Origin of the sequence: Streptomyces sp. Tue6028, from assembly GCF_002300165.1 — a bacterium.
GTDB lineage: Bacteria > Actinomycetota > Actinomycetes > Streptomycetales > Streptomycetaceae > Streptomyces > Streptomyces siamensis.
Window position 1 is genome coordinate 113,370 of sequence record NZ_MLCE01000008.1, and the last position, 43,662, is coordinate 157,031.

General features: G+C 72.3%; 41 protein-coding genes and 1 rRNA gene (1 of these 42 cut by a window edge). 9 read left to right on the forward strand and 33 right to left on the reverse strand.

Features of this window, described 5'->3' with window-relative positions; translation table 11 throughout:
- The 6 genes from der to BKI49_RS07060 all read right to left on the reverse strand — a co-directional run.
- Nucleotides 1–165, reverse strand: the 5' end (the start) of a protein-coding gene (gene der / locus BKI49_RS07035; RefSeq protein WP_095933322.1) for a ribosome biogenesis GTPase Der. Its footprint begins 1,311 nt before the window's first position; 165 of the gene's 1,476 nt are visible here — the first part of the coding sequence; the start codon lies at nt 163–165; its stop codon lies off the left edge, out of view.
- Nucleotides 166–242: 77 nt separating this feature from the next.
- The gene (locus BKI49_RS07040; protein ID WP_373557526.1) at nt 243–860 is read right to left on the reverse strand and encodes a lysophospholipid acyltransferase family protein; all 618 of its coding nucleotides are present in this window, start codon (nt 858–860) and stop codon (nt 243–245) included.
- Nucleotides 861–913: 53 nt separating this feature from the next.
- Nucleotides 914–1,606, reverse strand: a complete 693-nt coding sequence (gene cmk, locus BKI49_RS07045; RefSeq protein ID WP_095933420.1) for a (d)CMP kinase — start codon at nt 1,604–1,606, stop codon at nt 914–916.
- 250 nt (nt 1,607–1,856) lie between these two features.
- Entirely contained in the window at nt 1,857–2,942 is a 1,086-nt protein-coding gene (locus BKI49_RS07050; RefSeq protein WP_095933324.1) for a prephenate dehydrogenase, read from the reverse strand.
- Nucleotides 2,939–3,301, reverse strand: a complete 363-nt coding sequence (aroH, locus tag BKI49_RS07055; RefSeq protein ID WP_028805244.1) for a chorismate mutase — start codon at nt 3,299–3,301, stop codon at nt 2,939–2,941. Before aroH ends, BKI49_RS07050 begins: the two co-directional genes overlap by 4 nt.
- A 122-nt stretch (nt 3,302–3,423) precedes the next feature.
- Nucleotides 3,424–3,855 carry a YidB family protein gene (locus BKI49_RS07060; RefSeq protein WP_095933325.1) on the reverse strand — a complete coding sequence of 144 codons (432 nt, stop codon included), beginning with the start codon at nt 3,853–3,855 and terminating at the stop codon, nt 3,424–3,426.
- Between the two features lie 185 nt (nt 3,856–4,040).
- On the opposite strand from BKI49_RS07060, the gene BKI49_RS07065 reads away from it, so the two are divergent.
- The 4 genes from BKI49_RS07065 to BKI49_RS07080 all read left to right on the forward strand — a co-directional run bounded on the left by BKI49_RS07065 (nt 4,041) and on the right by BKI49_RS07080 (nt 6,725).
- Nucleotides 4,041–4,730 (forward strand): hypothetical protein, encoded by a 690-nt coding sequence (locus tag BKI49_RS07065; RefSeq protein WP_095933421.1) that lies wholly within the window; start codon nt 4,041–4,043, stop codon nt 4,728–4,730.
- A gap of 202 nt (nt 4,731–4,932) precedes the next feature.
- On the forward strand, nt 4,933–5,517 hold the full coding sequence (locus BKI49_RS07070; RefSeq protein ID WP_095933326.1) for a DUF6529 family protein: 585 nt from the start codon (nt 4,933–4,935) through the stop codon (nt 5,515–5,517).
- Nucleotides 5,514–5,978 (forward strand): Rieske (2Fe-2S) protein, encoded by a 465-nt coding sequence (locus tag BKI49_RS07075; protein ID WP_095933327.1) that lies wholly within the window; start codon nt 5,514–5,516, stop codon nt 5,976–5,978. The genes BKI49_RS07070 and BKI49_RS07075 overlap by 4 nt, the downstream gene beginning before the upstream one ends.
- Nucleotides 5,979–5,999: 21 nt before the next feature.
- On the forward strand, nt 6,000–6,725 hold the full coding sequence (locus BKI49_RS07080) for a nucleotidyltransferase domain-containing protein (protein ID WP_095933328.1): 726 nt from the start codon (nt 6,000–6,002) through the stop codon (nt 6,723–6,725).
- On the opposite strand, the gene BKI49_RS07085 is transcribed toward BKI49_RS07080, so the two are convergent.
- The 15 genes from BKI49_RS07085 to BKI49_RS07155 form a co-directional block, all read right to left on the reverse strand.
- Nucleotides 6,669–7,421, reverse strand: a complete 753-nt coding sequence (locus tag BKI49_RS07085; RefSeq protein WP_095933329.1) for a nucleotidyltransferase domain-containing protein — start codon at nt 7,419–7,421, stop codon at nt 6,669–6,671. The two genes, BKI49_RS07080 and BKI49_RS07085, sit on opposite strands and share 57 nt — an antisense overlap.
- A gap of 3 nt (nt 7,422–7,424) precedes the next feature.
- Nucleotides 7,425–8,447 carry an ADP-ribosylglycohydrolase family protein gene (locus BKI49_RS07090; RefSeq protein WP_095933330.1) on the reverse strand — a complete coding sequence of 341 codons (1,023 nt, stop codon included), beginning with the start codon at nt 8,445–8,447 and terminating at the stop codon, nt 7,425–7,427.
- Nucleotides 8,447–9,202: an NUDIX hydrolase gene (locus BKI49_RS07095; protein ID WP_095933331.1), complete on the reverse strand. Its 756-nt coding sequence runs from the start codon at nt 9,200–9,202 to the stop codon at nt 8,447–8,449. The genes BKI49_RS07090 and BKI49_RS07095 overlap by 1 nt, the downstream gene beginning before the upstream one ends.
- A 166-nt stretch (nt 9,203–9,368) precedes the next feature.
- Nucleotides 9,369–10,784 (reverse strand): MFS transporter, encoded by a 1,416-nt coding sequence (locus BKI49_RS07100; protein ID WP_095933332.1) that lies wholly within the window; start codon nt 10,782–10,784, stop codon nt 9,369–9,371.
- A 31-nt stretch (nt 10,785–10,815) separates the two neighbouring features.
- A complete protein-coding gene (locus BKI49_RS07105) occupies nt 10,816–11,511 on the reverse strand; it encodes a DinB family protein (RefSeq protein WP_095933333.1) in 696 nt (231 codons plus the stop codon).
- Complete coding sequence (locus BKI49_RS07110) at nt 11,508–12,536, reverse strand: sigma-70 family RNA polymerase sigma factor (RefSeq protein ID WP_095933334.1); 1,029 nt, start codon at nt 12,534–12,536, stop codon at nt 11,508–11,510. The genes BKI49_RS07105 and BKI49_RS07110 overlap by 4 nt, the downstream gene beginning before the upstream one ends.
- A 157-nt stretch (nt 12,537–12,693) precedes the next feature.
- A complete protein-coding gene (locus BKI49_RS07115; RefSeq protein WP_095933335.1) occupies nt 12,694–13,764 on the reverse strand; it encodes a pseudouridine synthase in 1,071 nt (356 codons plus the stop codon).
- Entirely contained in the window at nt 13,764–14,426 is a 663-nt protein-coding gene (scpB, locus tag BKI49_RS07120; RefSeq protein ID WP_095933336.1) for an SMC-Scp complex subunit ScpB, read from the reverse strand. Before scpB ends, BKI49_RS07115 begins: the two co-directional genes overlap by 1 nt.
- The gene (locus BKI49_RS07125; protein ID WP_257004646.1) at nt 14,423–15,811 is read right to left on the reverse strand and encodes a segregation and condensation protein A; all 1,389 of its coding nucleotides are present in this window, start codon (nt 15,809–15,811) and stop codon (nt 14,423–14,425) included. The genes scpB and BKI49_RS07125 overlap by 4 nt, the downstream gene beginning before the upstream one ends.
- Nucleotides 15,812–15,829: 18 nt before the next feature.
- The gene (locus BKI49_RS07130; RefSeq protein ID WP_095933337.1) at nt 15,830–16,399 is read right to left on the reverse strand and encodes a hypothetical protein; all 570 of its coding nucleotides are present in this window, start codon (nt 16,397–16,399) and stop codon (nt 15,830–15,832) included.
- A complete protein-coding gene (locus BKI49_RS07135) occupies nt 16,384–17,511 on the reverse strand; it encodes a ParA family protein (RefSeq protein ID WP_078629463.1) in 1,128 nt (375 codons plus the stop codon). Before BKI49_RS07135 ends, BKI49_RS07130 begins: the two co-directional genes overlap by 16 nt.
- Before the next feature lie 422 nt (nt 17,512–17,933).
- Nucleotides 17,934–19,058, reverse strand: coding sequence for an alanine dehydrogenase (gene ald / locus BKI49_RS07140; RefSeq protein WP_179332357.1), 1,125 nt, complete (start codon nt 19,056–19,058; stop codon nt 17,934–17,936).
- A 162-nt stretch (nt 19,059–19,220) separates the two neighbouring features.
- A complete protein-coding gene (locus BKI49_RS07145) occupies nt 19,221–21,302 on the reverse strand; it encodes a tetratricopeptide repeat protein (RefSeq protein ID WP_095933338.1) in 2,082 nt (693 codons plus the stop codon).
- 184 nt (nt 21,303–21,486) lie between these two features.
- Nucleotides 21,487–22,113 (reverse strand): NUDIX domain-containing protein, encoded by a 627-nt coding sequence (locus BKI49_RS07150; protein WP_095933339.1) that lies wholly within the window; start codon nt 22,111–22,113, stop codon nt 21,487–21,489.
- Between the two features lie 98 nt (nt 22,114–22,211).
- Entirely contained in the window at nt 22,212–23,861 is a 1,650-nt protein-coding gene (locus BKI49_RS07155; RefSeq protein ID WP_095933340.1) for a CTP synthase, read from the reverse strand.
- 514 nt (nt 23,862–24,375) lie between these two features.
- Between BKI49_RS07155 and BKI49_RS07160 the strand changes: the two genes are divergently transcribed.
- The 3 genes from BKI49_RS07160 to BKI49_RS07170 all read left to right on the forward strand — a co-directional run bounded on the left by BKI49_RS07160 (nt 24,376) and on the right by BKI49_RS07170 (nt 29,420).
- Entirely contained in the window at nt 24,376–26,184 is a 1,809-nt protein-coding gene (locus BKI49_RS07160; protein ID WP_095933341.1) for a glycoside hydrolase family 15 protein, read from the forward strand.
- Between the two features lie 89 nt (nt 26,185–26,273).
- Nucleotides 26,274–27,662, forward strand: a complete 1,389-nt coding sequence (locus BKI49_RS07165; protein WP_095933342.1) for an FAD-binding oxidoreductase — start codon at nt 26,274–26,276, stop codon at nt 27,660–27,662.
- A 129-nt stretch (nt 27,663–27,791) separates the two neighbouring features.
- Nucleotides 27,792–29,420 (forward strand): PucR family transcriptional regulator, encoded by a 1,629-nt coding sequence (locus BKI49_RS07170; protein WP_095933343.1) that lies wholly within the window; start codon nt 27,792–27,794, stop codon nt 29,418–29,420.
- 20 nt (nt 29,421–29,440) lie between these two features.
- Here the strand turns inward: BKI49_RS07170 and BKI49_RS07175 are convergent, their stop codons facing one another.
- The 5 genes from BKI49_RS07175 to BKI49_RS07195 all read right to left on the reverse strand — a co-directional run bounded on the left by BKI49_RS07175 (nt 29,441) and on the right by BKI49_RS07195 (nt 35,068).
- Nucleotides 29,441–30,577, reverse strand: coding sequence for a glycosyltransferase family 4 protein (locus tag BKI49_RS07175; RefSeq protein WP_095933344.1), 1,137 nt, complete (start codon nt 30,575–30,577; stop codon nt 29,441–29,443).
- A gap of 466 nt (nt 30,578–31,043) precedes the next feature.
- Nucleotides 31,044–32,774 carry a DNA repair protein RecN gene (recN, locus tag BKI49_RS07180; protein ID WP_095933345.1) on the reverse strand — a complete coding sequence of 577 codons (1,731 nt, stop codon included), beginning with the start codon at nt 32,772–32,774 and terminating at the stop codon, nt 31,044–31,046.
- A 179-nt stretch (nt 32,775–32,953) separates the two neighbouring features.
- Complete coding sequence (locus BKI49_RS07185; protein ID WP_095933346.1) at nt 32,954–33,859, reverse strand: NAD kinase; 906 nt, start codon at nt 33,857–33,859, stop codon at nt 32,954–32,956.
- Nucleotides 33,856–34,671 (reverse strand): TlyA family RNA methyltransferase, encoded by an 816-nt coding sequence (locus BKI49_RS07190; protein WP_095933347.1) that lies wholly within the window; start codon nt 34,669–34,671, stop codon nt 33,856–33,858. The genes BKI49_RS07185 and BKI49_RS07190 overlap by 4 nt, the downstream gene beginning before the upstream one ends.
- 7 nt (nt 34,672–34,678) lie before the next feature.
- Nucleotides 34,679–35,068, reverse strand: a complete 390-nt coding sequence (locus BKI49_RS07195) for a hypothetical protein (protein WP_179332358.1) — start codon at nt 35,066–35,068, stop codon at nt 34,679–34,681.
- A 42-nt stretch (nt 35,069–35,110) separates the two neighbouring features.
- On the opposite strand from BKI49_RS07195, the gene BKI49_RS07200 reads away from it, so the two are divergent.
- Complete coding sequence (locus BKI49_RS07200) at nt 35,111–35,458, forward strand: SCP2 sterol-binding domain-containing protein (RefSeq protein ID WP_095933348.1); 348 nt, start codon at nt 35,111–35,113, stop codon at nt 35,456–35,458.
- A 74-nt stretch (nt 35,459–35,532) separates the two neighbouring features.
- On the opposite strand, the gene BKI49_RS07205 is transcribed toward BKI49_RS07200, so the two are convergent.
- The 4 genes from BKI49_RS07205 to BKI49_RS07220 form a co-directional block, all read right to left on the reverse strand.
- A complete protein-coding gene (locus BKI49_RS07205) occupies nt 35,533–36,399 on the reverse strand; it encodes an ABC transporter ATP-binding protein (RefSeq protein WP_095933349.1) in 867 nt (288 codons plus the stop codon).
- On the reverse strand, nt 36,396–37,433 hold the full coding sequence (locus tag BKI49_RS07210) for a FecCD family ABC transporter permease (protein ID WP_095933424.1): 1,038 nt from the start codon (nt 37,431–37,433) through the stop codon (nt 36,396–36,398). The genes BKI49_RS07205 and BKI49_RS07210 overlap by 4 nt, the downstream gene beginning before the upstream one ends.
- Before the next feature lie 92 nt (nt 37,434–37,525).
- On the reverse strand, nt 37,526–38,569 hold the full coding sequence (locus BKI49_RS07215; RefSeq protein WP_095933350.1) for a FecCD family ABC transporter permease: 1,044 nt from the start codon (nt 38,567–38,569) through the stop codon (nt 37,526–37,528).
- A 69-nt stretch (nt 38,570–38,638) separates the two neighbouring features.
- Entirely contained in the window at nt 38,639–39,706 is a 1,068-nt protein-coding gene (locus BKI49_RS07220; protein ID WP_095933351.1) for an HAD hydrolase-like protein, read from the reverse strand.
- A gap of 72 nt (nt 39,707–39,778) precedes the next feature.
- Here BKI49_RS07220 and BKI49_RS07225 point away from each other — a divergent pair, with 72 nt between their 5' ends.
- Nucleotides 39,779–41,071 carry a DUF1015 domain-containing protein gene (locus BKI49_RS07225; protein WP_095933352.1) on the forward strand — a complete coding sequence of 431 codons (1,293 nt, stop codon included), beginning with the start codon at nt 39,779–39,781 and terminating at the stop codon, nt 41,069–41,071.
- Between the two features lie 103 nt (nt 41,072–41,174).
- Here BKI49_RS07225 and BKI49_RS35515 read toward each other — a convergent pair whose 3' ends face one another.
- The 3 genes from BKI49_RS35515 to rrf form a co-directional block, all read right to left on the reverse strand.
- Nucleotides 41,175–42,035: a tetratricopeptide repeat protein gene (locus tag BKI49_RS35515; RefSeq protein ID WP_218835028.1), complete on the reverse strand. Its 861-nt coding sequence runs from the start codon at nt 42,033–42,035 to the stop codon at nt 41,175–41,177.
- Nucleotides 41,972–43,249, reverse strand: a complete 1,278-nt coding sequence (locus tag BKI49_RS35520) for a hypothetical protein (protein ID WP_257004647.1) — start codon at nt 43,247–43,249, stop codon at nt 41,972–41,974. Before BKI49_RS35520 ends, BKI49_RS35515 begins: the two co-directional genes overlap by 64 nt.
- Nucleotides 43,250–43,431: 182 nt before the next feature.
- Nucleotides 43,432–43,548: ribosomal RNA gene (gene rrf, locus BKI49_RS07235) — 5S ribosomal RNA — on the reverse strand.
- Between the last annotated feature and the right edge of the window lie 114 nt (nt 43,549–43,662).

The window sequence follows — 43,662 nt, forward strand, 5'->3', positions numbered from 1 at the left end:
GAGGACGGGCAGCGGGCCGTGGCCCGCCTCCTCGATCGCGCCCTCGACGTCCTCGATGTCGAAGCCCTCTTCCGCGGCGAGCTCCATGAACTCCGCGTACTCGACGTCGCCGAGTGCCCCGTGGTCGTGCTCTGCCGAGCCCTCGGGCTGGATGTGGTCGTTCATGAAGTCCGTACCTCGTCGTTCATTCGTGGTGATCGGTGGACCGCCCGCCTCCGGGAGATCCACTACTCAAGTGTCGCCTAGTGCCCGGTGGGGCGCCCGGCGTTTTCCCGGCGTCCGGTCAGACGCCGGGCCTCGTCCAGATGGGCGCTCAGATGCTTCTGGATGCGGGTGGTGGCCTCGTCCAGCGCCTTGCGCGTACGCCGCCCGGTGCCGTCGCCCGCGTCGAACGGGTCGCCGAAGACGACGTCGACCCGGCTGCGCAGCGGGGGCAGCCCCTTTATCAACCGGCCCCGCCTGTCGGAACTTCCCAGCACCGCCACCGGCACGATCGGGGCTCCGCTGCGTACCGCGAAGTACGCGAGGCCGGCCCGCAGCGAGGCGAAGTCGCCCTCGCCGCGCGTGCCCTCCGGGAAGATCCCGAGGACGCCGCCGTTCTCCAGGACGCCGAGCGCCTGGGTGATGGCCGTGCGGTCGGTGGTCTCACGGTCCACCTTCAGCTGGCCGATGCCCAGCAGGAAGGGGTCGAGCGGCCCGATGAACGCTTCCTTCTTGATCAGGAAGTGCGTGGGCCGGGGCGCGACACCCATGACCATCGGTCCGTCGATGTTGTGCGAGTGGTTCACGGCCAGGATCGCCGGGCCCGTCGCGGGTACCTTCCAGGCGCCCAGGACGCGCGGCTTCCACAGCCCGTACATCAGGCCGACGCCGATGCGGCGCCCGACCTCGGCGCCCCTCTCGGAGGGTGCGGTCACTTGGCGGCCCGCTTCTCCTCGACGAGGGTGACCACACACTCGATGACCTGCTGGAGCGTGAGGTCGGAGGTGTCCACCTCGACCGCGTCGTCCGCCTTGGCCAGCGGGGACGTCTTGCGGCTGGAGTCGGCCGCGTCCCGCTTGATGAGGGCCTCGCGCGTGGCGTTGACGTCCGCGCCCTTCAGCTCACCGCTGCGGCGGGCGGCACGGGCCTCCGGAGAGGCGGTGAGGAAGATCTTCAGGTCGGCGTCCGGCAGCACGGTGGTGCCGATGTCGCGGCCCTCGACGACGATCCCGTACACGGCGGAAGCGGCGAGCGAGCGCTGGAGCTCGGTGATGCGGGCGCGCACCTCGGGCACCGCGCTGACCGCGCTGACCTTGGAGGTGACCTCCTGCGTGCGGATCGGGCCGCCGACGTCGGTCCCGTCGACCGTGATGGTCGGCGCGGACGGGTCGGTGCCGGAGACGATCTCCGGCTTCTCCGCCACGGCGGCGATCGCGGAGGGGTCGGCGACGTCGATGCCGTTGCTCACCATCCACCACGTGATCGCCCGGTACTGGGCCCCCGTGTCCAGGTAGCTCAGGCCGAGCTGCGCGGCGACGGCCTTCGAGGTGCTCGACTTGCCCGTGCCGGAGGGGCCGTCGATGGCGACAATCACAGCCGGAGCGGTCCGGGCGGCCTTTTCCACGGTGACGGACACCTTCCTGGTACGGGGTGATGGGTATGGGGGCACGATCGCGCCCCGCCCAAGGTTACTGGCTTCGCGGACCCCTTATCACTGGCCCTTCCCGCGGCCGGATCACCGGCCCACGCCGGGACCGGCCGCCGTGCCCGCCCGCGGACGCTCTGCCGCGCCCCGGGAAGCGCGCCCGGCCGCCGGGGTCACCGCCACGGAACGCGGGACGGCCACGGCCGCGGCCCGTCCCGCCCGGCGGCCGTCACTGCCGCAGCGCCCAGCCCCGCTCGCGCAGCGCCGCGCTCAGCACCGGCACCGCCTTGGGCTCCACCATCAGCTGGACGAGTCCGGCCTGCTGGCCGGTGGCGTGCTCGATGCGTACGTCCTCGATGTTGACCCCGGCCATCCCCGCGTCCGCGAAGATGCGGGCCAGCTGACCGGGCTGGTCGTCGATGAGGACGGCCACGGTCTCGTACACGCGCGGAGCCGAACCGTGCTTGCCGGGGACCCGGACCTGGCCCGCGTTGCCGCGGCGCAGCACGTCCTGGATGCCGTCGACGCCCTCGCGGCGCTTGGCCTCGTCGGAGGACTGGAGGGAGCGCAGCGCCTGGACGGTCTCGTCGAGGTCGGAGGAGACGTCCGCGAGGAGGTCGGCGACCGGCCCCGGGTTGGCGGAGAGGATGTCGATCCACATCCGCGGGTCCGAGGCGGCGATGCGGGTCACGTCACGGATGCCCTGCCCGCAGAGCCGTACCGCCGCCTCCTCCGCGTGCTCCAGGCGCGCGGCGACCATGCTGGAGACCAGGTGCGGCATGTGCGAGACGAGGGCGACGGCCCGGTCGTGGGCGTCGGCGTCCATGACGACCGGCACGGCACGGCAGTGCGACACCAGCTCCAGGGCGAGGTTCAGGACCTCGGTGTCCGTGTCGCGGGTGGGGGTGAGCACCCAGGGACGGCCCTCGAAGAGGTCTCCCGTCGCGGCCAGCGGGCCCGACTTCTCGCGGCCCGACATGGGATGCGTACCGATGTACGAGGACAGGTCGAGGCCGAGCGCCTCCAGCTCGCGGCGCGGTCCGCCCTTGACACTGGCGACGTCGAGGTAGCCGCGCGCGACCCCGCGGCGCATGGCGTCCGCGAGCGTGGCCGCGACGTGCGCGGGCGGCGCCGCCACGATCGCCAGGTCGACGGGCCCCTGCGGCGGCTCGTCCGTGCCGGCGCCGAGCGCCGCCGCCGTACGGGCCTGCTCCGGGTCGTGGTCGGCGAGGTGGACGACGACCCCGCGGGCCGCCAGCGCGAGGGCCGCCGAGGTGCCGATCAGCCCGGTCCCGATGACGAGTGCGGTCCTCACTGGGCGATGTCCTTGCGCAGTGCGCCGGCGGCGCCGAGGTAGACGTGCACCACGTCGGCGCGCGGCTTGTCGGACTCGATGTGCGCGAGGACCCGTACGACCCGGGGCATCGCGCCCTCGATGTCCAGTTCCTGCGCGCAGATCAGCGGGACGTCGACGATGCCTAGTCCCCGGGCCGCGGCGGCCGGGAAGTCGCTGTGCAGGTCGGGCGTGGCGGTGAACCAGATGCTGATCAGGTCGTCCGCGGTGAGCGCGTTGCGCTCCAGGATGGCGGTGAGCAGCTCGCTGACCTGCTCGTCCATGTGCCCGGCCTCGTCCCGTTCCAGTTGGACGGCGCCCCGGACCGCTCGTACCGCCACGGTGATGCTCCTCGCTGATGTACGTACCTGTCTGAACGCACCAGCGTAGTCAGCCCGCGACGCGCGGGTGCGGGGCGCCCGCCTGCCGAGACGAGCGGACGCCCCCTACGGACCGGTGGTTCTCAGAGGTTCTGCGCCCTGATGAGGTCCTCCAGGGACCCGGCGGGCAGCTGTCCCTCGGGCGTCAGTTTGTCGACGGCCCGGGGCAGGTTCTCGGCGATCTGGGTCGCGGCCTGGTCGGTGGTGATCCCGGCCTCGTCGGCGACCTGCTTGAGGGCGTCGTCGGGCAGCGCGTGCTGGATCTGCGCGCCCGTCACGGACTGGTTCTCGCCCGTGCCGACCCAGGAGTCCTTCTGCTCCGCCAGGCCCGCCTTGGTGAGCATGTCCAGCAGGCCGCCCAGCGGATTGCCGCCCGCGGCACCCGAGCCGCCGGCGCTCAGGGCTCCGAGCAGGGCGCCGAGGATGTTGCCCGCGCCGGAGGCGCCCGCGGCGCCGCTCTGGCCGGAGCCGCCGAGGAGGCCGCCGAGCAGGCTGCCGAGATCGTTACCCGCCATGGTCACGCCTTTCCAGAGGAGGGCCGGGGGCAGGTCGCCTCCCGGCCTCAGACCTTGCCAATCTCACGCGAATCGCCGTATTCCGCCACTTGTGGTGAGAACGCCGCTGTGCGCCTCTGGACGCGGGGGCGCGGGTCCGCTGTCATGGCAGGAGGCTCGCCTCGGGGGAGGCCCGTATGACCCGCATGAAGCGTCCAGGACCCCTTCTCACCCTGCTGGCGGGACTGCTGCTCGGGGTGTTCCTGCTGTCGCTCAACGCGACGACGGGGACGAGGAACGCGTCCTCGGCCCAGGAGGAACCACCCGCCACGGCCGTGTCGCCCGGCGCGACGGCCGGCCCGACCGAATCCGCGCCCGCGTCCCCGGCCGCGCCGTCGACGGCGTCCGCGAGCCCGTCCCGGAGCGCCGCGGCCGACGCCGACTACGCGGGCCGTACCGACGACGACTCGTCGGCGGTCGCCGTCTCACTGCGCGACGACCGGGCGATCGCCTACTTCTGCGACGGACGGGACAAGGAGTCCTGGCTGAAGGGCGACGTCGAGGACGACGGCACCATGAAGCTCACCGGGAAGAACGGCGCGGAGCTCGACGGCACCCTCCAGGACGGCAGGCGGATCCGCGGGACCGTCGACCTGGGCGGGCACCGCTACGGATTCACCGCCGACAAGGCGGTCAAGCCGTCCGGCCTGTACCGGGCGACCGCCACGGTGCGCGGCGCGAAGATCGACGGCGGCTGGATCGTGCTGCCCGGCGGCCGGCAGGTCGGCGTCCTCGACCGCGACGGCAGGCCGTCCACGGCGCCCAGGATCGATCCGGAGACCGGTGCCGTGACGGTCGACGGCCGGACGATCACGGCGAAGCCCGTCACTCCCTGACCCGCACCGGGCTCCGTCCGCCGCCGCGCGACGGCACCGGTACCCGCACCCCGACCGGTACCGGGACCGGTACCCGCACAGTGCTCCCCGTCCCGCCCCCGCCGACGCTCCGCGAACGCCCGCGGCCCCGCTCCCGCTCCCGCACCACCGGCACCCGTCCCGCCCCCGCCGGACCCCCGTCCTTCCTGACCAGGGAACCGATATGACCGTGGACCCGAACGCCGCCACCCAGGGCTTCCCCTCGCCGGGGCCCGTCCACCGCCGCTCGCACCCGGCCCGCTACCTCGTCCCGGCGCTGGTCGCCGCGGCGGTCGCCGTCGGGCTGGGCGCCTACGGCAAGGCGCACGACCCGGCCGGGACCGCCTTCAACATCGCCGGCTTCAGCAGCACGGGCGCCGTGAAGTCCTGGCTCGCGACGACCGCCTTCTTCTTCGCGCTCGTCCAGGTCGTCTCGGCGTTCATGGTCTACGGCAGACTGCCGGGCCCGCGCTGGGCGCCGGCGCTGCACCGCTGGTCGGGCCGCATCGCCTTCCTCGTGGCCGTCCCGGTCGCCGTGCACTGTCTGTACGCATTGGGCTATCAGACGTACGAATCGCGCGTCTTGTGGCACTCCCTCCTGGGTTGCTTCTTCTTCGGCGCCTTCAGTGCCAAGATGCTGCTGCTCCGCTCGGAGCGCCTGCCCGGCTGGCTGCTGCCGATCATCGGCGGCCTCGTCTTCGCCGTGCTCACGGCCATCTGGCTGACCTCTGCCCTCTGGTTCTTCCGTACGTTCGGAGTGACGACATGACCAACCGCTCGACGCGGCGCACGGTTCTCGCGACAGGGACGGCCGCACTGCTCGCGGGATGCAGCAAATACGGCGACAACAGCAGCAGCGAGTCGGAGTCGTCTCCCTCGGAGGCCCCGATGGCGGACACGTCGAAGGCCGCCTCGCCCGCGCCGTCCGCGGCGGCGTCCGGCGGCAAGGAGCTGACCACGAAGGCCGCCGTCCCGGTGGGCGGCGGCAAGATCTTCAAGGAGCAGAAGGTCGTCGTCACCCAGCCGAAGAAGGGCGAGTTCAAGGCCTTCTCGGCGATCTGCACCCACCAGGGCTGCACGGTGAACCGCGTGGTCGACGGCCTGATCGACTGCCCCTGCCACGGCAGCAAGTTCAGCGTCGTGGACGGCGCGGTGAAGGCCGGCCCGGCTCCGCGTCCGCTGCCCGCCAAGAAGATCACCGTCGAAGGGAATTCGATCCGGCTGACCTGAGGCGACACGTACGCTCCAGGAATGGATGCCGCGGCCCTGGTGCGTGACCACACGATCTACTCCTGCGTGATGGGTTCACGCGCCTTCGGGCTGGCCACCGACACCAGCGACACCGACCGCCGGGGCGTGTTCCTCGTCCCCACTCCGCTCTTCTGGCGCTTCGAGAAGCCGCCGACGCATGTGGAGGGCCCGGCCGAGGAACAGTTCAGCTGGGAGCTGGAGCGGTTCTGCACCCTGGCGCTGCGCGCCAACCCGAACGTCCTGGAGTGCCTGCACTCCCCGCTCGTCGAGTACGCGGACGCCACCGGCCGCGAGCTGCTCTCCCTGCGCGAGGCCTTCCTGTCCCGTCAGGCGCACGAGACGTTCGCGCGCTACGCCATGGGGCAGCGCAAGAAGCTCGACGCCGACGTCCGCAGGCACGGCGCCCCGCGCTGGAAGCACGCCATGCACCTGCTGCGCCTCCTCACGACGTGCCGCGATCTCCTGCGCACCGGCGAGCTCCGGATCGACGTGGGCGAGCAGCGTGAGCCGCTCCTCGCGGTGAAGCGGGGCGAGGTCCCGTGGGAACGGGTGGAGGCCTGGATGTCCCGGCTGGCGGCGGAAACGGACGAGGCGGCCGCGGGAAGTCCCCTCCCGTACGAGCCGGACCGGGCCCGCGTGGAGGACTTCCTGGTCCGGGTGCGCCGCGCCTCAGCCCTCCAGGCGGACCCGGACGACGAAATCGTGCAGGGCGTCGTGGGCGGTTGAGGCGTCGGGCAGCGCCGAGGCGTCCTGGGCCTCGTCCAGCAGGGTGTGCAACCGCTCCACGTCGTCCCGCACCCGCGCGCGGTCGACGTCGGCCGCGCCGTGCTCCCGCTCCGCCTTCGCGGCGATCAGGTCGGGCAGCCGGGCGGGGGCCTCGGCCACGCACCCGACGAGCGTGGGCAGATGGGCCTGCACCTCACCGCTGCGCATCAGATGGACGCCGGTGAGCAGCACACGGAACGTGTAGAGCAGCGGCTTGAGTTCGCCGGTCCGCTCGAACAGCCGCCACTGCGTGGCGGCGAAGCCCCGGTAGTGGTGGGCGTGATGGCGGGTGAGCACGGCGGGGGCGAGCGAGACCAGCTCGCGGTGCGCCTCGGTGGTGTGCACGACCAGGGGGGACAGGAGCTGCTCCAGCACATAGCCGTTGCGCCGCAACATCAGCCGGACGAACTTGCGCAGGTCGTGGGTGACGAGGTCCATCTCGACACCGTCCTCGAACCACATGCGCGACCGGGTCTCCTCCGGTTCGCGCAGGCCGACGAGTTCGGCGGCGGGCAGCAGGTGGACGCCTCGCAGGTCGACGTCGGAGTCGCGCGAGGGGAAGCCGTAGAGGTGGGCTCCGGAGACCGTGGCGAAGAGCACCGGGTCGGGCTGCTGCGCCACCACGGCCTTGAGGTCGATGTCGAGGACGTCCGTCATCCGTCAAGCGTCCCAGAGCGCCCCCAGCGACATGAGGTCGCCCTGGTACTCGATCCGGTCGGCCCAGGCCGTCGGCCAGGCGTCCGAACCGTGGTAGGCGCCGGCGAAGGCGCCCGTCAGGCAGGCGATGGAGTCGGAGTCGCCCGAGGTGCAGGCGGCCCGGCGCAGCGCGGTGAGGGGCTCGTCGACGAAGAGCAGGAAGCACAGCAGGCCGGTGGCGAGGGCCTCCTCGGCGATCCAGCCGCCGCCGGTGGCCATGCAGGGGTCGCTCTCGGGCGAGACGGTCCGCACGGCGTGCCGCAGCTGGTCCAGGGCGGCGAGGCACTCGTCCCAGCCTCGGGTGATGTACGCCTCGGGCGTGGGGTCCTCGCTGTAGGTCCACAGGTCGCCGAGCCAGCGGGAGTGGTAGCGGTGGCGGTTCTCGTACGCGTACGACCGCAGCCGGCCGACGAGGCCCATCGGCTCGACGCCCTGGGTGAGGAGCCAGATCGCCTGCGCGGTGAGGTCCGCGGCGGCGAGGGCGGTGGGGTGTCCGTGGGTGAGCGCGGCCTGGAGCTGCGCGGCACCGGCGCGCTGTTCGTCGCTGAGTCCGCGGACCAGTCCGACGGGAGCCACGCGCATGTTGGCGCCGCAGCCCTTGGAGCCGATCTGGCTGGCCTCCTGCCAGCGGCGCTTCTCGTTCTTGAGGAGGTTGCAGGCGACGAGGCAGGTGCGGCCGGGCGCGCGGTTGTTGTCGGGCGACTGGTACCAGTCCACGAACTCCTCGCGGACCGGCCGTTCCATCCGCAGCGGGCCGAGCAGTCCGCGGTCCATGGCCGTGCGCAGCCCCCGCGCCAGCGCCAGCGTCATCTGGGTGTCGTCGGTGACCTTCGCGGGCGTGGGCAGCGCCATCTGCCGCCAGGGCCCGCACTTGTCGAGGATCGCGGGGACGGAGTTGAACTCGGTCGGGTACCCGAGCGCGTCGCCGAGGGCGAGGCCGATGAGAGATCCGGTGGCGGCGCGCTTGGCGAGAGTCGTGGCGGTCATCAGGGCCGTCCTTCCGAACTGGGACGCAGCAGGGGCGGGTGCAGGGCTTTGGCGTCGCCCGCGCGGTAGAGCGCGGCGGGCTTGCCGCGGCCGCCGGTGAGGCGCGCGGCGCCGGGGACCTGCTCGACGAATCCGGGCGTGGCGAGGACCTTGCGCCGGAAGTTGGGCCGGTCGAGGGCGGTGCCCCACACGGTCTCGTAGACCTGCTGCAGCTCGCCGAGGGTGAAGCGGGGCGGGCAGAAGGACGTCGCGAGACAGGTGTACTCGAGCTTGGCGCCGACGCGTTCGTGGGCGTCCGCGAGGATCCGGTCGTGGTCGAAGGCGAGCGGGCCCAGCGCGTTGAACCGCAGCCACTGGGCCTGTGCGGCGTCGCCGCCGCCGCGCGGCTCGGGAGGGTCCGGGAGCAGCGCGGCGAAGGCGACGGAGACGACGCGCATCCTGGGGTCGCGGTCGGGCTCGCTGTAGGTGCGCAGCTGCTCCAGGTGGAGTCCGGAGAGGTCCGACAGGCCGGTCTCCTCGGCGAGTTCGCGGCGGGCCGCCGCCTCCGCCGACTCGTGCGGCAGCACGAAGCCGCCGGGCAGTGCCCAGCGGCCCGCGTAGGGTTCCTGGCCGCGCTCGACGAGCAGCACCTGGAGCGCGCCGGCACGAACCGTCAGGACGGCCAGGTCGACGGTGACGGCGAAGGGTTCGAACGCGTACTTGTCGTAGCCCTCCGGTGCTGTGCCGCCCGGCGCACGGCTCTCCTTCCCGCGCACGCCCCCACCTCCTGCTCACCGCCATTTTTATGGTCACTCTGACTATGGTCAGTACGACTATAAAGGGGTGGGTGAGCGCCAACAAGCCTCTGAGCGCGGGAATTTGACGCCGGGCGGACGGAGCCGGGGTGCGCGCTCCCCCGGCTCCGTCCGCCCGGCCCCGGTGTCAGTCTCCGGCGCGCGACGGCGCGAACGCCGCCACCACCGCGCCCGCCGCGGCGGCCCCCGCCGAGACCCAGAGCGCGGGTCCGCAGCCGTCGACGAAGGACCGCGCCGAGCCGTAGCCGCCGTACCGCGTGAACACGGCCGCGGCCACGGCGACTCCGAAGACCCCGCCCAGCTCGCGCAGCGCGTTGTTGACCCCGGCCGCGACGCCCGCCTCCTCGGGCGGCACCGACGACGTCACCGCGTTCGCCACGGTGGGGAAGACCATGGAGATGCCGACACCCGCGACGACCAGCGGCAGGACCAGGCTGCCGTAGGAGACGCCCGGTTCGACCTGCCAGGCCAGCAGGCCGATCCCGACGGCCTGCAGGACGAGTCCCGCGAGCATGAAGGGCCGGTTGCCGAACCGGTCGGCGAGCGCGCCCGCGACCGGCGCGACGAGCAGCGGCATCCCCGTCCACACCAGGATGCGGACGCCCGCCGCCAGCGGGGAGTTGCCGAGACCCAGCTGGAAGAGCTGCGAGATCATGAAGAGGGAACCGAGCAGGGACATGAACGTCAGGAACGCGGCGCCGTTGGCGGTGGAGAAGCCGCGTCGGCGGAAGTGGGTGAGCGGCAGCATCGGGTAGCGGGCCCGCGTGTGCTCCCAGCCGAGGAAGGCCGCCACGAAGACCACTCCGACGGCCAGCGCGACCAGCACTTCGGCGCTCCCCCAGCCCGCCTCCGGGGCCCGCACCGGCGCCCACGAGAGTCCGGTCAGCCCGACCGCCGCCAACAGCAGTCCCACGACGTCGAGTTGTGGACGGGGACCGTGGCTCTCCCGCAGCCTGCGGGCGGCCGCCGGCAGCATCGCGAGACCCGTCGGCACGTTCAGCCAGAAGATCCACTGCCAGGACAGGCCCTCGGTGACCGCGCCGCCGAGCACCGGTCCGGCCGCCACGCCGAGCCCGGTCACCCCGCCCCACAGGCCGATGGCGACGCCCCGCTTCTCCGCCGGGAACGCGTCGCTGATGAGGGTGAGCGTGAGCGGCAGCAGGACGGCGGCGCCGGCGCCCTGGACCACGCGCGCGGCGATCAGCTGGCCGGGACTTCCCGCGAGCGCCGCCATGGCCGAGGCCGCGGTGAAGACGGCGAGTCCCGCGACGTACATGCGGCGCCGTCCGAACCGGTCGCCGAGCGCGGCACCGGTCAGGGTGAGACAGGCGAAGACGAGGTTGTAGGCGTTGATCGTCCATTCCAGGTCGGACAGGCTCGCCCCGAAGTCCGCCCGCAGGGCGGGCAGCGCGGTGGAGACGACGACCACGTCCAGGGAGCAGAGCAGCGCCCCGAGTCCGGCCAGGACGACGGTCCACGCGCGTCGTGGCGGTGCGGCACCGGAAGCGGGTTCGCGGACCGGGGCGCGCAGGGTGTCAGCCATGTCGGTTCCTTCCGTGAGGTCGAGGGATCACTCACGGAAGGCAGACCGGGCCCCGTCCGGAAAGGAATCGCGGCGGTCCGGGGCGCCGCCCGAGGAAGGCCACCAGACGGTCTCCGGGCCGGGGCCACGACGTCGGCGCGCCGACCGGTTCGGCGAAGCGCACCCCGCGGTCGGCGTCGTCCACGACGCACCGCGCCACGGGCAGCAGTTCGGCGGCGAGCGCCGGCGGGATCGGCCGGGACGTCCCGCACGCCTGCGCCACGTCCCAGCCGTGCACCGCGATCTCGACGGCGCCGACCGCCGCGAGCACGCCCAGCCCGAGCGACCGGTCGCCCACGCCCACGAGGGGCTCGCCCGTGCCCGGGAGGCCGCGTGCGAAGGCCCCGCCGCGGCGCGCGGCGCGCCCGGCCGAAGGCCCGTCCGTGCCGGGCGGGCGGCCCGCGTGCGGCACGTCGCCGAAGGCCACCGCCCAGGCGCCCAGCAGCGCGCAGGCACGCTCCCGGAAGGCGCACACCGGATCGGCGGCGCCCGCGGTGGGACACAGCCCCACCTGCCCGTCGGTGACGCCCTCGTACAGCGCGTCCACCGAGTCGTCGAGGTGCCGCAGCAGCTCCCCCAGGTCCCAGCGCGCGCAGGGCGTGGCCCGTCCCAGCGTGCCGGGCGCCACCACGGCGACGCTTCCCAGGGCATAGGCGAGCGAACGCTCCAGGAGCTCACCGGAGTTCACCGGAGCACCTGCGGCAGCACCTTGGGCAGGCCGAAGCGCGCGAAGAGGTCCGGGTCGAGGAAGGCGGTGATCCGCGCGATGCGCGCTCCGCGTACGCCGAGCGCAGGCGCTGCGTGCGCGTCGCGCAGATCCGGAACATGTGCGCCGGTCACATCGAGCACCTGCAAGGAGTGCGCCCGGTACGCGCCGTCCGCGCCCCTCTCGTACGACCCCACCGCGGGCTGTCCGTTGGCCCCCGTCGGCAGCATCCGGACCCGTCCCGGCTCGCCGACCCGCGCCCCCAGGAAGCGCAGCACGTCCTTGGTGCCGCGGAACCAGTCCAGGTGAGGAGGCATCTCCAGTTCGACGCCGTCCTGGAGGAGCTCCAGCAGGGCGTCCATGTCGGCGTGCTCGAAGGCCGCCATGTAGCGGTCGATCAGCTCGCGGTCCCGGGCGACGTCCGGTTCGGTCACCAGGTCCTCCTCCGGCGCCACCTCGTCGAGCCGGGCACGCGCGCGCTGGAGGGTGCTCTTGACGGCCGCGGTCGAGGTCCCGAGCAGCGCGGCGACCTCGGGCGCGCGCCAGGCCAGCACGTCCCGCAGGATGAGCACGGCCCGCTGCCGGGCGGGCAGGTTCTGGAGCGTGGCGACGAGCGCGAGCCGCAGGCTCCCCCGGGCCGCCACCACGGTCGCCGGGTCGACGAGCGCGTCGGGCAGCGGCTGGAGCCACTCGACGTCCGTCGCGGGGGCCCTCAGCGGCTCCTCGGGCGCGTCCGAGGGTCCGCCGAGGCCGGCGGGCAGCGGACGGCGCACACGGCCCTCCAGGGCCGTCAGGCACGTGTTCGTGGCGATCCGGTGCAGCCAGGTCCGCAAGGACGCGCGGCCCTCGAACCCGCCGTACGCCCGCCAGGCCCGCAGATAGGTCTCCTGGACGAGGTCCTCGGCGTCGTCCACCGATCCGAGCATGCGGTAGCAGTGCGCGAGCAGCTCCCGCCGGTACGGGTCCGTGAGCCGTACGAACTCCTCGCGGTCGGTCGTCGCAGTCATGCCCGCTCCCTTCCCGCCGGCCCACGCCCGGCGGCTCCCGCGCCGGTACGGACCGGCGGATCGTTCACCGGTACAGACCGGCGGGGCGGCGAAAACGAATCGGCCGGTCCCGGAGAAGTTCCGGAACCGGCCGTCGTAGGGCGCGGGAGCCCAGCCCCTAGAGGCCGACCTCGTTCATCAGCATGCCGACCTCGGTGTTCGACAGGCGGCGCAGCCAGCCCGACTTCTGGTCGCCCAGGGTGATCGGGCCGAAGGCCACCCGCACCAGCTTGTCGACGGGGAACCCGGCCTCGGCGAGCATGCGGCGCACGATGTGCTTGCGGCCCTCGTGGAGGGTCACCTCGACGAGGTAGTTCTTGCCGGTCTGCTCGACGACGCGGAAGTGGTCCGCCTTGGCGTACCCGTCCTCCAGCTGGATGCCGTCCTTGAGCTGCTTGCCCAGGTCGCGCGGGATCGGGCCCACGATGTGCGCGAGGTAGACCTTCTTCACGCCGTACTTGGGGTGGGTCAGGCGGTGGGCCAGCTCACCGTGGTTGGTGAGCAGGATGACGCCCTCGGTCTCGGTGTCGAGCCGGCCGACGTGGAAGAGCCGCGTCTCGCGGTTCGTCACGTAGTCGCCGAGGCACTGACGGCCCTCGTTGTCCTCCATGGTCGAGACGACACCGGCGGGCTTGTTCAGCGAGAAGAACTGGTACGACTGCGTCGCGACCGTCAGCCCGTCGACCTTGATCTCGTCCTTCTCCGGGTCGACGCGCAGGCCCTGCTCCAGGACGATCTCGCCGTTGACCTCGACCCGGGCCTGCTCGACCAGCTCCTCGCAGGCACGGCGGGAGCCGTAGCCCGCGCGCGCGAGCACCTTCTGCAGGCGCTCGCCCTCCTGCTCGGCGCCGGGGAAGGTCTTGGGCAGCTTGATGTCCTTCTTGCCCGCGTACCGGTCCCTGTTGCGCTCCTCGGCCCGCGTCTCGTACTCGCGGGAGCGTGCGGGCTCCGTACGGCCGCCACGCTGCTGGCTCTGCTTGGGTCCGCCCTTGGCACCGCCGCGGGCCGAGCTGCCGCGTCCGGACTTCGGGCCGTCCGGGGAGGCCCCGGGGCCCACGTCGTAGCGGCGCTCCTCGGGGCGGGGCTTGCGGGGGCGGCCCTGCCCCTGCTTCTGGTCCCTGTCGTTGCCGGCACCGCGGAAATTACCGCGCCCACCGCTCTTGCCGCTGCCGCTGCCGCTGCTTCGCATCAAAATTCCGTCTGGTCGTCTGCGTCGTCTGTCCCCGGAGCGTCAGGTGCGTCCGGGTCGAACGACGGAACACCTTCCTGCGTCTCGGCCTCGATCGCGTCCGCCTCGGGGAGGAAGGGCGCGAGCTCCGGGAGCTCGTCCAGGCCGCGCAGGCCCATTCGCTCCAGGAAGTAGTTCGTCGTCGTGTACAGGATCGCACCTGTTTCGGGTTCCGTGCCCGCCTCCTCGACCAGACCGCGCTGGAGGAGGGTGCGCATCACACCGTCACAGTTCACTCCGCGGACCGCCGAGACCCGGGAACGGCTGACCGGCTGGCGGTACGCGACGACCGCCAGCGTCTCCAGCGCCGCCTGGGTGAGCCGGGCCTGCTGCCCGTCCAGGACGAAGCGTTCCACGGCCGTGGCGTACGCGGGCCGGGTGTAGAACCGCCAGCCGCCCGCGATGAGCCGCAGCTCGAAGCCGCGGCCCTGAACCGTGTACTCGTCGGCCAGTTCCCGCAGCGCGTCCGCGATCTGCCGCTTCGGCCGCTCCAGGATCTTGGCGAGGTGCTCCTCGGTGGCCGGCTCGTCGACGACCATGAGGACGGCCTCCAGGGCCGGCTTGAGATCGAGGTCGGCGACGGTGCGCAGCCCTGCCGGGATCTCGCTGATGTCCTCGCTCACGCCTTCTCCTCCTTGCCCGTGCCGGTCCCCTTGGCGTCGTCCTTGCCCGTGCCGGTCCCCTTGGCGTCGCCCTTGCCCGTCGGTTCCTCGGGGGGCCGGTCGAACTCGTCGGTGACCCGGGGCTGCTCGTCGCCCTCGCCGCCCGTCCAGCGCACCAGCAGGTCCCCGAGGGCCTCCTCCTGGTCGAGGGCGACGGCCTTCTCCCGGTAGAGCTCCAGCAGGGCCAGGAAGCGGGCCACGACGGTGAGGGTGTCGTCGGTGTCCTCGACCAGTGCGCGGAAGCTCGCCTCGCCGAGTTCGCGCAGCCGCGCCACCACGATCCCGGCCTGTTCCTGCACGCTGACCAGCGGCGCGTGGATGTGGTCGACGTAGACCTGCGGCTTGGGCTTCGGCTGCATCGCCTTGACCGCGAGCTTCGCGAAGCCCTCCGGCCCGATGCTGATGACGACCTCGGGCAGCAGTTCCGCGTGGTGGTCCTCGAGCCCGACGGTACGGGGGTACCGGCGGGCCTCCTCCTCCAGCCGCGCGTTGAAGATGTCCGCGATCTGCTTGTACGCGCGGTACTGCAGGAGCCGCGCGAAGAGCAGGTCCCGGGCCTCCAGCAGCGCCAGGTCGGCCTCGTCCTCGACCTCGGCGGCGGGCAGCAGCCGGGCTGCCTTGAGGTCGAGCAGGGTCGCCGCGACGACCAGGAACTCGGTCGTCTGGTCGAGGTCCCAGTCCGGTCCCATCGCCCTGATGTGCGCCATGAACTCGTCGGTCACGCGGGACAGCGCCACTTCCGTGACGTCCAGCTTGTGCTTCGAGATCAGCTGGAGCAGCAGGTCGAAGGGGCCCTCGAAGTTCGAGAGCCGCACCTTGAAGACCCCGTCATCGGCCTCGTCGGAGCCCTCGGAGGGCGCAGGCACGGCATCCGCACCGACGTCCCTGGTGCCCCGCGTCGCGACCGCGGCCCCGGGCACAGCCCCGGCAAGACCGTCGACGGCGAAAGGCTCCACGACCGCCTCGGACTGCACGACCTCTACGGATGCCGCGACCGCCTCGGTCTCCACGACCTCTACGGATACCGCGACCGCCTCGGACTGCACGACCTCTACGGACTCCACGACCGCGGCAGGCTGCTCGCCCCCGGCGGGCGACTCACCCGCGCCGACCCGCGCGGCCGGACCGACCGCCTCGGTCGACGCGATCGGCTCGCTCGCCTCGTCCACCTGCGGCGACGCGGCCGCCTCGGCTTCCGCCGGAAGCGCGGGCGCTCCGCCCGGAGGCTGCGGCGGCGAGGCCGCGGCCGGCGTCTCGGGCGGTGGCGTCGCCCCGGGGCCCCGCCCCAGGACACGCCGACGCCCGCCGGGGCCGGCGGCGGGGACAGGGGCGTCGTTCGAGGTCATAGCCGTCGCAGGCTACCGCTACCGCCCGCGCAGCCGTCGTACGAGGATGCTCGCGTCCCCCCGGGACTCCAGGTCGGCCAGCACCACGGCCACCGCCTCGCGGACGATCCGCCCGCGGTCGACGGCGAGACCGTGCTCGCCGCGGAGCACCAGCCGGGCGTGCTCGAGGTCCATGAGCTCCTCGGCGGACACGTACACCGTGATCTTCTCGTCGTGCCGCTCCCGGCCGCTGGGCCGGCGGTTGGCGGCTCGCCCCCGCTTGCGGGACGGCTGGGCGGCGGAGGAGCCCTCCTGCGGCGCCTGGCGCCGTCCCGTGCGCTCCGCGGCGGCACCCCGGCTGCGGGACTCGCCCGCGTCGGCCGGCTCGGCGTCCGCCGCGACGTGTTCGTCGCCCTCGCCGTCGCCGCCCTGGACGGGCACCGACTGAGGCGCGTCCTCCCCCGCGGCGGCCGCGTCGCTGTCACCCGCGGGCGCCGGAACCCGCGCCTCGCCATTGGTCCGGCGTGAGGGCGTGGACGCCTGGAGCGCCATTCCCCCGGTGGTACGGAACAGTTCGTCGGCCCCCGGCAGACTCACTCGGCGTGACACCGGGCGAGCACCTCCCTGGCGAGCTGGCGATAGGCGGCGGCACCGACGGAGTTGGAGGCGTACGTGGTGATCGGTTCACCGGCGACCGTGGTCTCCGGGAAGCGGACCGTGCGGCCGATCACCGTGTGGTAGACGTGATCGTCGAAGGCCTCGACCACGCGCGCGAGCACCTCGCGGCTGTGCACCGTGCGGGAGTCGTACATCGTGGCGAGGATGCCGTCGAGTTCCAGCTCGGGGTTGAGCCGCTCCTGGACCTTCTCGATGGTCTCGGTGAGCAGCGCGACACCACGGAGGGCGAAGAACTCGCACTCCAGCGGCACGATCACCTTGTGAGCCGCCGTCAGGGCGTTGACGGTGAGCAGGCCGAGCGAAGGCTGACAGTCGATCACGATGTAGTCGTAGTCGGCCATCAGCGGCTTCAGGGCGCGCTGCAGCGTGGACTCACGGGCGACCTCGCTCACCAACTGCACTTCGGCGGCGGACAGGTCGATGTTGCTGGGCAGCAGGTCCATGTTCGGGACCGCTGTCTTCAGGAGCACCTCGTCGGCCGCCATGCCCCGCTCCATGAGCAGGTTGTAGACGGTGAGGTCGAGCTCCATGGGGTTGACGCCGAGACCGACCGAGAGCGCGCCCTGCGGGTCGAAGTCGACGAGCAGGACCCGTCGGCCGTACTCCGCGAGCGCGGCGCCCAGGTTGATGGTCGACGTGGTCTTGCCGACGCCGCCCTTCTGGTTGCACATCGCGATGATCTTCGCGGGGCCGTGGTCGGTCAGCGGGCCCGGGATCGGGAAGTACGGCAGCGGGCGGCCGGTCGGTCCGACGCGCTCGCGACGCTGACGGGCCGCGTCGGGCGCGAGCGTGGCCGCGTACTCCGGATCGGGCTCGTACTCGGCGTCGGGGTCGTAGAAGTGCCCCTCGGGCAGTTCGTCGTAGTCGGCGAAGTGGGTGCGGTTCTCGCCACTTCCGTTGCCGGCCATGGCGTTCACGTGATGGCCATCCATGCTCTGGTGTGCTGTCTGAGTCATCCGGGGACTCTGGTGGGCTGCGAAGGTTCGGACAGCGACGGAGCCGACAGCCTTGAGCTCCGTGGGGCCCTGGCCCCGCGCCGGCATTCCTGGTTGACCACCCCCGGGAGTAAATGTCGACTCATTCACAAGTCGTCTTACCTCCTTGGTGACCAGGAAACTTCTAGATAGGTCAGCGTGGCACCATGCCGACGGTTGGCGACTCTATGGCGTGTCACCGGTCCGCAGCAACACAATCCGCCGGACCCGACCCGATGTGTCGGCAACCGAACACCCCTCTGTCAAGGGCGTAAGGCCGTCGCACGGCAGGTTTCACCGGTGTGCGAATCGGTCGAAGGGTTACGTTCGCGGCGAGTTGAACGAGTGTCGCAAAGTGACCCGACACACATCCGGCCGGACCTTGTCGGGCAAGGTCCGGCCGGGTGCGCGGTGTTGACGACCGGTGACGTTTTCCCCCCGATCGAGCGAAGTGCGGGCCGGGGAGTATCGACTTTTTACCGGTCGATGACTCAGCCGAGCAGCGTCTCCAGCTCGACGTGCTCGAGGCCGTGCGCCTCGGCGACCTCGCGGTAAACGACCTTGCCGTCATGGGTGTTGAGACCCTTGGCCAGCGCGGGGTCACGGCGCAGCGCCTCGACCCAGCCGCGGTTCGCGAGCTCGACGATGTACGGCAGCGTGGCGTTGGTCAGCGCGTACGTGGAGGTGTTGGGCACCGCGCCGGGCATGTTGGCGACGCAGTAGAAGACCGAGTTGTGGACCGGGAAGGTCGGCTCGGCGTGGGTGGTGGGACGCGAGTCCTCGAAGCAGCCGCCCTGGTCGATCGCGATGTCGACAAGGACACTTCCCGGCTTCATCCGGGACACCAGCTCGTTGGTGACCAGCTTCGGGGCCTTGGCACCCGGGATGAGCACGGCACCGATCACGAGGTCGGCCTCCAGGCAGGCCTTCTCCAGCTCGAAGGAGTTGGACATGACGGCCTTGATCTTCGTGCCGAAGATCTTGTCCGCCTCGCGCAGCTTGTTGATGTCGCGGTCGAGCAGCGTCACCTCGAAGCCCATGCCGATGGCGATCTGCGCGGCGTTCCAGCCGGAGACGCCACCGCCGATCACGACGGCCTTGGCGGGCAGCACGCCCGGGACACCGCCGGGGAGCACGCCACGGCCACCGGCCGCGCGCATCAGGTGGTAGGCGCCGACCTGCGGGGCGAGGCGGCCCGCGACCTCGGACATGGGGGCCAGCAGCGGCAGCGCGCGGCTGGGGAGCTCGACCGTCTCGTACGCGATCGCCGTGGTCCCGGACTCCAGGAGCGCGTCCGTGCACTCCTTGGAGGCGGCCAGGTGCAGGTAGGTGAAGAGGGTCTGGTCCTTGCGGAGGCGGTGGTACTCCTCCGCGATCGGCTCCTTGACCTTGAGCAGCAGGTCGGCGGCGGCCCACACCTCGTCGGCCGTCTCCAGGATCTGCGCGCCTGCGGCGGTGTACTCCTCGTCCGGGATCGACGAGCCGACACCGGCGCCGCGCTCGATGACGACCTGGTGGCCGTGGCGCACCAGCTCGTGCACGCCGGCGGGGGTGATGGCCACCCGGAACTCGTTGTTCTTGACCTCGCGGGGGATGCCGACCTTCACGTCGATCACGGTCCTTGGCTCAGAGGGTTCTGGGGCTATGCATGCCGAGGCGATGCAAGCCAGGCAATGCATGTCATACCTGACGTACCGGAGCACATCGGGAGACACCACGAAGGAACGCGGCGGAGCCAGTCTAATGAAGGGATTCTCTCTGTCTAGCCTTTCAATGCATCAATCTTCAGTGGATGCACTACGGATTTCGCAGGCGTTAGCGTCGTGTTCCCGGCTGGATGTGCCCTCGGGCAGCTCGTCTCCCAGCATGCGCTCCGCCGCGCCCCGGTGCAGCCGGGCGGCCGCCGGGTCACCGAGCCGGTCCAGCGTGTCGGCCAGCCTGAGCTGGAGCGCCGCCTGCAGGCGCACGTCGTCCGCGTGCCGCGCCCATTCGACGGCCTCCTGGCAGGTGCGCAGCGACTCCTCGGGCCGCCCCGCGTACTCCTGCACCCGGGCCATCTCGCTCAACGCCCGTGCCTGCGCGGCCACGTCGGCGTTGCGCCGGTGTCCGGTGACGGCGGCGCGCCAGTTGCGCAGGGCTTCGCCGTAGCGGCCCGCGTACGTGTGCGCGGTGGCGATGCGGCCGTACAGCCGGGCGGCGTCCACGCTCTCCCCGCGGGCCAGGCGCTGGGCGAGCGCCCTGCCGTACCAGTCGGCGGCCCGGTCGAAGTCCCCCAGCTCCTGATGGGCACCGCCTACGGATTCCATCGCGCGGCCGGTCGCGTACGGGTCGTTCGCCTCGCGTCCGGCGTCCAGCGCGGCCCGGTAGCGGACCAGGGCGTCGGCGGTCCGGCCGGTCTGCGCGTCCAGGTCGGCGAGGTTCAGCAGCGCCGCGGCCTTCTCGCGCGGCAGGCTGCGCCGCTCGGCGACGTCCAGGACGAGCCGGTGGATGCCGTACAGCTCGGGGGCGGCGGCCCGCGTCCCGACGTGCGCGACCATCGCCCTGACCAGCGCGGCCATGAGGCGGCGGGCCAGCGTGTCCAGCTCCCCGTCGGCGACCGCGAGCCGGGCCGAGGCCAGCAGCGCGGGCTGCCGGATCTCCAGCCACTCGGCGGCGGCCCGGGGGGTGGGGAAGCGCAGGGCGCGGGGCATCCCGGCGAGCTTCTCGCGGGCCGGCGAGCTGTCGGTCTCCGTGATGGCGCGGCAGGACACCAGCAGCCGCACGGTCCGCTCCAGCATGCGGGCGCGGGCCAGCTGGAGCTCGGACGGGCGGTCGTGGATCTCCGTCATCGCCCGCAGCAGGGGCAGCAGACAGCCGGGCACCTCGTACTGCGACAGCGGCGACTCGACGGAGCGCAACAGACCGAGCGTGACGAATTCGTCCAGGGCGGAGCGGGCGGCGCCGACCGAACAGCCGGCCAGCGCGGAGGCGGTGTGCGGGTCCACGAGGCCCGCGGGGGCCAGGGACAGCAGACGCAGCGTCCGCGCCGCGGCGGCCTGGAGCGAGTCGTACGAGAGGCGGAAGACGCGGTCGAGGGGCGTGCCTTCCTCGCCGTCGGTGCGCAGGTGCTTGGTGAGGTCGGCGACGGCCGACGCGGGCCGGGCGGCGAGCCAGCCGCCGGCGAGCGCCAGGGCCGCGGGCTGGCCCGCGCACAGTTCGACCAGGCCCTCGGCGGCCAGCGGGTCGACGGTGATGCGGACCGAGCCGGTGTACCGGCCGAGGAGTTCCAGGGCGGACTTGGTGTCCATGCCGCCCAGCGTGCAGGGGCGGACGTCCGCGATGCCGGTGAGAGGCCCTCCGGAGACGGCGACGACCAGGCACTCGGGCGCGTCCGGGAGCAGGGCGTCGACCTGCTCGGCGTCGGCCGCGTCGTCGAGCAGCAGCACCACCCGGCGCACGGCGAGGGCCTCGCGCAGGGCCTCGCCCAGGTCGTCGGCGTCGGCTCCGGGAGGCGTCGAAAGCCCCAGGGCGACGAGCAGTTCCCGCGCGGTGCGTTCGGTGGGCACCCGGATGCCGTCGGGTTCGGTGAGCCGCGCGCGCAGCACCCCGTCGGGGTAACGCTCGGCAACCTGCCGGGAGAGCTCCTCGGCGAGCGCGGTACGCCCGGATCCGGGCTTGCCCGCGATGAGCAGCACGCGCGCGCGAGGCGCCTTGCGCCCGGAGAGGGTGTCCAGGCCCGCACGCTCGATGTCGGCCCTGAGTTCCTTCAACTCTCTTGTACGGCCGAGGAACTGACTCTCCGTGGAAACAGACTCGACAGCCGGCGGCTGCCCTTTCGCCGACACGTTCGTGCCGCCGTCTTCCACGGCCGGTTCCGTCACGGGCCACACTCCCGTCCCACTGCACGCGCAAGCCCGCCGGGACTCCGGTTCGGGCGTTTCCAGAGCCTAGTTCACGCTCTGCGACGAACCGTGCGGAGCGCGGCGGGCACGTCCCCCGATCGGATCAGGCGATCGTAGGACCGGCGGTGTGCCACGCGCGGCGGCAGGAACCCGTGGGCGGGCGTCAGACCTCGAAGGGGCGCGCGGGCCAGGGCGCCTCGGCCGGGCGCAGCGCGTCGAGGCCGTCGCCCTGCCGTGCGGCGATCAGCGAGAGGACGCCGACGACCAGACAGTTGTTGTGCAGGTCACCGCCGAGCACACCGCGCACGAGGTCCGCGACGGGCACCCGGGCCAGCTCCATGTCGGCCTCTTCGTCCTCGACCTCGAAACGCTCGCCCTCCGCCTCGGAGAGGTCGCGGGCGAGGAAGATCCGCACGGCCTCGTCGCAGCCGCCGGGAGTGGTGTAGACGTCGGTCAGCACGCGCCAGTCCTCCGCCTTGACGTGCGCCTCTTCGTAGAGCTCGCGCTGCGCGGCGTGCAGCGGGTTCTCGCCGGGGATGTCGAGCAGGCCCGCGGGGATCTCCCAGAGCTTGTGGCGCACGGGGTGGCGGTACTGGCGGATGACCAGGACGCGGTCCTCCTCGTCGAGGGCGAGGACGGCCACGGACCCGGGGTGGACCTGGTAGTCGCGGCGGACCACCGAGCCGTCGGGCATGACCACGTCGTCGGTGCGCACCGAGGTCTTGTTGCCCTTGAACGGGGTCTCGGTCGCCCGGACCTCCCACTCCTCGGCGGTGTCCTTGATCGTCATGGCCTGTCCTCCCACACGTGCGAAAGATCCGGTCCTGTGACGGAACCGGGGCGCGCACCTCGCAAGACGCGCACCCCGGCCACCGTACAACCCTTGCGTTACTTGCCCGTCTTGCGTGCCACGGCCGCCTTGACCAGCCCCGCGAACAGCGGGTGCGGGCGGGTCGGGCGGGAGCGCAGCTCGGGGTGGGCCTGGGTGGCGACCAGGTACGGGTGGACGTCGCGCGGGTACTCGACGTACTCGACCAGCTTGCTGTCCGGGGAGGTGCCGGAGAACTGCAGACCGGCCTTCTTCTCCAGCTCGGCGCGGTAGGAGTTGTTCACCTCGTAGCGGTGACGGTGGCGCTCCTCGACGTACTCCTTGCCGTCGTACACCTCGCGCACGATGGAGCCCTCGGCGAGCTTGGCCGGATACATGCCCAGGCGCATGGTGCCGCCCATGTCGCCCTCGCCGGCGACGATGTCGAGCTGCTCGGCCATGGTGGAGATCACCGGGTGCGCGGTGCCGGAGTCGAACTCGGTGGAGTTGGCGTCCGGGATGTCGGCCAGGTTGCGCGCGGCCTCGATCACGATGCACTGGAGGCCGAGGCAGAGGCCCAGCAGCGGGATCTTGTTCTCGCGGGCGTACTGGATGGCGCCCACCTTGCCGGAGACGCCGCGGTCGCCGAAGCCGCCGGGGATGCAGATCGCGTCGACGTCGCCGAGCTGCTTCGCGGCGCCCGCCGGGGTCTTGCAGTCGTCGGACGTGACCCACTTGATCTTCACACGGGCCTTGTTGGCGAAGCCGCCGGCACGCAGCGCCTCGGTGACCGAGAGGTAGGCGTCGGGCAGGTCGATGTACTTGCCGACCAGGGCCAGGTTGATCTCGTGGAGCGGGTTGTGGACGCGGTCGAGCAGGTCGTCCCAGGTCGTCCAGTCCACGTCGCGGAAGGGCAGGTCCAGCTTGCGCACGACGTACGCGTCCAGGCCCTCGGTGTGCAGGACCTTCGGGATGTCGTAGATCGACTTGGCGTCGATGGCCGCGACCACGGCCGCCTCGTCGACGTCGCACATCAGTGAGATCTTCCGCTTGATCGCGGTGGGGACCTCGCGGTCGGCGCGCAGCACGATCGCGTCCGGCTGGATACCGATGTTGCGCAGCGCCGCAACCGAGTGCTGCGTCGGCTTCGTCTTCAGCTCCCCGGACGGGCCGATGTAGGGAAGGAGCGAGATGTGCACGACGAAGACGTTGTCGCGGCCGACCTCGTGACGGACCTGGCGGACCGTCTCCAGGAACGGCAGGGACTCGATGTCGCCGACCGTGCCGCCGACCTCGGTGATGACGACGTCGACGTCGTCGGTGGCCATGCGGCGGATGCGGTGCTTGATCTCGTTGGTGATGTGCGGGATGACCTGCACGGTGTCGCCCAGGTACTCGCCGCGCCGCTCCTTGGCGATCACCGTCGAGTACACCTGACCGGTGGTGACGTTGGCCGAGCCGTCCAGGTCCACGTCGAGGAAGCGCTCGTAGTGACCGATGTCCAGGTCGGTCTCGGCGCCGTCGTTGGTGACGAACACCTCGCCGTGCTGGAACGGGTTCATGGTGCCGGGGTCGACGTTCAGGTACGGGTCGAGCTTCTGCATGGTGACCCGAAGGCCCCGCGCCTTGAGCAGCGCGCCCAGGCTGGAGGCGGTGAGGCCCTTGCCGAGGGAGGAGGCGACACCCCCGGTGACGAAGATGTGCTTGGTCGTCGTGGATTTGGGCGGCATGGCCAAAGGGGGGCTCCCGTGGTCGCGGTCTGGGGTGCGTGCCGGCGTGGGGTCCGGAGATCTCCGGAGGTGCCGTCGCTGCGGTTCGGGGGTTTCTTGCCCACCGGTCCACGGGCTACCAGGGTATCAGCGACAGAACAGGACCGCTTCCGGCCACGCTCCGCGCACACCTGGGCACAGAGCCCGCACAGCCCTCACTCGATCGGCCCACCCGGGTTGCCGTGAGCGGCACGCGGATCTTCCAGGTGCGTCGTATCCTGCTCGGACACTCGCTGCCGAGCCCGGCCGGCACACGGCACCATCCCCGCCGGTATCCCGGAACAAAGAGAGCTCGTCAGTTCGTTTCGCAACGACAATCGCACCGACAATTGACGTTCCGCAGCGGCGCAACACCAACGTTCCGCAACAACAGACGCTTCGCATTACATACGTTCCCCCCTGACCGTTACATACGTTCCCCTGACCGCAAGAGCGACCGCCCCTGACGGGGGGCGACGTGGCCGTTCGACTGGAGATGCACGTGGCCGGGCGCATCGAGGACTACGCACTCATCGGAGACATGCAGACAGCTGCGCTGGTCTGCCGGGACGGCACAGTCGACTGGCTGTGCCTGCCCCGCTTCGACTCGCATGCCATCTTCGCGGGGCTGCTCGGCACGGAGGAACACGGGTTCTGGCGGCTCGGCCCGGCGCACGCGGCCGATGCCGAACCGCCGACGGCGGCACGCCGCAGGTACCGCGGCGACTCGCTGATCCTCGAATCCGAGTGGGACACCCCGCGGGGCACGGTCCGGGTGACCGATTTCATGCCCCCGCGTGACGGCGCGCCGCAGCTGATCCGGATCGTCGAGGGCGTCACCGGCCGGGTGCCGATGCGCTCCGCGCTGCGAATGCGTTTCTCGTACGGGCGCGTGGTCCCCTGGGTGCACAAGCACGAGGGACGCACCGTCGCCGTCGCCGGGCCCGACTCGGTGTGGTTCGACACGGCCTGCGAGACCTACGGCAAGGCGCTGACCACCTACGCCGACTTCACCGTGGCGCCGGGCGACCGGATCGCGTTCACCATCTCGTGGGAGCCCTCGCACAAGGAGCCGCCCGCGCTGCCCGAGCCGGAGCAGTCCCTGGTGGCCACCGAGGACTTCTGGCGCGACTGGGTCGAGCAGTGCACGTACCACGGGCCCTACCGCGAGGCCGTGGTCCGCTCGCTGATCACGTTGAAGGCCCTGACGTACGCGCCGACGGGCGGGATCGTCGCCGCCCCGACGACCTCGCTCCCGGAGGAGATCGGCGGCGTACGCAACTGGGACTACCGGTACACGTGGCTGCGCGACGCCGCGATCACCCTCTCCTCGCTGCTGCGCACCGGCTACCGCGAGGAGGCGCGCGCCTGGCGCGAATGGCTGCTGCGCGCCGTCGCGGGCGACCCGGAGAACCTGCAGATCATGTACGGCATCGCGGGCGAGCGGGAGTTGGGTGAGGCGGAACTCGACTGGCTCCCCGGGTACGAGAACTCGATGCCGGTCCGCGTGGGCAACGGCGCCGCGCACCAGCTCCAGCTCGACGTGTACGGCGAGGTCACCGAGGCCCTGCACCTGGCCCACATGACGGGCCTGTCCCGCAACGACTACGCCTCGCTGCTCCAGTTGAAGCTGATCCGCTACCTGGAGGACCACTGGGACCAGCCCGACGAGGGCATCTGGGAGGTGCGGGGCCCGCGCCGGCACTTCGTGCACTCCAAGGTGATGGCCTGGGTCGCCGTCGACCGCACCATCAAGCTCATCGAGTCCGGTGACGCGGACGGTCCGCTGGAGAAGTGGCGCGAACTGCGCGACGACATCCACCGGGACGTGTGCGAGAAGGGCTACGACAAGGAGCGCAACACGTTCACGCAGTCGTACGGCTCCAAGGAGCTGGACGCCTCGCTGCTGCTGATCCCGCAGATGGGCTTCCTGCCGCCGGACGACAAGCGGGTGATCGGCACGATCGAGGCGATCCAGCGCGAGCTGTCGACCCCGGACGGGTTCATCCTGCGCTACCCGACCGCCGGTGAGGACGCGGGCGTGGACGGTCTGGAGGGCGACGAGGGCGCGTTCCTCGCCTGCTCGTTCTGGATGGCCGACGACCTCGCGATGATCGGCCGGGTCGACGAGGCCCGCAAGCTGTTCGAGCGCCTGCTGGCCCTGCGCAACGACCTCGGGCTGCTCGCCGAGGAGTGGGACCCGCACCTGCAGCGCCAGGTGGGGAACTTCCCGCAGGCGTTCAGCCACGTCCCCCTGATCGACACGGCACTGCGTCTGACGGCCTCGGGAGCGTACGGCGGCTGAACCGGCGCACCCCGCCGAACAAGAGGGATCCGCCGTGCCCGCCTACGCTTGAAGCAGTCCTGTCCCCTGCCGGAAAGGGGGCGGCTGCGATGGCTCCCCTTTCGAAGGCGGGCGCGGCGCTCGCCGCGCTCCGCACGGATCTGAGCGGCGAGGTCCTCGCCCCGGACGACCCGGGCTACGACGAAGCCCGGGTCGTCTTCAACGCGATGATCGACCGGCGGCCCGCCGTGATCGCCCAGTGCGAGAACGACGCCGACGTGATCCGCTCGGTCCGCTTCGCACGGGACCTGGACCTGGCGGTCGCGGTCCGCGGCGGCGGGCACAGCGTGGCGGGCATGGCCCTCGGTGACGCCGCCCTGGTGATCGACCTGCGGCGGATGCACGAGGTCACGGTGCACCCCGGATCGGCGAGCGTACGCATCCAGGGCGGCGCCACGATGAGGCACATGGACACCGCCACCCAGCCCCACCACATGGCGACCACGGGGGGCCGCGCCTCCACGACCGGCGTCGGCGGCTTCGTGCTGGGCGGCGGCACCGGCTGGCTGGACCGGGCGTTCGGCCTCGCCATCGACAATCTGCTCGGCGTCGAGCTCGTCACCGCGGACGGTACGGCCGTCCGCGCGAGCCACGACGAGAACCCGGAACTGTTCTGGGCGCTGCACGGCGGCGGCGGGAATTTCGGTGTCGCCACCGCGCTCACCCTGCACCTGCACGAGTTGCCCGAGTTCTCCTTCGCCCTGGTGATCTTCCTCCCCGAGCACGGGCCGGACGTGCTGCGCACCTACCGCGAGATCATCACGACCGGCCCGCAGGAGGCGGGCGGCGGCATCCTCTATCTGACCGGTCCCCCGGAAAACTTCATCCCCGCCCATCTGGTGGGCACGCGGCTGCTCGCCGCCGTGGTGACGTACACGGGCGGCGAGGAGGATCTGCGCAAGGTCGCCCAGCCGCTGCTGGCGCTGCCGCACGAGGCGGAGATCGTGACGGCCATGCCGTACGCGGAGTTCCAGACGATGTTCGACGACCCTCCCGACATGCGCAACTACTGGTCCGCGGAGTACATGGCGGCGGCTCCCGACGCCATGCTCGACGTCTTCCACTCCCTCGGCGAGCGGGTGCCCGTGCCCACGGGAACCCAGCACGTGCTGTTCCCGCAGGGCGGCGCGATCGCCACCGGGCCCGCCGACTACCCGGTGCCGTACCGGGACGCGCCCTGGGTGGTGCATCCCTTCGGCGTCTGGGAGGACCCCGCCGACGACGAACGGTGCATCGACTGGGTCAGGGAGGTCCGGGAGAGCGTGCGGCCCTGGAGCACCGGCGCCGTCTACCTCAACTTCATCGGCGACGAGGGCGCGGACCGGATCGTGGCCGGTCTGGGCGCCGAGAACCTCAGACGTCTGGCCGCGGTGAAGGCCTCGTGGGACCCCGACAACGTCTTCCGTTTCAACCACAACATCAGGCCCGTACCGGAGTGAGCACGGCGGCCAGCACCGGGCCCGGCACCCTCCGACCGGTCCCGCGGCGCCTGCCGGGGCCGGTCCCGCGGAGCTTTCCGGAACCCCGGAAGATGCCCCCGGAACGCATCCACGGGTAGCGTCCGCCGTATGGACAGCCGTTACGACACCCAGGGCGCCGGAATCACCGTGCAGCGGGCCCTCGAGCTGCCCGGACTGCGCAGCGGACTGCCGGAGATCCTCGCCGGAGCCGACCGCCTGCAGCGCACCGTGCGCTGGGTGCACGCGGGCGAGGTCCCGAACATCGCCTCGCTGCTCAAGGGCGGCGAGCTGCTCCTGACGACGGGATACGGGCTCGGCACCCGCCCCGCGGACCAGCGCGCCTTCGTCCGCACCCTCGCCGAGCGCGGTATCGCCGCGCTCGTCGTGGAGCTGGGACCACGCTTCACCCGGCTGCCCTCCGCGCTCGTCGACACGGCACGGGCCGCCGGTCTTCCGCTGGTCCAGCTGCACCGCGAGGTGCCGTTCGTGACGGTCACGGAGGAGGTGCACACCGAGATCGTCAACGGCCACTACGCGCTGCTCCAGCAGGCCGAGGAGGTGCACAGGCGCTGCACGGAGGCGCTCCTCGGCGGCGGCGGTGTGCCCCAAGTCCTGGACATCCTGGCGGACTTCAGCGGCGACCCGGTCTTCCTGGAGACGGCGGACGGACAGCTGCTGTACGCCGCCGGGACGAAGTCCGCCGGTGCCGACCCGCTCCAGGTGTGGGAGGGCCTGCGCGGCCAGCACAAGGAGGAGCCGCCCGCCGGCACGACGCTCGTGGACGTGCCCGGGGGCGGCCCCGGCTCGGGCTCGGTGCGGGCACGTCTCGTTCTGCTGCCGGTCGGCAATCCTGTCGCTCCGGTGCACCGGATCGCGGCGGAGCGGGCCGCCGGCATCCTGGCCGTCGTCCTGATGCAGGCCCGCCAGGAGGAGGAGCTCGCGGCGCGCGGGCGCGGCGACTTCCTCACCGATCTCGCCGAGGGCCGTATCGCGGCCGAGGACGCGCCCGCGCAGGCCCGGGTACTCGGCTTCAAGCCCGGTGCCGGGCCACTCCTCCCGGTCGTCATGCGTCTCGCCGACGGCCCCTCCCCCGGCGGCGGTTGGGCGGTCCTGGCCCGCGCGGTCGCCGAGGAGCTGGCCTCGGTCGGAGTCCCCCTGCTGCTCGGCGTGCGCCCCGTCGAGGGCCGCGTGCCGCTGCTCGTGGGACTGCGCTCGGAGTCCGAACGCCCGGCGGTGGCGGACCGGGTCGCCGCGGCGCTGCGGGCCGGTGTGGAACGCGCGGGCATGCAACGGCCCGGTGCACAGCCGCCGGTGGTGGTCGTCGGCGTCGCGGGCGGCTGGACCGCCGCCTCGGCCGGTCTGCGGCACGCCGCGGAGACGGCGACGGCGGCGCAGGGCCTGTCGGACCGCCCCTGGTACGACGCGCGCCGCCTGGACATCGACCTGCTGCTGTGGCGGCTGCGCGACCATCCGGACCTGGCGGCCTTCGTGGACCGCGCGATCGGCCCGCTGCGCGACCACGACAACCGCTCCAAGCCGCCTCTGCTGCCCACTCTGGAGACCTACTTGGCGCACGCGGGCCGCAAGGCGGAGACCGCCCGCGAGCTGCACCTGAACCGGCAGACCCTCTACAACCGCCTAGCCAGGATCGGCGAGTTGCTCGGCACGGACCTGGACGACCCGCAGACGGTCATGGCGTTGAGTCTGGCGCTGCGGGCCCGCCGCCACGTCCCGTAGCCGGTCCGCGGCGAGGGAGCTCAGGCAAGGAGCTGAGTCTGCGTCAACTCGTCGTAAACGCTGAGTACTTGGGCCACCGTCTCGTCCTCGGTCGGCCAGCCGGCGGCCTGCCGGGTGCCCCGCTCCTTCAGGAGTTCCCGGTGTGCGGGGTCGCCGAGCAGGCGCACCACGGCATCGGCGAGGGCGTCCGCGTCGCCGTACGGGACGAGTTCGGCGGCGTCGCCGACGAGTTCGGGGATGCCGCCGACCGCGGTGGCGACGAGCGGCACGCCCGCGTGCAGGGCCTCCTGCGCGAGGACCGAGCGCGACTCCCAACTGCTGGGCAGCAGTACGAGATCGGCGGCCGAGAGAAGGTCCGCGACATCACCGCGCCGTCCGATCAGACGGGCGGGCAGCTCTTCGTCCTCGATCCGCCGCTGGAGCACCGCCCGCAGCGGCCCCTCCCCCGCGATGACGAGCAGCGGCACGGGATCGAGGCGCCGCCAGGAGCGTGCCGCGTCCAGCAGGACGTCGTAGCCGCGATGCCGGTCGAGCGAGCCGACGGCCATGAGCAACGGGCGTTCGGTGGCGCCGAGTTCGGCCCGCACCTTGAGCGGCGAGAGGTCGGGGTCCTGCGGCTCCGCGGGGGTGCGGGGCGCGGGCAGGGCGACGGCGGCGAGCCGTGCGTCGCGGGCGCCCCTTCTGCGCGCCCGGTCCACCAGATCGGAGGAGGTGCCCAGCACCACGGCGGCGGCCCGGGCGACCCTCCGCTCCAGCAGCCGCAGCAGATGGGCCCGGGCTCCCTCGGCGTGCGCGCGCGTGTGCCAGGTGACGACGAGCGGTACACGCAGTCCGCTGAGGGCCAGCATCGCCCGCAGCCCGGCGTGCAGTCCGTGCGCGTGGACCAGGTCGGCGTCCGCGCACGCCGCCCGCAGCGCGGTCACGGAGGCGGGGTCGCTGCTGCGCGGCACGGGCACGTGCTGCGCGCCCACGTGCGTGAAGCCGTACGCCCGGTCCGCCTCGGCGGGAGCGCACACCGTGACGCGCACCCCTCGGGCCACCAGGCCCGCGGCGAGCGACCGCACATGCGCGCTGCTGCCCGCGCTCCCGCCGCCGAGCACCTGCACGGTGCGCAGGGCGGACTGGCCGTGCGGCGGGTGGCTGCTCACGTGGGTCACGCGGCCGGGGCTCCTGGTTCGGCGTCGGACGGTCACGAAGAAACGTACAGAAGGTTCGTGCGGGAGTGTGACGCACAGCGCGCTCCGCGTGCTCCGCGGACTTCGCGTACTCCGCCAAGGATGCCAGGCCGTACGGGTGTTCCGGGACCGTCGCCGGTACGGGGCGCGGCGGACGGGGCGACTCGCCGAGGCCGATCACTCACACGGGTGAGAAGTCCCCTGCATGTGGGAGGGGTTGGCGGGGGTGCGCCGACCCCTCCGCAAGGCGCGCGACAACATGTTCACGCCGCCACACCCCCCAACGCGCCCGAAGTCCCGCGTAGGGCCCGGCCGAACCGACAGCGGCACGGTCGGGCAGCTCCGCCGCGGGGAGACCCGCGGCGGCGAAGGGCCCCGACGGCATACGCCCGGCGGGTGCGTGCCGTGCCGGGCGTCGTGGCCCCGGGCCGGTCCGGACGACACCCACCTAGCCGTCGGCGCGCGCCGTCGCCAGCAGTTCCTCGGCGTGGGCCCGCGCCGTCTCCGAGTCCTCCTGTCCGGCGAGCATCCGCGACAGTTCGCGGATCCGCTCCTCGCCCTCCAGGACCTTCACCCCGGACCGGGTGACCGACCCGTCGTTGGTCTTCTCGACGAGCAGCTGCCGGTCGGCGAACGCCGCCACCTGCGGCAGGTGCGTCACGACCACGACCTGGGCGGTCCTGGCCAGCTTGGCGAGCCGGCGTCCGATCTCCACTGCGGCCTTGCCGCCGACGCCGGCGTCGACCTCGTCGAACAGATAGGTCGGGACCGGGTCCGTGCCCGCGAAGACCACCTCGACGGCGAGCATCACGCGCGAGAGTTCACCGCCCGACGCGCCCTTGGCGATGGGCCTCGGCGGCGCACCGGGGTGGGGGGCGAGCAGCAGCTCGACCTCGTCGACGCCCGCGGGCCCGTACGCGACGGTGCGCCCGCCGAGCTCCACGCCGTCCGGGTCGTCCGTCTGCCGGATGTCGAAGGACACGCGCGCGTGCGGCATGGCGAGCGAAGCCAGTTCGGCGGTGACGGCGGCGGCGAACCGTGCGGCCGCCTCCGTGCGGGCGTCGGTCAAGGCCTGTGCGAGTCCGCCCAGTTCGGTGCGCAACGCGTCCCGTTCGGCGGTCAGTTCGTCGATCCGCTCGTCGTCGCCGTCGAGTTCGGTGAGCCGCGCGGCGCCCTGTTCGGCCCAGGTGAGCACGGCGGCGATGTCCTCGCCGTACTTCCGGGTCAGCTGCGTGAGCGCGGCGCGGCGCTCCTCGACCGCGGCGAGCCGCAGCGGGTCGGCGTCGAGGTCGTCGGCGTATCCGGCCAGCTCGCCCGCGACGTCACCGAGCAGGATCCCGATCTCGCCGATACGCCCGGAGAGGGCGGCGAGGGCGGAGTCGTGGGACCGCACGGCCTCCAGCGCCCGGTGGGCGCCCGCGACGAGCGTGGTGGCGTCGATCCCCTCGGGGTCCTCGGGATTGCCCGCCAGGGCAGCGTGCGCGGCGGTGGCGGCCGAGGCCAGCGCCTCCGCGTGGCCGAGCCGCTCGGCTTCGGCGGCCAGCTCGACGTCCTCGCCGGCCCGCGGCTCGACGGCCGCGATCTCGTCGAGTCCGAAGCGGAGCATGTCGGCTTCCTGGGCCCGCTCGCGCGCTCGCGTGGTGATCTCTTCCAGTTCCACCGAGACGGCCCGCAGCCGCCGGTAGGCGCCGGCGTACTTGGCGAGCGGCACCGCGACGGCGTCCCCGGCGTACCGGTCGAGCGCCTGCCGCTGCCGGGACAGTTTGAGCAGCCCCTGCTGGTCGGTCTGGCCGTGCACGGCGACGAGCTCGTCGGCGAGCTCGGCGAGGACGCCCACCGGTACCGAGCGTCCGCCGAGGTGCGCCCGTGAACGTCCCTCCGCGGAAACGGTACGGCTGATGAGCAGGGCTCCGTCGTCGAGCTCCGCCCCGGCCTCCTCGGCCCGTACGAGGGCGGTCCCGCCGGCGGGTACGGCGATCCGCCCCTCCACGACCGCGTTCTTCGCGCCGATCCGTACGAGGGCCGGGTCCGCGCGCCCGCCCAGCAGCAGCCCGAGGCTGGTGACCACCATCGTCTTGCCCGCACCGGTCTCACCGGTCACGGCGGTGAAGCCTGGCGACAGCTCGACGACGGCGTCGTCGATGACTCCGAGCGACCGTATCCGCATCTCCTCCAACACGGACACGACCTTACGAGGTCGGAGCCCGTGTGTGCGACGGGCCCCGCCCCGCCGGAGCGAAGACGCAGGTGACAAGGGACCGCAAAGACGCCCTTGTCACCCGCGGGAGTGGGTTTCCGAGTGGTCCGTCGCACGGACGAAGGGCCCGCCGCACGCGCGTGGCAGGCCCCTGCGTGCGCCTAGTGAGGGGCTCCCCGCCACCCCGAGACCGGCAGCGCGAACTTCGCCACGAGCCGGTCGGTGAAGGACGCGTGGTGCAGCCGTGCGAGCCGTACCGGCACGGCGCCCCGCCGGACCTCCACACGGGCTCCGGGCGGCAGCTCCACGGTCCGCCGGCCGTCGCACCACAGGACACCCGGCGGGACATGCGGCAGCACCTCAACGGCCAGCACGGAGTCCGGGGAGGTGACGAGGGGCTTGGCGAACAGCGCGTGCGCGCTGATGGGCACCATGAGCAGCGCCTCCACCTCCGGCCACACGACGGGCCCGCCCGCGGAGAAGGCGTAGGCCGTGGAGCCCGTCGGGGTCGCGCAGACGATGCCGTCGCAGCCGAAGCCGGTCACGGGCCGCCCGTCGATCTCCAGGACGACTTCGAGGAGCTTCTCGGCGGACACCTTCTGCACGGCGGCCTCGTTGAGCGCCCAGTCCGTGTGCACGATGTCGCCGTTGCGGTGCACGACGACGTCGACGGTCATGCGCTCCTCGACCTCGTACGCCTTGGTGACGACACGGTCGACGACCTTGTCGAGGTCGTCCCGCTCGGCCTCCGCGAGGAAGCCGACGCGGCCGAGGTTGACCCCGAGCATGGGCACTCCGGAGGCCCGGGCGAACTCCGCGCCGCGCAGCAGGGTGCCGTCACCCCCGAGGACGATGAGCAGCTCGCAGCCGTCGAGACACTGCGGCGTCGCCTCCCCGATCAGCTCCACCTCGTCGGGCAGCGGCAGGTCGGCCGCCTCCGCCTCCAGGACCCGTACGCCGATTCCGGAGCGCAGCAGCCCCTGGACGACCAGCTCGGCGCTGCGGATGGCCGCCGGCCTCCCCGTGTGGGCCAGCAGGAAAACAGTACGAGCTCGGGTCTGTGTCAACGCGGCCCCTCCGCCACTGCACGGTCAACGTCGGCCGGGTCGAGTTCGGGTGCCCCGGCACGCAGCCACAGAAAGTACTCGACATTGCCCGAGGGTCCGGGCAGTGGGCTGGCGGTCACACCCTTCACTCCGAGCCCCAGTTCCCGGGCTCGTCCGGCCACCCCGCGCACGGCCTCGGCGCGCAGTTCGGGGCTGCGGACGACACCGCCGCTCCCCAGCCGTTCCTTCCCCACCTCGAACTGCGGCTTGACCATCATCACCAGGTCGGCGTCCGGCGCCGCGCACCGCACCAGGGCGGGCAGCACCAGTCCGAGCGGGATGAAGGACAGATCCCCGACAACAAGGTCCACGGGCTCCCCATCGATCGCCTCCAACGTCAACTCGCGTACGTTCGTACGGTCCTTGACGGTGACACGTTCATCGCTCTGCAGAGACCAGGCGAGTTGTCCGTATCCCACGTCGACGGCGACGACCTGGGCGGCGCCCGCGCGCAGCAGGACATCGGTGAAGCCTCCGGTGGACGCGCCGGCGTCCAGCGCCCGCCGTCCTGCGACCTTCAGCCCCTGCGGTACGAACGCCTCCAGGGCGCCGGCGAGCTTGTGCCCGCCGCGCGAGACGTAGTCGGGGTCGCTGTCGTCCTGGGTGACCACGATCGCGGCCGCGGTCTCCACCTGAGTGGCGGGCTTGGTCGCGAGCGTCTTGCCGACGGAGACCCTTCCCGCGGCGATCAGCTGGCCGGCGTGCTCGCGCGAGCGTGCGAGCTTCCGGCGGACCAGCTCGGCGTCGAGGCGGCGGCGTGCCACTCCTGCCACGTTCGGTTCAGCTCCTAGTGCCATACGTCGTCGGGGGCGCCGGAGGTCCCGGGCGGGCGTCGAGCGCGGTGAGCGCGTCGCGCAGCCCCCGGTGTACATCCTCGTACACCTCGACGTGTCCGTCCGTGGCGAGGTGGTCGGCATCGGTCAGCCGCTCCAGCTGGGCGTCCACGTCCGCATTGCCGGTCGGGGTGCGGGGGACGTCCAGCGGGGCCGGGCCGGCGGGATCGCACGCGGGTTCGACGTCGGGGACGGTGTCCCGCGCCTCCTCGCCCTCGGGTCCGGCCGTCCGGGAGGGCACGCCGGACGGCCCGCTCTCGGGCACCGTCACCTGCGGCTCGGGCTCCACGGCCGTCGGCTGTGCCGGGGCCCCGGCCTCGGGAACTGACTCGCTCATGCCCCGACGCTACCGCGAAGCGCTGCGGTAACGTCGATCGCGATGGCGACGATTGAGGAGTGCCGCACCGCACTCGACAAGCTCTCTGACAACCTGGCGGGCGCCGAGGGGGACGTACGCAGCGCGGCGGCCCTGAACCGCTCGCTCAGCTGCCGTATCACCGACCTCGACATCACCTTCGTGGGCCGCCTGAAGGACGGCCGGATCGAGGTCCTCGACACGCTGCCCGGCACACCGCGCGAGCGAGCCCAGATACGGCTCACGATGAGCGGCGACGACCTCGTGTCGATGGTGAACGGCGAGCTGAACTTCGCGAAGGCCTGGGGTGCGGGCCGGGTACGGCTGGAGGCCGGCCTGCGGGACCTGTTCCGGCTCCGGTCCCTTCTCTAGCCGTTCTCCAGCCGTGGCGGCCCGTTCCGGCCTGTGGCCGTTCTCGGGGCCCGTACGGGCCCCGAACCCTTCTCTCAGGCCCCTCCGGCGGCCGCGGCGGCCACTGTCGCCCGCCGTGCCCTGCGGGCCGCTGGCACCACCAGCGGAGTCCCCGTCTCCGGGTCGTCGATGACCTGGCAGCGCAGTCCGAAGACCTGCTCGACCAGCTCGGCCGTCACGATGTCGTTCGGCGCGCCCTCGGCGATGACCTCGCCGCCGCGCAGGGCGATGAGGTGGGTGGCGTACCGGGCCGCGTGATTGAGGTCGTGCAGGACCGCGACGAGGGTGCGGCCCTGCTCCTCGTGGAGCTGCGCGCACAGGTCGAGCACGTCGATCTGGTGCTGGATGTCGAGGTACGTCGTCGGCTCGTCCAGGAGCAGCAGGGGGGTCTGCTGGGCGAGCGCCATCGCGATCCACACGCGCTGCCGCTGGCCGCCGGAGAGTTCGTCGACGTAGCGGTCCGCGAGTTCGGCGACACCGGTCGACGCCATGGACTCCTGGACCACCCGCTCGTCCTCCGCCGACCACTGCCGCAGCAGTCCCTGGTGTGGGTAGCGGCCCCGGCCGACCAGGTCGCCGACCGTGATCCCGTCGGGGGCGATCGAGGACTGCGGCAGCAGTCCGAGCGTGCGGGCCACCTTCTTGGCCGGCATCGACTGGATGACCTGGCCGTCGAGGAGCACCCGGCCGCGGGTGGGCTTCAGCATCCGCGACAGGGCGCGCAGGAGCGTCGACTTCCCGCAGGCGTTCGGGCCGACGATGACGGTGAAGGAGTTGTCGGGGATCTCCACCGACAGCTTCTCCGCGATGACGCGCTGGTCGTAGCCGAGGGTGACGTCGTCGGCGGACAGGCGGTTCACAGTGCTCCTCTGGTTGTTCATGTCCGGTCCGCTGGTGCTCATATGCGTCCCGCCTTGCGCTCGGTGACCAGGAGCCACAGCAGGTACACGCCGCCGAGTACACCGGTGAGCACGCCGACGGGCAGCTGGTCCGCGCCGAAGGCCCGCTGCGAGGTCCAGTCCGCGACGATCAGCAGCGTCGCGCCCATGCACATGGACGGCACCAGGTTGGGCCCGGGCGAGCGGGTCAGCCGCCGGGCGAGCTGCGGCGCGGTGAGTGCCACGAAGCCGACGGGGCCGGCGGCGGCGGTGGCGCCCGCGGTGAGCAGCACCGCGGCGAGCATCAGCAGCAGCCGCGTCCGCTCGACACGCACTCCGAGCGCGTTCGAGACGTCGTCGCCCATCTCCATCATGCGCAGCCCGCGGGCGTTGGCCAGGACGAGCGGGACGAGGACCGCGCACAGGACGAGCAGCGGCCACACCTGCTCCCAGTCACGGCCGTTGAGGGAACCCGTCATCCAGACGATCGCGCGGGCCGCGTCGACGATGTCCGCCTTGGTCAGCAGATAGCCGTTGACGGCGGTGACGATCGCGGAGACGCCGATGCCGACCAGGACCAGCCGGTAGCCGTGCACGCCCCGCCTCCAGGCGAGCAGGTAGATGGCGAGTCCGGTGACGAGTCCCCCGACGAGCGCCCCGAGTGCTACCTGGTCCGCGCTCCCCGAGAAGAGCACGATCATGATGAGCGCGCCGGCCGTCGACCCCTGGCCGAGGCCGAGCACGTCCGGGCTGCCCAGCGGGTTGCGGGAGATGGACTGGAAGAGCGCTCCGCCGAGGCCGAGGGAGGCCCCGACGAGCAGGCCGACGAGGACGCGTGGCAGGCGCAGGTCGTTGACGATGAACTCCTGGCCGGGGTCTCCGTCGCCGAACAGCGTCTTGAGCACGTCGGCGGCCGGGATCGGGAAGTCGCCGGTGCCGATCAGCACCACGCTCGCACCGAGTGCGGCCACCAGCAGCAGGACGACGACGGTGAACGCCCGGACGTCGAACCGGACGGAGAGGCCGCCGCGCGCGCGGACGGCGCGGACACCCCGGATGCCCGGGGCCGCGTCGCCGGTCTTCTCCGAGGGGGCGGGAGTGCCGGTGTCGTGAGCGGTGTTCTGTTCGGGGGCCGGGGTGGCGGTGTTCTTCACAGCTGTGCCGTCCTCCGTCGCCGTACGAGAAAAATGAAGACCGGGCCGCCCAGGACGGCGGTGACGATGCCGACCTGGAGCTCCGCCGGCCGGGCGACCAGCCGTCCGACGACATCGGCGCCGAGCAGCAGCACGGGCGACAGGACGGTGGCGTACGGCAGGATCCAGCGCAGGTCGGGGCCGGTGAAGGACCGTACGACGTGCGGGACCATGAGCCCGACGAAGACGATCGGCCCGCAGGCGGCGGTCGCGGCGCCGCACAGCACGGTGGCGGCGGCCATGGACAGGGCGCGGGTCCGGTTGAGGTTGGCGCCCAGCGCGCGGGCCGTGTCGTCCCCCATCGCGACCGCGTTCAGCGGTCGGGCGAGGGTCAGCGCGGCGACCGTGCCGACCACCAGGAACGGCAGGACCTGCTTGATGGTCGAGTCGGTGGCCGAGGCGAGCGATCCGACCGTCCAGAAGCGCATCTTGCCGAGCGCCGCGTCGTCCGTGATCATCACGGCCTGGAGATAGCCGTAGAGCGCGGCGCTGATGGCCGTGCCCGCGAGCGCGAGCCGCACCGGGGTCGCGCCGCGGCTGCCGCCGAGGAACCAGACCAGCGCTCCGACGGCCGCCGCTCCGAAGAAGGCGAACCAGACGTAACCGCTCAGGCTCGTGACCCCGAAGTACGTGATCGCGGTGACGACCGCCGCGGACGCGCCCGCGTTGATGCCCAGCAGTCCGGGGTCCGCCAGGGGGTTGCGGGTGAGCGCCTGGAGGACGGCACCCGACAGCCCCAGCGCGGCGCCGACGAGCAGGCCGAGCACGGTACGGGACATCCGGTCGCGCACCACGACGTCGGCGTACGTCCCCGAGTCGTGGAACAGGCCGTGCCAGACCTGGTCCAGCGGCAGCGCTTTCGCACCGACCGCGATGCTCGCCAGGGCGACGAGCACCAGGATCCCGGCGGAGGCGAGGAGCCCAAGGGCACGTATCGTCCGGCGGGTTGGGGGCGCGGGGGCGGACTCCGCGCGCTGTTCGGGAGGACTGTCGACCAACACGAGGTTAGGTTAGCCTACCCTCGCATTACGTCTCGATCCCCCGTCAGCACCCGTCGGGGCAACGCCTGCTCAAAGCCCCAGTCTGGCCAGCGCCTTCCCGCCGTCCAGTGCGCAGGTGCCCTCGCCGGCCGCCGTCCACGCCGCGGCGCACAGCGCCCGCAGCCCGTCGATGGGCTCGCCGTCGCCCTCCAGCTCCAGCCTCCCCGCGTCGCCCGGCTGCGCCTGCCCCGAGGAGCCGCTCGACCGGCGGACCGTCGCCGTCCAGCCGCCGCAGCGGAAGCCCTCGCCCGCCTCGACGACCTCGGGCTGGCCGGTGAGCAGACCGCGCAGATCCGCGTCCACGTACGTCGGCCGGTGCTGCGGCGGCGCCGCGAGGAGCTGCGCGCCGTCCGTCACGCCGGTCAGCACGAGCAGCGAGTCCACCTCGCCGTTGAACGCGCCCTCGATGTCCGTGTCCAGCCGGTCCCCGACCACCAGCGGGCGCTTCGCCCCGGTCCGCAGGATCGTCTCGCGGTGCATCGGGGGCAGCGGCTTGCCCGCCACCTGCGGCTCGGCACCGGTGGCGATACGGACCACCTCGACCGCCGCGCCGTTCCCGGGGGCGATGCCTCGTGCGCTCGGGATGGTCAGATCGGTGTTGGACGCGAACCACGGCACACCGCGCGCGATGGCGTAGCACGCCTCCGCGAAGCGACCCCAGGGCAGGTCCGGCCCGCCGTATCCCTGGACGACCGCCGCCGGGTCGTCGTCGGCGGATTCCACCGGCTCCAGCCCGCGTTCGCGCAGCGCGACCCGCAGCCCGTCGCCGCCGATGACCAGCACGCGCGCGCCGGCGGGCACCTGCTCGCTGATGAGCCGTGCCACGGCCTGCGCCGAGGTGATCACGTCGGCGGCGTCGGTCTCCGTCCCGAGCTCGGTCAGATGCGCGGCCACCGCGTCCGGTGTCCTGAGCGCGTTGTTCGTGACGTACGCGAGATGCATGCCTCCGGATCGGGCGGTACCGAGCGATTCCACGGCGTGCGCGATCGCGCCGCCACCCGCATAGACCACTCCGTCCAAATCGAGCAGAGCGGTGTCGTACGCATCGCTCAATGCCTGGTCACTGCCCTTGGGCCGGGTCCGGACGGTCTGGCTCATTGCGTATCGCTCCTCGTTCGACCACTTTCCCCCGATCATCGCTCATGCCACCGACGCACTTACGATGCCCCAATGAACTATGCAGGTCCCGCGGAGGAAACACCGGCGCGCAGCGGCCTCGAACTGACCCCGTTCCGGGGCCTGCGCTACGACCCCGACCGGGTCGGCAGCCTGGCCGCCGTGACGTCCCCGCCGTACGACGTCATCGTGCGGCCCGACGGGCTGATCGAACTCGAGTCCGCCGACCCCCACAACATCGTCCGGCTGATCCTCCCCCAGGACGTGACCCCCGAAGCCCGCAACCGGCAGGCGGCCGACACCCTGAGCCGCTGGCTGTCCGAGGGCGTACTGACGACCGACTCCGAGCCGGGCCTGTACGTCTACGAACAGCGCGACGGCGACCATCTGCAACGCGGTGTCATCGGCGCCCTGCGCCTCTCGGAGCCCTCGGAGGGGGTCGTCCTCCCGCACGAGGACGTCATGCCGCACGTCGTCGCGGACCGCGCGGCCCTGATGCGCGCCACCTCCGCCAATCTCGAACCGCTGCTCCTGACCTACCGGGGCAACGGTTCCCGCGTGGGCACGGCCGCGGTCATCGAGCGGACGGCCGCACTCCCGCCGCTCCTCGCGACCGTCACCGAGGACGGCATCGGCCACCGTCTGTGGGCGGTCACCGACCGGGCCGAACTGACCGAGATCCAGACAGATCTCGGCCACCATCAGGCGCTCATCGCCGACGGCCACCACCGCTGGGCCACCTACCTGCGGCTGCGTGCCGAGCACCCCTCGCCCAGCCCCTGGGACTTCGGCCTCGTCCTGCTGGTGGACACGGCGCGCTATCCGCTGCGCGTCCGCGCCATCCACCGCCTGCTGCACCAACTGCCCGTGCCCGACGCCCTGGCCGCGCTCGGGGACTCCTTCCGCGTACGCCGCCTCGACGCGCCCCTCCCCGAGGCACTGAAGGCCCTGGCGGTGGCCGCCGCCGACGGGAACGCCTTCCTCCTGGCGGGCGACGGCGCCTTCCACCTGCTCGACCGCCCGGATCCGGCGCTGCTCGCGCGGACGATCCCGGCCGACCGCCCCGAGGCGTGGCGCACCCTCGACGCGACCGTCCTGCACGCCACGCTCCTGGACCACATCTGGGCCATCCCGGAGGACTCGCCCGCGCACATCGCATACATCCACGACACGACCGCCACGGTCGAGAAGGCGGAACGCGACGGCGGGACAGCCGTCCTGATGCATCCGGTCCGCGAGGAGGTCGTACGCGACCTGGCGCGCCAAGGGGTCAAGATGCCCCGTAAGTCGACGTCGTTCGGGCCGAAGCCGGCCTCGGGGCTGGTGCTGCGGGCACTGGCCCGCTGAACTCACGCGGAAACGCCCACGGGCGGCGGGACTCCTTCCGGAGTCCCGCCGCCCGTGTATGTCGTGCGCCGTCCGCCCCGCTGTCGCGGGGCGGAGCAGGGTGTCAGCCGCGCGGGGCCTCGCCACCGTCGGAGTCCGCAGCGTCGCGGTCCGCCGCGTCGCTGCCGGCCTCCGGCTGTGCGTCGGGGGCGGACTCGGCCTCGTCGTCCTCGTCGAGCTGGTCCTCGTCCTCGAGGTCGGCGTCGACTTCGGCAACGGTCCCGGCCGTCTCCTCGGCCTCGGCCTCCGGCTGCGTCGCGACCGTCTTGGCCCCGTCCTCGTCCTCGTCGTCGACGAGGACGTCGACGAACTCGACACCGTCGAGCTCGGCGAGCCGGTCGGAGGCGTCGGTGCTGCCGTCCTTGTCGGACTCGACGGCCTTCGCGAACCACTCGCGGGCCTCGTCCTCGCGGCCGGCGGCGAGGAGCGCGTCGGCGTACGCGTAGCGCAGGCGCGCCGTCCACGGCTGCACGGCGTTCGAGGCCAGCTCCGGGCTCTGGAGGGTGACGATCGCGGCGTCCAGCTGGTCCATGTCGCGGCGCGCACCGGCCGCCACGAGACGCATCTCGACCTGACCGGCCTTGTCCAGCTTCTGCACCTCGGGGGCACCGGCCATGTCCAGCGCCTTCTCGGGCCGTCCGAGGCCGCGCTCGCAGTCCGCCATGACGGGCCACAGCTCCACGCTGCCGGTCATCCGGCGCGCGGCGCGGAACTCGGCGAGCGCCTCGCTGAACTTCTGGTTGGCGTACGCGGCGAAGCCGGCCGCCTCACGAACGGCGGCGACGCGCGAGGCCAGCCGCAGCGCGATCCTCGAGTACGCGTACGCACCCTCGGGGTCCTCGTCGATGAGCCGGGCGACCATCACCAGGTTGCGCGAGACGTCCTCGGCAAGGCCCTTCGGCAGGCTCTGGAGCTCCTGCTGCACGTCCTTGTCGATCTCGTGGCCCGTGACGTCGTCAGGGATCGGGAGCCGCTTGATCGGCTCGCGGTCGCGGTCCCGCTCCTCGCGGTAGCGGCTGCCACCGCCGCGCCGGTCGTCGCCGCCCCTGCGGTCGTCGCGACCGCGGAAGCCGCCGGGGCGTCCGCCCCGGTCGTCACGACGCGGGCCACCGCGTCCACGGTCGTCACGGCCGCGGTCGTCGCGTCGGAAGCCACCGCGGTCGTCGCCGCGGCGGTCGTCACGACGGTCGTCCCTGCGGTCGTCGCGACGGTAGGCCGGACGCTCGTCACGCCGGTCGTCCCGACGGAAGTCGCCACCACGGCTGTCGTCACGACGGAAACCACCACGGTCACCGCGGTCACCGCTGTCACGCCGGTCATCGCGACGGTAGGCAGGGCGCTCGTCACGACGGTCGTCCCGACGGAAGTCGCCACCACGGCTGTCGTCACGACGGCTGTCGTCACGGCGGAAACCACCGCGATCGCCGCTGTCACGACGGTCGTCACGGCGGCCGTAGCCACCGCGGTCGTCGTCGCGGCGCGGGCCACCGGGACGGTCGTCACGACGGTACGCCGGACGGTCCCCGTCCCTGCGGAAACCACGGTCACGGTCGTCACGGCGGAAACCACCGCGGTCACCGCGGTCCCCGCTGTCACGCCGGTCGTCGCGTCGGAAGCCACCGCGGTCGTCACCGCGGCGGTCGTCACGACGGTCGTCCCTGCGGTCGTCGCGACGGTAGGCAGGGCGCTCGTCACGCCGGTCATCGCGACGGAAGTCTCCGCCACGGCTGTCGTCACGGCGGAAACCACCACGGTCACCGCGATCGCCGCTGTCACGACGGTCGTCACGGCGGCCGTAGCCACCGCGGTCGTCGTCGCGGCGCGGGCCACCGGGACGGTCGTCACGACGGTACGCCGGACGGTCCCCGTCCCTGCGGAAACCACGGTCACGGTCCCGGTCGTCGCGGCGAGGCCCACCGGGCCGGTCGTCACGACGGTACGGCGGGCGTCCGCCGCGGTCGCCGTCGCGACGGTCGTCACGCCGGTCGTCGCGGGCTCGGAAGCCACCGCTGTCACGGCTGTCGTCGCGGCGGCCGCCGCGGTCGTCGCCCCGGCGGTCATCACGTCGGTCGTCGCGCCGGCCGGACCCGCCACGGTCGTTGTCGCGGCGCGGGCCGCCACGGTAGCCGCCGCGGTCACCACTGTCCCGGCGGCGCTGGTCGCGCTCCGGACGCTCGTCGGGAGAGTTGGGGGACATGGTGACTCCTGTCTTCGGTACCGCAAGTCATTCTCGCGCAGTCGGGTACCCGGCGCGCTTCGGAAAAACAAAAAAGGACCTCTGGTCCCAGCGAGTCGCTGGGACCAGAGGTCCTCCAAAAATTGTTCGGCGGCGTCCTACTCTCCCACAGGGTCCCCCCTGCAGTACCATCGGCGCTATGAGGCTTAGCTTCCGGGTTCGGAATGTAACCGGGCGTTTCCCTCACGCTATGACCACCGAAACCCTTTCAGACACCCTGAAAAAACAGGGTTTTGAACGGGCAGCGAACTAGCACACTTTTCAATTGAAACAAGTGGAACTGTTCAGCCAGCACAACCGTTCGTTGTCTGGGAAC

What these genes read in the sequence shown, in the direction of transcription:
- BKI49_RS07125 (WP_257004646.1), bottom strand. Translation starts at nt 15,811, where the DNA reads ATGACCTCGAACGACGCCCCTGTCCCCGCCGCCGGCCCCGGCGGGCGT.
- BKI49_RS07100 (WP_095933332.1), bottom strand. Translation starts at nt 10,784, where the DNA reads ATGGCTGACACCCTGCGCGCCCCGGTCCGCGAACCCGCTTCCGGTGCC.
- BKI49_RS07110 (WP_095933334.1), bottom strand. Translation starts at nt 12,536, where the DNA reads ATGACTGCGACGACCGACCGCGAGGAGTTCGTACGGCTCACGGACCCG.
- BKI49_RS07155 (WP_095933340.1), bottom strand. Translation starts at nt 23,861, where the DNA reads ATGCCGCCCAAATCCACGACGACCAAGCACATCTTCGTCACCGGGGGT.
- BKI49_RS07075 (WP_095933327.1), top strand. Translation starts at nt 5,514, where the DNA reads ATGACCAACCGCTCGACGCGGCGCACGGTTCTCGCGACAGGGACGGCC.
- BKI49_RS07200 (WP_095933348.1), top strand. Translation starts at nt 35,111, where the DNA reads ATGGCGACGATTGAGGAGTGCCGCACCGCACTCGACAAGCTCTCTGAC.
- BKI49_RS07205 (WP_095933349.1), bottom strand. Translation starts at nt 36,399, where the DNA reads ATGAGCACCAGCGGACCGGACATGAACAACCAGAGGAGCACTGTGAAC.
- BKI49_RS07160 (WP_095933341.1), top strand. Translation starts at nt 24,376, where the DNA reads ATGCACGTGGCCGGGCGCATCGAGGACTACGCACTCATCGGAGACATG.
- BKI49_RS07150 (WP_095933339.1), bottom strand. Translation starts at nt 22,113, where the DNA reads ATGACGATCAAGGACACCGCCGAGGAGTGGGAGGTCCGGGCGACCGAG.
- BKI49_RS07065 (WP_095933421.1), top strand. Translation starts at nt 4,041, where the DNA reads ATGAAGCGTCCAGGACCCCTTCTCACCCTGCTGGCGGGACTGCTGCTC.
- BKI49_RS07080 (WP_095933328.1), top strand. Translation starts at nt 6,000, where the DNA reads ATGGATGCCGCGGCCCTGGTGCGTGACCACACGATCTACTCCTGCGTG.
- BKI49_RS07195 (WP_179332358.1), bottom strand. Translation starts at nt 35,068, where the DNA reads ATGAGCGAGTCAGTTCCCGAGGCCGGGGCCCCGGCACAGCCGACGGCC.
- BKI49_RS07115 (WP_095933335.1), bottom strand. Translation starts at nt 13,764, where the DNA reads ATGCGAAGCAGCGGCAGCGGCAGCGGCAAGAGCGGTGGGCGCGGTAAT.
- BKI49_RS07070 (WP_095933326.1), top strand. Translation starts at nt 4,933, where the DNA reads ATGACCGTGGACCCGAACGCCGCCACCCAGGGCTTCCCCTCGCCGGGG.
- BKI49_RS07170 (WP_095933343.1), top strand. Translation starts at nt 27,792, where the DNA reads ATGGACAGCCGTTACGACACCCAGGGCGCCGGAATCACCGTGCAGCGG.
- BKI49_RS07040 (WP_373557526.1), bottom strand. Translation starts at nt 860, where the DNA reads ATGTACGGGCTGTGGAAGCCGCGCGTCCTGGGCGCCTGGAAGGTACCC.
- BKI49_RS07090 (WP_095933330.1), bottom strand. Translation starts at nt 8,447, where the DNA reads ATGACCGCCACGACTCTCGCCAAGCGCGCCGCCACCGGATCTCTCATC.
- BKI49_RS07165 (WP_095933342.1), top strand. Translation starts at nt 26,274, where the DNA reads ATGGCTCCCCTTTCGAAGGCGGGCGCGGCGCTCGCCGCGCTCCGCACG.
- BKI49_RS07060 (WP_095933325.1), bottom strand. Translation starts at nt 3,855, where the DNA reads ATGGCGGGTAACGATCTCGGCAGCCTGCTCGGCGGCCTCCTCGGCGGC.
- BKI49_RS07225 (WP_095933352.1), top strand. Translation starts at nt 39,779, where the DNA reads ATGAACTATGCAGGTCCCGCGGAGGAAACACCGGCGCGCAGCGGCCTC.
- BKI49_RS07085 (WP_095933329.1), bottom strand. Translation starts at nt 7,421, where the DNA reads ATGACGGACGTCCTCGACATCGACCTCAAGGCCGTGGTGGCGCAGCAG.
- BKI49_RS07220 (WP_095933351.1), bottom strand. Translation starts at nt 39,706, where the DNA reads ATGAGCCAGACCGTCCGGACCCGGCCCAAGGGCAGTGACCAGGCATTG.
- BKI49_RS07135 (WP_078629463.1), bottom strand. Translation starts at nt 17,511, where the DNA reads ATGCCGGCGCGGGGCCAGGGCCCCACGGAGCTCAAGGCTGTCGGCTCC.